The 57671-nt window shown below is 68.0% G+C and carries 48 protein-coding genes, 1 tRNA gene and 2 pseudogenes (1 of these 51 running past the window's edge); 31 read left to right on the top strand and 20 right to left on the bottom strand.

Annotated elements, in window-relative coordinates; all coding sequences use genetic code 11:
• Together ACWDTP_RS08575 and ACWDTP_RS08570 are read left to right on the top strand one after the other, a co-directional pair.
• The coding region annotated (locus tag ACWDTP_RS08575) for a pyridoxamine 5'-phosphate oxidase (RefSeq protein ID WP_450018527.1) crosses the window boundary (this coding region is incomplete at its 5' end): on the top strand, positions 1-239 show 239 of its 472 nt. Its footprint begins 233 nt before the window's first position.
• Positions 240-408: 169 nt separating this feature from the next.
• Positions 409-2277: an acyl-CoA synthetase gene (locus ACWDTP_RS08570; protein WP_450018525.1), complete on the top strand. Its 1869-nt coding sequence runs from the start codon at positions 409-411 to the stop codon at positions 2275-2277.
• Positions 2278-2290: 13 nt separating this feature from the next.
• Here ACWDTP_RS08570 and ACWDTP_RS08565 read toward each other — a convergent pair whose 3' ends face one another.
• On the bottom strand, positions 2291-3829 hold the full coding sequence (locus ACWDTP_RS08565; protein WP_450018523.1) for a serine/threonine-protein kinase: 1539 nt from the start codon (positions 3827-3829) through the stop codon (positions 2291-2293).
• Positions 3830-3987: 158 nt separating this feature from the next.
• Complete coding sequence (locus tag ACWDTP_RS08560) at positions 3988-7485, bottom strand: indolepyruvate ferredoxin oxidoreductase family protein (RefSeq protein ID WP_450018521.1); 3498 nt, start codon at positions 7483-7485, stop codon at positions 3988-3990.
• A gap of 97 nt (positions 7486-7582) precedes the next feature.
• Here ACWDTP_RS08560 and ACWDTP_RS08555 point away from each other — a divergent pair.
• Positions 7583-7702, top strand: a pseudogene (locus tag ACWDTP_RS08555) (acyl-CoA dehydrogenase family protein); the annotation flags it as partial.
• A 13-nt stretch (positions 7703-7715) separates the two neighbouring features.
• On the opposite strand, the gene fmdA reads toward ACWDTP_RS08555, so the two are convergent.
• Positions 7716-8972, bottom strand: coding sequence for a formamidase (gene fmdA, locus ACWDTP_RS08550; protein WP_450018519.1), 1257 nt, complete (start codon positions 8970-8972; stop codon positions 7716-7718).
• A gap of 18 nt (positions 8973-8990) precedes the next feature.
• On the bottom strand, positions 8991-9212 hold the full coding sequence (locus ACWDTP_RS08545; RefSeq protein ID WP_450018517.1) for a zinc ribbon domain-containing protein: 222 nt from the start codon (positions 9210-9212) through the stop codon (positions 8991-8993).
• Positions 9213-9462: 250 nt separating this feature from the next.
• On the opposite strand from ACWDTP_RS08545, the gene ACWDTP_RS08540 reads away from it, so the two are divergent.
• The 5 genes from ACWDTP_RS08540 to ACWDTP_RS08520 all read left to right on the top strand — a co-directional run bounded on the left by ACWDTP_RS08540 (position 9463) and on the right by ACWDTP_RS08520 (position 16419).
• The gene (locus ACWDTP_RS08540; protein WP_450018515.1) at positions 9463-9627 is read left to right on the top strand and encodes a hypothetical protein; all 165 of its coding nucleotides are present in this window, start codon (positions 9463-9465) and stop codon (positions 9625-9627) included.
• Between the two features lie 40 nt (positions 9628-9667).
• Complete coding sequence (locus tag ACWDTP_RS08535) at positions 9668-11596, top strand: ABC transporter ATP-binding protein/permease (protein ID WP_450018513.1); 1929 nt, start codon at positions 9668-9670, stop codon at positions 11594-11596.
• 30 nt (positions 11597-11626) lie between these two features.
• A complete protein-coding gene (locus ACWDTP_RS08530) occupies positions 11627-12640 on the top strand; it encodes an acetamidase/formamidase family protein (protein WP_450018511.1) in 1014 nt (337 codons plus the stop codon).
• 16 nt (positions 12641-12656) lie between these two features.
• Positions 12657-13418, top strand: coding sequence for an SDR family NAD(P)-dependent oxidoreductase (locus ACWDTP_RS08525; RefSeq protein WP_450018509.1), 762 nt, complete (start codon positions 12657-12659; stop codon positions 13416-13418).
• 121 nt (positions 13419-13539) lie between these two features.
• Positions 13540-16419 carry an MMPL/RND family transporter gene (locus ACWDTP_RS08520; RefSeq protein WP_450018507.1) on the top strand — a complete coding sequence of 960 codons (2880 nt, stop codon included), beginning with the start codon at positions 13540-13542 and terminating at the stop codon, positions 16417-16419.
• Positions 16420-16421: 2 nt separating this feature from the next.
• Here the strand turns inward: ACWDTP_RS08520 and ACWDTP_RS08515 are convergent, their stop codons facing one another.
• The 4 genes from ACWDTP_RS08515 to solA all read right to left on the bottom strand — a co-directional run bounded on the left by ACWDTP_RS08515 (position 16422) and on the right by solA (position 20628).
• Positions 16422-17192: an ABC transporter ATP-binding protein gene (locus ACWDTP_RS08515; protein WP_450018505.1), complete on the bottom strand. Its 771-nt coding sequence runs from the start codon at positions 17190-17192 to the stop codon at positions 16422-16424.
• Positions 17183-18244, bottom strand: coding sequence for a FecCD family ABC transporter permease (locus tag ACWDTP_RS08510; protein WP_450018503.1), 1062 nt, complete (start codon positions 18242-18244; stop codon positions 17183-17185). The genes ACWDTP_RS08515 and ACWDTP_RS08510 overlap by 10 nt, the downstream gene beginning before the upstream one ends.
• On the bottom strand, positions 18241-19416 hold the full coding sequence (locus ACWDTP_RS08505) for an ABC transporter substrate-binding protein (RefSeq protein WP_450018501.1): 1176 nt from the start codon (positions 19414-19416) through the stop codon (positions 18241-18243). The genes ACWDTP_RS08510 and ACWDTP_RS08505 overlap by 4 nt, the downstream gene beginning before the upstream one ends.
• A gap of 81 nt (positions 19417-19497) precedes the next feature.
• Positions 19498-20628, bottom strand: coding sequence for an N-methyl-L-tryptophan oxidase (gene solA / locus ACWDTP_RS08500; RefSeq protein ID WP_450018499.1), 1131 nt, complete (start codon positions 20626-20628; stop codon positions 19498-19500).
• 160 nt (positions 20629-20788) lie between these two features.
• Between solA and ACWDTP_RS08495 the strand changes: the two genes are divergently transcribed.
• From ACWDTP_RS08495 to ACWDTP_RS08475, 5 genes and pseudogenes are all read left to right on the top strand, one after another.
• Positions 20789-21241: a hypothetical protein gene (locus tag ACWDTP_RS08495; protein ID WP_450018497.1), complete on the top strand. Its 453-nt coding sequence runs from the start codon at positions 20789-20791 to the stop codon at positions 21239-21241.
• A gap of 208 nt (positions 21242-21449) precedes the next feature.
• On the top strand, positions 21450-23936 hold the full coding sequence (gene ponA2 / locus ACWDTP_RS08490) for a transglycosylase/D,D-transpeptidase PonA2 (protein WP_450018495.1): 2487 nt from the start codon (positions 21450-21452) through the stop codon (positions 23934-23936).
• 7 nt (positions 23937-23943) lie between these two features.
• A pseudogene (locus tag ACWDTP_RS08485) lies at positions 23944-24846 on the top strand (transglycosylase SLT domain-containing protein); the annotation flags it as partial.
• A gap of 6 nt (positions 24847-24852) precedes the next feature.
• Positions 24853-25590: a DUF1460 domain-containing protein gene (locus ACWDTP_RS08480; protein WP_450018529.1), complete on the top strand. Its 738-nt coding sequence runs from the start codon at positions 24853-24855 to the stop codon at positions 25588-25590.
• Between the two features lie 114 nt (positions 25591-25704).
• Positions 25705-25857, top strand: a complete 153-nt coding sequence (locus ACWDTP_RS08475) for a hypothetical protein (RefSeq protein WP_450018493.1) — start codon at positions 25705-25707, stop codon at positions 25855-25857.
• A 217-nt stretch (positions 25858-26074) separates the two neighbouring features.
• On the opposite strand, the gene ACWDTP_RS08470 is transcribed toward ACWDTP_RS08475, so the two are convergent.
• Both ACWDTP_RS08470 and ACWDTP_RS08465 read right to left on the bottom strand, forming a co-directional pair.
• Positions 26075-26782, bottom strand: a complete 708-nt coding sequence (locus ACWDTP_RS08470; RefSeq protein WP_450018492.1) for a sensor domain-containing protein — start codon at positions 26780-26782, stop codon at positions 26075-26077.
• A gap of 154 nt (positions 26783-26936) precedes the next feature.
• A tRNA-Ile gene (locus ACWDTP_RS08465) sits at positions 26937-27010 on the bottom strand.
• A gap of 123 nt (positions 27011-27133) precedes the next feature.
• On the opposite strand from ACWDTP_RS08465, the gene ACWDTP_RS08460 reads away from it, so the two are divergent.
• Positions 27134-28180, top strand: coding sequence for a threonine aldolase family protein (locus ACWDTP_RS08460; protein WP_450018490.1), 1047 nt, complete (start codon positions 27134-27136; stop codon positions 28178-28180).
• 166 nt (positions 28181-28346) lie between these two features.
• Here the strand turns inward: ACWDTP_RS08460 and ACWDTP_RS08455 are convergent, their stop codons facing one another.
• Both ACWDTP_RS08455 and ACWDTP_RS08450 read right to left on the bottom strand, forming a co-directional pair.
• Positions 28347-29147, bottom strand: a complete 801-nt coding sequence (locus tag ACWDTP_RS08455) for a carboxymuconolactone decarboxylase family protein (RefSeq protein ID WP_450018488.1) — start codon at positions 29145-29147, stop codon at positions 28347-28349.
• A 39-nt stretch (positions 29148-29186) separates the two neighbouring features.
• A complete protein-coding gene (locus tag ACWDTP_RS08450; RefSeq protein ID WP_450018486.1) occupies positions 29187-30113 on the bottom strand; it encodes an Lrp/AsnC family transcriptional regulator in 927 nt (308 codons plus the stop codon).
• 211 nt (positions 30114-30324) lie between these two features.
• Between ACWDTP_RS08450 and ACWDTP_RS08445 the strand changes: the two genes are divergently transcribed.
• Genes ACWDTP_RS08445 through ACWDTP_RS08430 form a run of 4 tightly spaced genes read left to right on the top strand, consistent with a single transcriptional unit; the run spans position 30325 to position 35906 of the window.
• A complete protein-coding gene (locus ACWDTP_RS08445; RefSeq protein ID WP_450018484.1) occupies positions 30325-31875 on the top strand; it encodes a purine-cytosine permease family protein in 1551 nt (516 codons plus the stop codon).
• On the top strand, positions 31872-32819 hold the full coding sequence (gene speB / locus ACWDTP_RS08440) for an agmatinase (protein ID WP_450018482.1): 948 nt from the start codon (positions 31872-31874) through the stop codon (positions 32817-32819). The genes ACWDTP_RS08445 and speB overlap by 4 nt, the downstream gene beginning before the upstream one ends.
• The gene (locus ACWDTP_RS08435; protein ID WP_450018480.1) at positions 32816-34435 is read left to right on the top strand and encodes a thiamine pyrophosphate-binding protein; all 1620 of its coding nucleotides are present in this window, start codon (positions 32816-32818) and stop codon (positions 34433-34435) included. Before speB ends, ACWDTP_RS08435 begins: the two co-directional genes overlap by 4 nt.
• A gap of 4 nt (positions 34436-34439) precedes the next feature.
• Positions 34440-35906 (top strand): sodium:solute symporter, encoded by a 1467-nt coding sequence (locus ACWDTP_RS08430; protein ID WP_450018479.1) that lies wholly within the window; start codon positions 34440-34442, stop codon positions 35904-35906.
• A gap of 45 nt (positions 35907-35951) precedes the next feature.
• Here ACWDTP_RS08430 and ACWDTP_RS08425 read toward each other — a convergent pair whose 3' ends face one another.
• Positions 35952-36749 carry an IclR family transcriptional regulator gene (locus ACWDTP_RS08425; RefSeq protein WP_450018477.1) on the bottom strand — a complete coding sequence of 266 codons (798 nt, stop codon included), beginning with the start codon at positions 36747-36749 and terminating at the stop codon, positions 35952-35954.
• Between the two features lie 169 nt (positions 36750-36918).
• Here ACWDTP_RS08425 and ACWDTP_RS08420 point away from each other — a divergent pair, with 169 nt between their 5' ends.
• Both ACWDTP_RS08420 and ACWDTP_RS08415 read left to right on the top strand, forming a co-directional pair.
• Positions 36919-38208: a lyase family protein gene (locus ACWDTP_RS08420; RefSeq protein WP_450018475.1), complete on the top strand. Its 1290-nt coding sequence runs from the start codon at positions 36919-36921 to the stop codon at positions 38206-38208.
• Positions 38201-39538 (top strand): MFS transporter, encoded by a 1338-nt coding sequence (locus ACWDTP_RS08415; protein WP_450018473.1) that lies wholly within the window; start codon positions 38201-38203, stop codon positions 39536-39538. The genes ACWDTP_RS08420 and ACWDTP_RS08415 overlap by 8 nt, the downstream gene beginning before the upstream one ends.
• 5 nt (positions 39539-39543) lie before the next feature.
• Here ACWDTP_RS08415 and ACWDTP_RS08410 read toward each other — a convergent pair whose 3' ends face one another.
• The 3 genes from ACWDTP_RS08410 to ACWDTP_RS08400 are packed head-to-tail and all read right to left on the bottom strand — an operon-like array spanning position 39544 to position 43132.
• Positions 39544-40233 carry a YwaF family protein gene (locus ACWDTP_RS08410; RefSeq protein ID WP_450018471.1) on the bottom strand — a complete coding sequence of 230 codons (690 nt, stop codon included), beginning with the start codon at positions 40231-40233 and terminating at the stop codon, positions 39544-39546.
• Positions 40234-40247: 14 nt separating this feature from the next.
• A complete protein-coding gene (locus ACWDTP_RS08405; protein ID WP_450018469.1) occupies positions 40248-41618 on the bottom strand; it encodes a metallopeptidase TldD-related protein in 1371 nt (456 codons plus the stop codon).
• A complete protein-coding gene (locus ACWDTP_RS08400) occupies positions 41615-43132 on the bottom strand; it encodes a TldD/PmbA family protein (protein WP_450018467.1) in 1518 nt (505 codons plus the stop codon). The genes ACWDTP_RS08405 and ACWDTP_RS08400 overlap by 4 nt, the downstream gene beginning before the upstream one ends.
• A gap of 49 nt (positions 43133-43181) precedes the next feature.
• Between ACWDTP_RS08400 and ACWDTP_RS08395 the strand changes: the two genes are divergently transcribed.
• The 4 genes from ACWDTP_RS08395 (at position 43182) to ACWDTP_RS08380 (ending at position 46989) form a co-directional block, all read left to right on the top strand.
• Positions 43182-44843, top strand: a complete 1662-nt coding sequence (locus ACWDTP_RS08395) for a sulfatase-like hydrolase/transferase (RefSeq protein WP_450018465.1) — start codon at positions 43182-43184, stop codon at positions 44841-44843.
• 63 nt (positions 44844-44906) lie between these two features.
• Positions 44907-45494 carry a TetR/AcrR family transcriptional regulator gene (locus ACWDTP_RS08390; protein WP_450018463.1) on the top strand — a complete coding sequence of 196 codons (588 nt, stop codon included), beginning with the start codon at positions 44907-44909 and terminating at the stop codon, positions 45492-45494.
• 123 nt (positions 45495-45617) lie between these two features.
• Positions 45618-46445: an LLM class F420-dependent oxidoreductase gene (locus tag ACWDTP_RS08385; RefSeq protein WP_450018461.1), complete on the top strand. Its 828-nt coding sequence runs from the start codon at positions 45618-45620 to the stop codon at positions 46443-46445.
• The gene (locus tag ACWDTP_RS08380; RefSeq protein WP_450018459.1) at positions 46420-46989 is read left to right on the top strand and encodes an NADPH-dependent F420 reductase; all 570 of its coding nucleotides are present in this window, start codon (positions 46420-46422) and stop codon (positions 46987-46989) included. The genes ACWDTP_RS08385 and ACWDTP_RS08380 overlap by 26 nt, the downstream gene beginning before the upstream one ends.
• 58 nt (positions 46990-47047) lie before the next feature.
• Here ACWDTP_RS08380 and ACWDTP_RS08375 read toward each other — a convergent pair whose 3' ends face one another.
• Positions 47048-47827, bottom strand: a complete 780-nt coding sequence (locus tag ACWDTP_RS08375) for a cutinase family protein (protein WP_450018457.1) — start codon at positions 47825-47827, stop codon at positions 47048-47050.
• A 222-nt stretch (positions 47828-48049) separates the two neighbouring features.
• On the opposite strand from ACWDTP_RS08375, the gene ACWDTP_RS08370 reads away from it, so the two are divergent.
• From ACWDTP_RS08370 to ACWDTP_RS08355, 4 genes are read left to right on the top strand one after another with little or no spacing between them, the layout of a single operon-like run.
• The gene (locus ACWDTP_RS08370; RefSeq protein WP_450018455.1) at positions 48050-48922 is read left to right on the top strand and encodes a carbohydrate ABC transporter permease; all 873 of its coding nucleotides are present in this window, start codon (positions 48050-48052) and stop codon (positions 48920-48922) included.
• Positions 48909-49721, top strand: a complete 813-nt coding sequence (locus ACWDTP_RS08365; protein ID WP_450018453.1) for a carbohydrate ABC transporter permease — start codon at positions 48909-48911, stop codon at positions 49719-49721. The genes ACWDTP_RS08370 and ACWDTP_RS08365 overlap by 14 nt, the downstream gene beginning before the upstream one ends.
• A gap of 8 nt (positions 49722-49729) precedes the next feature.
• Entirely contained in the window at positions 49730-51061 is a 1332-nt protein-coding gene (locus ACWDTP_RS08360; protein ID WP_450018451.1) for an ABC transporter substrate-binding protein, read from the top strand.
• A 54-nt stretch (positions 51062-51115) separates the two neighbouring features.
• Positions 51116-52012, top strand: a complete 897-nt coding sequence (locus tag ACWDTP_RS08355; RefSeq protein WP_450018450.1) for a DUF4349 domain-containing protein — start codon at positions 51116-51118, stop codon at positions 52010-52012.
• Here the strand turns inward: ACWDTP_RS08355 and ACWDTP_RS08350 are convergent, their stop codons facing one another.
• Positions 52013-52861: a CbiQ family ECF transporter T component gene (locus tag ACWDTP_RS08350; protein ID WP_450018448.1), complete on the bottom strand. Its 849-nt coding sequence runs from the start codon at positions 52859-52861 to the stop codon at positions 52013-52015.
• Positions 52858-54894, bottom strand: coding sequence for an ABC transporter ATP-binding protein (locus tag ACWDTP_RS08345; RefSeq protein WP_450018446.1), 2037 nt, complete (start codon positions 54892-54894; stop codon positions 52858-52860). Before ACWDTP_RS08345 ends, ACWDTP_RS08350 begins: the two co-directional genes overlap by 4 nt.
• Positions 54895-54992: 98 nt before the next feature.
• Between ACWDTP_RS08345 and ACWDTP_RS08340 the strand changes: the two genes are divergently transcribed.
• The 3 genes from ACWDTP_RS08340 to ACWDTP_RS08330 all read left to right on the top strand — a co-directional run bounded on the left by ACWDTP_RS08340 (position 54993) and on the right by ACWDTP_RS08330 (position 57206).
• Positions 54993-55472: a MarR family winged helix-turn-helix transcriptional regulator gene (locus ACWDTP_RS08340; RefSeq protein WP_450018444.1), complete on the top strand. Its 480-nt coding sequence runs from the start codon at positions 54993-54995 to the stop codon at positions 55470-55472.
• Positions 55473-55490: 18 nt separating this feature from the next.
• On the top strand, positions 55491-56702 hold the full coding sequence (locus ACWDTP_RS08335; RefSeq protein ID WP_450018442.1) for an MFS transporter: 1212 nt from the start codon (positions 55491-55493) through the stop codon (positions 56700-56702).
• Positions 56703-56789: 87 nt separating this feature from the next.
• Positions 56790-57206 carry a VOC family protein gene (locus tag ACWDTP_RS08330; protein ID WP_450018440.1) on the top strand — a complete coding sequence of 139 codons (417 nt, stop codon included), beginning with the start codon at positions 56790-56792 and terminating at the stop codon, positions 57204-57206.
• Positions 57207-57257: 51 nt separating this feature from the next.
• On the opposite strand, the gene ACWDTP_RS08325 is transcribed toward ACWDTP_RS08330, so the two are convergent.
• On the bottom strand, positions 57258-57671 hold a 414-nt coding region (locus tag ACWDTP_RS08325), incomplete at its 5' end, for an SRPBCC family protein (protein WP_450018438.1).

The following is a 57671-nucleotide window of genomic DNA, read 5'->3' as shown; positions in this document are numbered from 1 at the left end:
TCGTCGTGGATGTCATGATGGCGGTCGCGGGGCGCATGTCAGGCCAACCCCTCGGCGAGGACGCGCGACCCTTCGTGGAGCAGATGGCAGACGAGGAGGACCGCGTCGTCGTCCGCTGCAGGCCGTATGCCACCTTCGCTTCACCGCCGCGGCACCTCAAGTCCAATGACCAGGAAGAGCGCATCACGCACTGGACGTCATCGGCGGTCCCGTGGGGTGCCCCTGACCCGACGGCGTGATCCTCGGCGGGAATCCGTTGACCGCCAACCCTGCAATTCCGACGAAGGAGACACCCATGGAACGGATCGCCCCACTGCCACGGGAATCACTGCTCCGGTATGAAGAATCATTGGACACCACAACAGAATTCATGGGCGTACCCGGGTGAGCTCGGATCCTGGTCACGCCATGACGTGGCCGCAATACACCACTCCGTCCGACCTCGCCGATATCGAAGCGACTCCGATACACGAACGCGGACTTCCCGATTCGACTTACGCGGTCCTGCGACGCGCAGCCGCGAGCTGGCCCCACCGTACCGCAATATCTGTCCTGCCCGATTCAGCCCACTGGGACACCCCCGCGCAGCGAAGCTTCGCCCAGCTGCTGGCCGACGTCCATCGATCCGCCAATCTGTTGCGCCACCTGGGTGTGGAGCGGCACACCGCCGTTGCCCTGCTCAGTCCCAACTGCGATGAGCTGATCACCGCGACACTGGCCGCGCAGCTCGCCGGTATCGCCGCCCCGATCAACGCCAGCCTGTCGACCGGTCACATCACCGAACTGCTCCGCCGCTCCGGTGCCCGGGTGATGATCGCGGCGTCCGCGGACCTGGACCGAACCGCGTTCGACGTCGCGGTCGGTCTCGCCGCCACCGGTGCGGTGGACACGGTGCTCTTCGTCGGTCCGACCGCCGAGGCCGCGGCTGCGCCGATCGACGGTGTCCGCTCAGGTCACCTGACCGAGTTGGCCGCCGAGTTTCCCGACGACACATTCACCGGCGCGGCCCCGATGTCCGGCGACCTGGCCGCGTTGTTCCACACCGGAGGTACCACCGGCGCACCGAAACTGGCCGCCCACACGCACGCCAATGAGGTCGCCGACGCCTGGATGATCGCAGCGAACGGGATGCTCGGCGAGCGTTCCACACTCTTCGCTGCCTTGCCCTTGTTTCACGTCAACGCACTCCTCGTGACGCTGCTCGCGCCGATGCTGCGCGGACAGCACGTGGTGTGGGCGGGCCCGCTCGGCTACCGGGATCCGGACCTGTACCCCACGTTCTGGAAGACGATCGAGCGCTATGCGATCACCACCATGAGTGCGGTCCCGACCGTCTACGCGGTGCTCGCGCAGTGCCCGGTCGACGCCGACATATCCAGCCTCGCGTTCGCGGTGGTCGGCGCATCGGCGTTGCCGGAGTCGGTGCGCCGGGAGTTCCAGTCGCACACCGGCATACCGCTTATCGAGGGATACGGGCTGACCGAGGCCACCTGCGCCAGCGCCCGCAGCTTTCCCGACCATCCCCGGCCGGGTTCGGTGGGCCAACGGATGCCCTACCAGCGCATCAAAGCAGTCCGCATCGACGACGGGGCGTGGCACGACCTGCCCGCCGGAGCGATCGGCACCCTCGTCGTGAGTGGCCCGACCGTGTTCCCGGGTTACGTGGCCGCGCGCACCCCCGCGGGCTTCACCCTCGACGGTCAGGGCAAGCTCGTCGACGGCTGGCTCGATACAGGCGACCTCGGCGCCGTCGATGAGGACGGATTCATCCATCTCAGCGGCCGCGCCAAGGATCTGATCATCCGCGGCGGGCACAATATCGATCCCGCCGTCGTCGAAGACGCCCTGCTGGCCCATCCAGATGTCACCGCAGCCGCAGCGGTGGGCCGGCCCGACCTTCACTCCGGTGAGGTACCGGTCGTCTATGTGACCGTCCGTCCCGGTGCGACGACCGACGCCGGGATGCTGCGCGAGTGGGCGGCCGACCATGTCGTCGAACGCGCCGCTGCGCCCAAGCTGGTGACGATCATCGATACGCTGCCCCTGACCGCCGTCGGCAAACCGTACAAGCCCGCACTGCGCACCGATGCCATCCGCGTCGCAATCATCGCCGCTCTCGACGGCTTCGACGGAATCAGCACAGTGGAGTCGGTCATTCGGGACGGCACGCCCGTCGTCACCGTCAGCGTGGGTCCCGGTGCCGATGAGCAGGCGCTCCGAAACGAGTTGGACAGGTACGCAGTTCGCTACGACATCACCCGATCCACAACTGACTGACCCGCCGGCGCGCCTATGGCAGGGCCGGCTCCGAGGAGTCGACGTGACCGTTGCTCGTGATGGTCAGGTTGTCTGGGCTGACCTCATAGCGTGCGCCGTCGGCCGGGTTGACCGCGACGAATCCGTTCCCGGAGGGCACCGCGGTGTCGATCTGGAGGTTGGCCCCGTCACGGAGCCGTTCGCCTCGGTAGGAGAAACTGTCCGGCCCGGTCTCACAGATCACCGCGAGCGAGGTTTCGGTGCGGATCATCACGGCCGGTGTACTACCGGCTTCGCACCGCGCCGTATGCCCGACGAAGCCCTGCGCATCGGTGCCGCTGGGCCGGTCCGTCTCCGTCGTGGTGGTCGTGGTCGTGGTGGTGGCGGGGGGTGATGCCGAATCGGACGGCCGGGGCGTCAGCGACGTCTCGGCGGTGGAGCCGTTGTCCCCGCCGCCGATCAGCACGGCCGCCAGCACCGCGGCGACGCCGAACAGCACCACGATGGCCACGGCCAGCATCAGGTGGGTGCGGCTGAACCTGGGTTTGCGTGGTGGCCGTGGTGGGGCCGGCGCGGGCGGCGCCGGTGGCGGGTAAGGGGTGTAGCCGGTGTGCTCGGGGTTGGGGTAGATCGAGGAGAACTCGCGGGTGCTCGGCGGCGGTGTGCTGCGCGGTGCGACGGGCGCGGGCGCCGGTGCGACGGCGGGCGGAGCTGCCGCTGCGGCCTGGGAGGCGGGATCCTCGGCGGCCTCGCGGGCGGCCTTGGCCAGGGCGCCCGCCGTCGGGAATCGAGCCGCCGGGTCCTTGGCCATCCCCCGCGCCACGACCTCGTCGAACGCCCTGGCGATCCCGCGCCGCATGATGCTCGGCCGGGGCGGCGGGGTGAACATGTGCGCGCTCATCAGCTGGCGCAAGTCGCCGGTCTCGAACGGCGGACGCCCGATCAGCGATTCGTGCAGCAGGCAGGTCAGCGCGTAGATGTCGGCCGGCGGCCCGACCGGCCCGCCGGAGAACCGCTCCGGGGCCATATAGGCGCTCGACCCGATCAGCACACCCGTCATCGTCACGCTGGCCTCGCCGCCGACGTGGGCGATGCCGAAGTCCACCAGGTAGGCGAAGTCGTCGGGGGTGAGCAGCACGTTCTCCGGCTTGATATCCCGATGCACCAGGCCGTCGGCGTGCGCGGCGTCCAGCGCGGCCGCGACCTGCGTGATGATCGACACCACCCGGCCGGGTCCGAGCGGTCCGCCGGTCCGCAACAGGTCCTTGATACTGGCGCCCTCGACCAGGCGCATATCGATGAACAGGACACCGTCGATCTCGCCGAAATCGTGGACCGGGATCACGTGCGGTTCCTGCAGGCGGGCCGCCACCCGGGATTCGCGGCGAAACCGCGCCTGGAAGCTCGGGTCGGCCGCGATCTCGGTCCGCAGCAACTTGACCGCGACCATCCGTTCCTTGACCGTGTCGTAGGCGCGGTACACCTCCCCCATACCGCCCACCCCGATCAGCGACCTCAGCTCATAGGGCCCGAACCGGGTGCCGAGGCGCGAGGCGCCGTTGGGCGAGGCCATTCCACGTCCTTTCAGGGTTCCAGCGGTGTATCGGTGACGAGGATAGATCCGTTTCAGTCCGGCCCCGTCAAACCGCCGGTCAGCCGCCGGCGAAGGCCGCGTGGATAGAAGGTACCGATGACCCGACGGTCGCGTCGTGGCACGCCGGGCGGCAGCCGTCAGCCGATTCCCGCGGAGTTCAGCTCATCGAAAGCCGCGGAGACTTTCCGCCGGTATTCTGCGACGCCAGCCAATTTGATCGACTCATATCCACGCACTTCTTGGGCGAGCGCGAGTAATTCTTGAATATCGAGGAAATTGTCCGGCGTGGCGCGCGGCACGGCCCGTTGGGTCAATTCCGCGAAATCGTCGATGAGCGTCCTCTCGACCCGGCGCACCTGGGCGTATCCGAACACATCCAGTGGTGTTCCCCGAAGCCGCCGCCCCGCCCGCAGCGCGTAGAACGCCGGCTTGAACCAGGCTCCCAATGTCAGCTTGTGCTTGAGGCCCATGGCACGAAGCACCGGCGGGTGCAGCTTGTAGGCGAATGTGGCGTCTTCGCCGAAAGCCTCTCGAACCGACCGCTCGAAGTTCGGGTCGAGATATAGTCGCGCAGTCTCGTATTCGTCCTTGTACGCCATCAATTTGAACATGGATTCGGTCGCCGTGGCGGTCAGCGTCCCAACGGCGCCGAGAACTCGTCGTTCCAGTTCGGCGGTATCGGCGACGAACGTCAGAAACTTCAGCGCGTAGGCCTGATTCTGGTATGCGATCAGCTCGGCGGCCAGGAATCCGACCCGGTCTTTGAGACCTTCGTCGATGTCGCCCAGCGCGTGGATCGCGGTTCGCACAGCCTGCGCCGTGCGAGTTCGGAGGCGGTCCGGGCGCGGGGGTTTCACGCCGCCCACCGACAGTGGATCGACGACATGCGCACGCCCCAGATGAAGGGCCCTGAGGTTTGCCGAAACAGCCACCCCGTTGAGTTCGACGGCTCTTTCCAGCCACGTCAGTGGGATCGGCAATGCCCCGGCCTGTACAGCCATCCCCACCAGGATCATGTTTGCCAACTGGTCGGACCCGAACTCTCGGTATGCGAGTGCTCGAGCGTCGGCGTAGACCGAATCGTCGGACCGGCTGGTCGAATCCAGCAGCCGACGAACGTCGGAGATCGACGGGAACGTGGTCGACGGTTTGAGAATCATCGGGCCGGTCGGCACCTTCGATGTCGAGATCACGGCCACGGTGCGCCGCTTCGACGTGACGGCCAGGTTCTTTTCGTCCGCTGCGACCAGCAGATCGCACCCGAGGTAGAGATCGCACTCACCCGCGGCGAGTTTGTTCGCGCCGGGGATCGGATCGGCCGAGAACTTGAGGTCCGACACCACCGCGCCACCCTTCTGGGCCAGACCAAGCTGGTCCAGGCCGCGCACCTGCCATCCAGCCAAAGTTCCTGCGGTGGCGATGATCTGGGAGGTCGTGACGACGCCGGTACCGCCGACTCCGGTGATCCGGACGTTGAACTCGGCCTCGTCGACCACCGATGCCGGATCCGGAAGGGCGGGTGGCGCCGCGGCGTTCCCACCCGGTGTGGACCGCCCTGGTCGTACCGCGACGAACGATGGGCAGTCACCGTCCAGGCACGAGTAATCCCTGTTGCACGAGGCTTGATCGATCCTGGTCTTGCGCCCGAAATCGGTTTCGACGGGCTGCACGGACATGCAGTTCGATTTCTGTCCGCAGTCACCGCATCCCTCGCACAGTCGTTCGTTGATGAACGCGCGGGTGGTGGGGTCGACCGCGAGCCCGCGCTTGCGTTTGCGACGAAGCTCGGTGGCGCACTCCTGATCGTGAATGAGTACTGTGACGCCCGCCGTCGCCGCCAGCTCTTCTTGGATCGGGATCAGCTCCGACCGGTCGAGCACCGCGACGCCGCGCGGTAGTGGAACCTTCCGGTACCGCTTCACGTCGTCGGTGGTGATGACGATCCGGGTGACGCCTTCGGCCAGCAGTTCCTGGACGATGTGAGGTACCGACATCTTCCCTACCACCCGTTGGCCCCCGGTCATGGCGACGGCGTCGTTGTAGAGCAACTTGTAGGTGATGTTGACCCCGGATGCGACGGCGGCTCGGACGGCGAGGCTCCCGGAGTGATGAAAGGTGCCGTCACCGAGATTCTGGAACAGGTGCTGTTCGGTCACAAACGGCGCCATACCGATCCACGGGGCTCCTTCTCCTCCCATCTGGCAAAGACTCGCGATCTGGCCTACCCGCTCTTGCGGCATCATGGTCGCGATGGCGTGACAGCCGATTCCGGCGCCGACGAGAGAGCCGTCGGGAACGACGGTCGACCGGTTGTGCGGACAGCCCGAACAGAAGTACGGCGTCCGGGTCAGCAGCGGCAGCTCGATGCGGCCCGCGGATTTCTGGTCGACGGCGTCGAACGACAGATTCCCGATCTGGCTCGCCGAAAGGACTTTTCGAATCCGCTGCCCGATCTTGTCGGCGAGGATCTCCGGTGGCAGATCGGAATTCGCGCGCAGAAATTGGCGGGCGTGCTCATCACGTTTGCCGAGAACACGTGGGGCATCGCGGCGCCCGTACAACGCGTCTTTGACCGCCAACTCGATGAATGCGCGTTTCTCTTCGACGACGAGCACTTCATCCAGGTCTGCGCAGAACGTCTGGACGGTTTGATGGTCCAGCGGATGGATGGCACCCAGCTTGAGAATACGAATGCCCGAATGCATCAGCTGGGACTCGCCGACGCCGAGGCGCGCGAGCGCTTGCAGAGTGTCGCGGAACGTCGCTCCCGCGGTGATGATGCCCAGTTTCGCGTCGGGGTCGCCGATCGTTCTGTTCAGGTCATTGGCGGCTACATATCTACGCACCAATTCCATCCGGTCGTAACAGGCACTCTGTTCGAGGTTGCCGAGAGTCGGTTGGAGAAACTGTGCGGAGACCGAGTGCCGGAAATCGACTCCGTCGATCTCACGGCTGGGAGTCCGCACCGAGACGCGACCGCCGTCGAATCGGACCGTCGCCGACCCGTCCACGACATTGGTCGCGAGTTTCATTCCCACCCACAGCCCGCTGAAGCGGGACATGGCAATTCCGTGCAGGCCGAAATCGAGCACTTCCTGGGGATCCGAGGGGACGAGTACCGGAAGCCCGAGTTCGGCCATCGCCGACTCGGAACCGCTGGGCACGGTCGACGATTTGGCGATCGAATCGTCACCCACCAGGACCAGCGCTCCACCGTTTTCGGCGGCCCCACCGAGATTGGCGTGTCGCAGGGCGTCGGTCGCCCGATCCAGACCGGGAGCCTTGCCGTACCAGATGCCGACCACACCGTCGTATTCACAGCTTGGCGATGCCGAAGCCAGCTGCGATCCCTGGACGGCGTTCGCGGCCAGCTCTTCGTTGACCGCGGGACGAAACACCACCGAATGCCCGTCGAGCAACTCCTGCTGCCGTGCCAACTCGAGGTCGTAGCCGGCCAGCGGGGAGCCTTCGTAGCCGCTGATCAGAACCCCGACCCGCAGGCCGGCCGCGGCGTCCCGGCGGCTCTGTTCCAGGGGGATCCGAACCAGGGCCTGCAAACCGGTCAGAAACAACTCGCCGTCGGCCAGGGTGTATCGGTCACCGAGGTCGAACTCTCGTGAGCGCAGTTCGGTCACTGGTGCCTCCTAGATGACGGACATCCGACGCCTTCACTCTCACTATGTTGAACGTCAAAGTCGCCCAAATACCTCACGGAACGACGTCGAAGGCGGGGAGTACGAGATCGAACGGCTCTACCGCGAAGCGGCTTTCATGCTGATCGGGGAAGGCACATCCGACATCCAGAAGATGATCATCGGCCGGTCACCGCTCAACGGCCACCGCGCCACATAACCTTCGCGAATTGTCAGCCGAACGACGAGTGCGGTGCGCCGATGCCCGAGTCGATCTGCGCCGGACCGGCGGCCGACGGGGCGACCGGGAAGTCGAAGATGGCGGTGGGGATGTACACCGTGGCACAGGAATTGGGGATGTCCACCACGCCCGACAGCCTGCCTTCGATCGGCGCCGCGCCGAGCAGGAGATACGCCTGCTCCGGGCTGTAGCCGAATTTGGTCAGGTAGTCGATCGCATGCAGGCAGGCCCGCTGGTAGGACAGGTGCGAGTCCAGATAGCGCTGTTCGCCGTCGAGGGTGACCGACGTGCCCGAGAACGCCAGCCACTCCGAATATTGCGGATCGGTGTTGCCGGGCATGAATATCGCGTTCTCGCTCACCCCGTAGGTGTCCATCCCGCCCGGAATCACGTCCACCCGCAGATCGATGAACCCGCCCATCTCGATCGCACCGCAGAACGTGATCTCACCGTCGCCCTGGGAGAAGTGCAGATCGCCGACCGACAGGTTGGCCCCGTCGACGAACACCGGATAGAACACCCGGCTGCCCTTGGTGAAGTTCTTGATGTCCTGGTTGCCGCCGTTCTCCCGCGGCGGTGCGGTGCGGGCCGCCTCGGCGGCCGCCGTGGTGAACGCATCGCCGGTCAGGCCGCCCAGGATCGCATCACGCGGCTCGGGCGGCAGCGCCAGCGGCGGCACCCGGTCGGGGTCGGTCGCGATCAGCGCGGCCTCGCGGGTGTTCCACGTCGCGAGCAGCCCCGCCGACGGTGCCGTGCCCATCAGCCCGGGGTGCACGATCCCGGTGAACTCGACGCCGGGCACGTGCCGCGACGTCGCGTGCTGGCCGGAGAAATCCCAGATCGCCTTGTAGGCGTCGGGGAACTGCTCGGTGAGGAACCCACCGCCGTTGCGGGTCGGGAAGATGCCGGTGTAACCCCAGCCCTGACCGGCCAGCGGGCCGGAGTCCTCCTGCGGGATGGGGCCGACGTCGAGGATGTCCACGATCAGCAGGTCACCGGGTTTGGCGCCCTCGACCGCGATCGGGCCGGACAACACGTGCACCGTGGTCAACGGTGCGTTGAGGATGTCGTCGGCGGAATCGTCGTTGACGATCGCGCCGTCGAACCACTCCCGGCAGTGCACCCGGAACGAGTCGCCCTTCTTGACCGTCACGGCCGCCGGAATGTCCGGATGCCACCGGTTGTGGCCCAGCTTGTCCTGATCGGTGAACTTCTTGGTCGAATCGAGTCCGAACACGACCTCGGGCATGAGTCCTCCTTCAGGGCTTCAGGGGCGGGGCAGCTTCTGGTGCAGCGGGTTGGCGGTGACGCGGCGTCGCCCGGGTGAGGCCGGCGGGCCGGTCACCACGGCCGGGCGATCGGCGCTCGCCCGCGTCGCATCCTGCAGTGTCATGGCCGCGCCGGTGCGGCCGAGGTTCGGGGCGCCGATCCTCCGGCGCGCCACACCCAGGCAGATCGGGCATTCGATCGTGTCGGGACGGGCATCCATCGGATACCGCCGCGCGGTGGTACCACAGCCTGATTCACACCGAAATACGTAGAGAACCAACAGGTCTCCTCACAATCTCCACGCGGTGACGACATATGCAACACTACCCATGAATGCCGGTGTCGGCGCGGTGGTTGCGAAAAACAGATACTCGCAGGGCCCGATGAACGACGTGACATACGCGCCGGCCGGCACCGGTCTCGTGGTGATCGACCCCCTACAACGACTTCATCTCCGAAGGCGGCACGGTGTGGGACCGGCTGAAACCGTCGCGGAGGGCGAGCCCGGTGACATTGTCGCCCAAGAGCATTGGTGTTCGAGTGGGTTCGCCAACACCGATGTCGACCTGCTGCTCAAACGGCGCGGCATCCGTCGGCTCATCGTCATCGGCCTGAGGGTCGCCGCGTTGCGGTAACTTCACGCACACGTGTCGACGAACCCAGGAGTCGGTGCCCGTGAACGATCTGAAGCCGTTCGAATCCTCGATCGACTGGGGCGGTGAGCTTTGGCATTCCCTGGTGTGGCTCGCCGAAGCCTGGGTGATCGCCGCGGTGTGCACCTTCGCCGTGCTGACCGTCCTGGCCAAGTACACCCGGTGGGGCCGTCAGTTCTGGACCGTCACCGGCGCCTACTTCACCGGACGGCACAGCGTCCGGGTCTGGCTGGTGCTGGGCGCGATGCTGCTGTCGGTCATCGTCGGCGTGCGGCTTTCGGTGCTGTTCAGCTACCAGAGCAACGATCTCTACTCGGCGGCCCAGATCGCCGTGCAGGGATTCGCCACCGGCGATCAGGCCGTGAAAGATTCTGGCGTGCGCGGGTTTTGGGTATCCCTGCTGATCTTCTCGCTGTTGGCCGCGATCCTGGTCAGCCGGGTCCTTGTCGATCTGTTCATGACCCAGCGGTTCATGCTGGCCTGGCGGACCTGGTTGACCGACCGGCTCACCGGTGACTGGCTCGACGGCCGCGCCTACTACCGCAGCCGGTTCATCGACGGAACCATCGACAACCCGGATCAGCGCATCCAGTCCGATATCGACGTGTTCACCGCGCTGTCCGGCCCGCAGCCCAACACCCCGCACCAGACCAGCAACGGCACCCTGCCCTTCGGGGCCATCTCGTCGATCGTCTCGGTGATCTCGTTCACCTCGATCCTGTGGAACCTGTCCGGCGATCTGACCGTGTTCGGCGTCCAGATCCCGCGCGCGATGTTCTGGTCGGTGTTCGTCTACGTGGCGTTCGCGACCGTCATCGCCTTCGCGCTCGGCCGCCCGCTGATCCGGCTGTCGTTCAACAACGAGAAGTTCAACGCCGCCTTCCGCTACGCACTGGTGCGGCTGCGCGACGCCGCCGAGGCCGTGGCGTTCTACCGCGGCGAGCAGGCCGAACGCCGCGGACTGCGGGAGTGGTTCGCACCCGTCGTCTCCAACTACAAGCGCTTCGTCAACCGCACCATCGTGTTCACCGGCTGGAACCTGTCGATGAACCACATCATCATCCCGCTGCCGTGGTTACTGCAGGCACCGCGGCTGTTCGCCGGACAGATCCAGCTCGGCGCGGTCACCCAGTCGGTGACCGCTTTCGGCGCCATCCAGGATGCCCTGTCGTTCTTCCGCAACTCCTACGACACGTTCGCCGGCTACCGCGCGGCGATCATGCGGCTACACGGCCTGGTGACCGCGAACGCACAGAGCCGCGAGCTTCCGAAAATCGCCGTCGCAGGCACCGCCGGGGCGGGCGTGATCGAACTCGACGATGTCGAGGTACGCAGCCCGGCGGGCGAACGACTCGTCAGCGGGCTGAACCTGAACCTGCGCGCGGGCAACGCGCTGATCATCACCGGTGAATCGGGCACCGGGAAGACCACGCTGCTGCGCAGCCTGGCGCAGCTGTGGCCCTATGCCTCCGGGACGATGCACTGCCCGCTCGGTGACAACGAGATGCTGTTCCTCTCGCAACTGCCCTACGTTCCGCTCGGCGATCTGCGCACCGTGGCGTCCTATCCACGCGAACCGGGCGACATCGACGACCGGCAGATCAAGGACGCACTGCTGGCCGTGGCGCTGCCGCGCTACGCCGACCGGCTCGATGAGGTCAACGACTGGGCCAAGGTGCTCTCCCCCGGCGAGCAGCAGCGCGTCGCGTTCGCCCGGGTGCTGTTGACCAAGCCGCGGGCGGTCTTCCTGGACGAGGCCACGTCGGCGTTGGACGAACCGCTGGAATTCATGATCTACGCGCTGGTGCGCCGCGAACTGCCCGAAACGGTGCTCGTCAGCGTCACCCACCGCAGCACCGTCGACAAGCATCACGAACAGCGGCTGGAACTGCTCGGCGACGGCGACTGGCGACTGGGACGGATCGACGACGTCGAGCCGGTTGGCGTGTGACCGACGCGTTCATTGGCCAAGATGGCTGTCATGGACCACATCACCTTCATTCCGACCGCCGAGCAGATGCACTACACGTTCGGCGGTGCCCAGCCCGTCATGCGGGTCAAACCGGGCACGGTGCTGACGTTGTGGGCCGAGGACGCCTTCGGCGGCCGCATCACCAGCGTGGACGCGGTGGCGAGCACGGCACTCGACAGCGAGGACCTCAATCCGCAGACCGGTCCGTTCTGGATCGAAGGCGCCGAGCCCGGCGACACCCTGGCCATCCACCTGGTCGACCTCACGCCGGCGCGCAGCTGGGGCGCCTCCAGCCTGATCCCGTTCTTCGGGGGTCTCACCAGCGTCCCGGTCAGCCCGACGCTGCAGGACGCCCTCCCGGAACGGACCTGGATCTACGAATACGATGCGGCCGCGGGCACGGTCGGATTCTCGGCGCGGGGCAGCAACTTCGAGCTGGCGTTGCCGGCCAACCCGATGCTCGGCACCGTCGGGGTGGCCCCCGCGCGCCGCGAGGTGCGCACCTCGCTGGTACCCGACGCGTTCGGCGGCAACATGGACACCCCGGACATGACCGCGGGCGCCACCTGCTATCTGCGGGTCAACGTCGAGGGGGCGTTGTTCTCGCTCGGCGACGGGCACTACCGGCAGGGCGAAGGCGAGTCCTGCGGCACCGCGGTGGAGGGCGCGATGAACGTGACCGCGATCGTCGAACTCATCAAGGGCGGCGGGCCGGCCTGGCCGCGGTTGGAGACCGACACCCATCTGGCCACGATCGGTTCGGGACGCCCACTGGAGGAGGCGTGGCGCGCCGGCCAGGTCGAGATGATCGGATGGCTGGGCGAACTCTACGGACTGGACCGCCTCGACGCCTACCAGCTGCTGACCCAGATCTCGCTGAATCCGATCGCCAACGTCGTCGACGCCAATTACAGCTCGGTCACCAAGATCGACAAACGGCTCCTGCCCGCCGCGGCCGCCTACGGCGGGATTCACGGTGAACTGCGCGCCGCGGCAAAAGCTCTCGGCACCATCTCCTACTGATCGGAAAGAGACATCTATGGATCTCGGATTGACGGGCAAACGCTTCGCGGTCACCGGCGGTACGCGCGGGATCGGCCGGGCGATCGTCGAGGGACTGTTGGCCGAGGGCGCCGCGGTCGCGTTCTGCGCACGCAACGCCGACGCGGTCACCGACGCTCAGACCGAGCTCACCGCGGGCGGCGCCACCGCGATCGGCAGCGCTGTGGACGTGGGCGACTCCGCGGCGGTGGCCCGGTGGGTCGCGACGGCCGCCGACACGCTCGGCGGTCTGGACGGTGTGGTCGCGAATGTGAGCGCACTGGCGATCGCGGAAAGCGCCGAGAGCTGGCGCGCCAGCTTCGAGGTCGACCTGATGGGCACGGTGGGTCTGGTCGACGCGGCGCTGCCGCACCTGCTGGCGAGCGACGCCGGATCGATCGTCACGATCGCGAGCGTGTCGGGGCGGGAGATCGATTTCGCGGCAGGCCCGTACGGGACGTTCAAGGCCGCGCTCATCCATTACACGCAGGGCCTGGCCTACAACTACGCCGGCAAGGGCGTGCGGGCCAATTCGGTGAGCCCGGGCAATACCTACTTCCCCGGCGGGGTGTGGGCCACGGCCGAGAAGAACAACCCGGACCTGTTCGCGTCGGCCCTCGCGCTCAACCCGACCGGCCGGATGGCCACCCCGCAGGAGGTGGCCACCGCCGCCGTGTTCCTGAGCAGCCCGGCAGCCGGCTTCATCACCGGCACCAACCTGGTGGTCGACGGCGCGTTGACCCGCGGGGTGCAATTCTGATCGACCGCTGACGGGAGGCTGGCGGCCATTTCCCCGGCCCGATCTGGTAAGCAGGAAAGACGCACGCGGAACCGACTCATAGCCCTGTCGCGCCGCTCCAACCGACCACCAAAGGTTCCTGATGGCCGATTCCACCGACAGTCCCGCTGCGCCGACCAGCTCGCACTCCGGGATCGCTCGATGGATCCGCCGGCTGGCGATCCCCATCATCGTCGCCTGGATCGGGCTGATCGTCGTGCTGAGCATGGCCGTCCCCCAGCTTGAGGTGGTCGGTCAGATGCGGTCGGTGTCGATGAGCCCCAGCGACGCGCCTTCGGTGATCGCGATGAAGCGGGTCGGCAAGGTGTTCGACGAGTTCCACTCGGACAGCTCCGCGATGATCGTGCTGGAGAGCGACAGGCCGCTCGGCGCCGACGCGCACCACTTCTACAACGACATGGTCGACAAGCTCGAAGCCGACACCAAGCATGTCGAGCACGTCCAGGACTTCTGGGGTGATCCGCTCACCGAGGCCGGCGCCCAGAGCAATGACGGCCGAGCCACCTATGTGCAGGTCTATCTCGCCGGCAATATGGGTGAGGCACTGGCCAACGAGTCGGTTCAGGCGGTCCAGGAGCTGGTCGAGAGTCTGCAACCACCGCCGGGTCTCAAGGTGTACGTGACCGGCGGCTCGGCCCTGGCCAACGATCAGCAGCTGGCCGGCGACCGCAGCGTGCAGATCATCGAGATGGTCACCTTCGCGGTGATCATCACCATGCTGCTGCTGGTGTACCGGTCGATCATCACGGTGCTCATCACGCTGTTCCTGGTGGTGGTCTGCCTGTCCGCGGCGCGCGGGGTGGTCGCCTTCCTCGGCTTCTACGATCTGATCGGGCTGTCCACGTTCGCCACCCAGCTGCTGGTGACGCTGGCGATCGCGGCCTCGACCGACTACGCCATATTCCTGATCGGGCGATATCAGGAGGCCAGAACGGTCGGCGAAGACCGCGAACAGGCCTACTACACGATGTTCCACGGCACCGCCCATGTGGTGCTCGGGTCGGGTATGACGATCGCCGGTGCGACGCTGTGCCTGCATTTCACCCGGCTGCCCTATTTCCAGACGCTGGGCATTCCGATGGCGGTCGGCATGGTGGTCGCGGTGCTGGCCGCACTCACGCTCGGGCCTGCGGTGATCACGGTGGCCAGCCGATTCGGCAAGATCCTCGAGCCGAAGCGTGCGATGCGGATCCGGGGCTGGCGCCGGCTGGGGGCTTTCGTGGTCCGCTGGCCCGGACCGGTCCTGTTGAGCACCATCCTGCTGTCGTTGATCGGGCTGCTCACGCTGCCCGGCTACCGGACCAACTACAACGACCGCAACTACCTGCCCCCCGACCTGCCGGCCCAGCAGGGCTTCGCGGCCGCCGAGCGGCACTTCTCGCCCGCCAAGATGAATCCCGAGCTGCTGCTCATCGAAACCGACCACGACGTGCGCAACTCGGCGGACTTTCTGGTGATCGACAAGATCGCCAAGGCGGTCTTCGGTGTGCCCGGTATCGGCAGCGTCCAGGCCATCACGCGACCGCAGGGCGAGCCGCTCGACTTCAGCACGATCCCGGCCCAGATGAGCATGGGCGGGGTCAACCAGACGATGAACCGCAAGTACCAGATGGACCGCGCGGACGACATGCTGGTGCAGGGCGACGAGATGCAGAAGACCATCGACCTGATGACCCGGATGATCGGGCAGATGCAGGAGATGGCCGGGATCACCCACAGCATGGTGGGCAAGATGGACACGATGGTCGCCGACGTGGCCGAGCTACGGGATCAGATCGCGGATTTCGACGACTTCCTGCGACCGATCCGCAACTACCTGTACTGGGAACCGCACTGTTACGACATTCCGATGTGCCAGTCGTTCCGGGCGGTGTTCGACGCCCTGGACGGGGTCGACACGATGACCCAGAGCATCCAGGAAATGATGCCCGACATGCACAGACTCGATCAGCTGATGCCGCAGATGGCGACCATGATGCTGCCGCAGATCGAGACCATGAAAAAGATGAAGACCATGATGCTGACGATGTATCAGACCCAGAAGGGTCAGCAGGAGCAGCAGGCCGCGATGTCGGACAACCAGACCGCCATGGGTAAGGCGTTCAACGACGCCAAGAACGACGACACGTTCTACCTGCCGCCGGAGACGTTCAACAACAAGGACTTCAAACGCGGGATGAAGAGCTTCGTCTCACCGGACGGAAAAGCGGTGCGGTTCATGATCTCCCACGAGGGTGACCCGCTGACCCCGGACGGCATCAAGCTCATCGACGGGATCAAACTGGCCGCCAAGGAGGCCATGAAGAACACCCCGTGGGAGGGGTCGAAGATCTACCTCGCCGGCACCGCGGCAACCTACAAGGACATGCAGGACGGCAACAACTACGACCTGATCATCGCCGGGATCTCGGCACTGTGCCTGATCTTCATCATCATGCTGCTGATCACCCGCAGCGTGGTGGCCGCGGCCGTGATCGTCGGCACCGTGCTGGTGTCGCTCGGGGCGTCGTTCGGATTGTCGATCCTGGTGTGGCAGCACCTCATCGGGATCGAGCTGCACTTCATGGTGATGGCGATGGCGGTAATCGTGCTGCTCGCCGTCGGCGCCGACTACAACCTGCTGCTGATCGCCCGGCTCAAGGAAGAGCTGCCCGCAGGCATCAACACCGGCATCATCCGGGCCATGGGCGGCAGCGGGTCCGTGGTGACCGCGGCCGGTCTGGTGTTCGCGTTCACCATGATGTCGATGGTGGTCAGCGAGATGACGGTGGTCGCCCAGGTCGGTTCGACGATCGGGCTGGGTCTGCTGTTCGACACCCTGGTGATCCGGTCGTTCATGACGCCGTCGATCGCGGCGCTGATGGGCCGCTGGTTCTGGTGGCCGCAGATGGTGCGCCAACGCCCGGCCCGCGGCGTGGTGGCCCGGGCCATGGAGCGTGACCGCCTGGCCGGACGCCGGTAGCGCTACAGGCTGCGCGCCGCGGCCACGCTCACCACACCGTCGGTGCTGGTGTGTACCTGGCCGTCGATGCGGTACACCTCGCGCAGCATCGCCTCGGTGATCGTGGCGCCCGGATCCCCGGCCGAATGCACCGCGCCGTCACTCAATACGACGATCCGGTCGGCGAACCGCGCGGCGAGGCCGAGATCGTGCACGGTGATCATCACGACCGCGGGCTGCTCCCGGGCGATCCGCCGGACCAGCGCGAGCAGCTGAAGTTGGTTACGCAGATCCAGGCTGCTGGTGGGTTCGTCGAGCAGCATCACCGCGGGCCTGCGGATCATCGCCTGGGCCAGGCTGACCAGCTGCCGCTGGCCCCCGGACAGGTCGGAGATCGCCCGGGTGGACATCTCGTCGAGATCCAGCTCGGCGAGTACCCGGCCGATCTCGTCGAGCGCGGCCGGGCTCGGGCGCCCCTTCAACCGGCCCTGGCGGGCCAGCAGCACCGCCTCGAACACGGTGATCGAGCTGGGCGGCGGCGGATCCTGCGGGGTGTAGAGGATGCGTTCGGTGGGCTTGGCGGCCCGGTCGCCGCCGATCTCGACGCGGCCGCTGCCGCGGTGGATGCCGGCGATGCGTTTGAGCAGCGTGGACTTGCCCGCCGCGTTAGGCCCGACCACCGCGGTCACCTCGCCGGGCCGCATCGTCGGCAGGCTGACATCACGCAGCACCCGCGCGTCGCCGTAGCCGAAGGCCAGGTCACTGACTTTGAGACCGTCGAGATCTAACCCCATAGCCGTCGCGTCCTCGTCAGGATCAGCACCAGGAACAAGGGCACGCCGACGATCGAGGTGATGATTCCGACCGGGATGATCACCCCGGGGACGATCAGCTTGCTGGCCAGCGACGCCCCACACAGCAGCGCCGCACCGCACAGCGCGGCGGCGGGCAGGAAGTGACGCTGGTTCTCCCCCACCAGCATTCGGGCGGCGTGCGGGCCCACCAGCCCGACGAACCCGATCGTGCCCGCAACCGCGACGGCGGTGGCCGCCAGCAGCGAGACCCCGACGAGCACCAGCACGCGGGTCCGCTCGACGTTGACCCCCAGCGCCTGCGCCCGCTCGTCGCCCAGCCGAAACGTGGTCAGGGTCCACGCCGCCCGCAGAAACACCGGGGTGATGATCGCCAGGCCCACGGCCAGGACCGCCACCTGTTGCCAGTTGGCGCGGCCCAGGCTGCCCAGGGTCCAGAACACCACCTGTTGCAGCTGGGCATCGGAAGCGATGTACTGCAGCAGCGACAGCAGCGCGGTGAACAGGAACACCATGGCGATTCCCAGCAGGATCATGCTCTCGGCGCTGGCCCCGCGCAGGCTGCTGAAGCCGAGGATGACCGCGCACGCGATCATGGCGAAAACCCATGCGCTGCCTGCTGTCCCGAACATCGAAGCGGCCGAGCCACCGACGACGACACTGAGCGCGGCGCCGAATCCGGCGGCGGCCGAGATGCCGAGGGTGTACGGCTCGGCCAGTGGGTTGTTGAGGATGGTCTGCATCTGCACACCCGCGATCGCCAGGGCCGCACCCACAAGCACGCCGACCACCGACATCGGCATCCGGATGTTCCAGACGATCTGCTGCAGGGTATCGGGGGCCGCCCACGGAGTGAAGACGCCCCGCAGCAGCTGGCCGGGGCTCAGGCCGCTGCCGCCGACCCCGACATCCGCCACGAACAGCACCGCGGTCAGCACGAACAGGCACAGCACGACCACGCGCCTGCGGGCGACCATCGACTGGTAGGCGCGGGTGGCGCCGGCGGCGCGGTCGGCCCGCGTGGCGGTAGTCACGTCAGCCCGGTCCAGAACACCCCGGTGGGCTGGATCGGAAGGAACTTCTCGTGCAGTTCACGCAGGCCGGCGTCGGGATCGATGTCGGCGAACAGGTCCGGGTGCATCCACTTGGCGAACCACTGGACCGCCAGGAAGTTGTATGGCGAATCGTAGAAGTGATGCCAGACCGCGTAGGTGCGGCGATCCTTGACCGCCCCGAGGTTGGCGAACCCGGCCTGGCGGTCGACGACGGCGCGCAGCTGAGATCGGGCCTGTTCGGCGGTCTCGTCATATCCCAGCGGCACGAAGCTGCCCGGCTCGGCGGGGGTGTCCGGCGACCAGTTGGCGCCGGTGGCGATGACGACGGCGGGGTTGCTGGTCAGCACCGCCTCCGGCGAGAGGCTGCCCTGCTGCCCGGGCAGCATGTCGTCGGCGAGATTCGTTCCGCCCGAATAGGTCACGAGCGACGCCAGATTCGATTTGGCGAACGACGAGCAGCAGTCGAAATAGCCGGGGGCACGCCACAGGAAGGTGGGGGTCCGCGGCGCCTTCGCGGTGTCGAGCCTGCCGCGCACGTCCGCCATCGCGGCCCGGTAGTAGGAGACGAAATCGGCGGCCTCGCGGTCCCGTCCCATCAGCTTGCCCATGAGCTCGATGCTCGGCGCGGTGTTCTTGAGCGGGTCGACGAAGTAGTCGACGACCACGGTCGGGATGCCTGCGCGGTCGAGCTGCTCGATTGTGCCCGCATCCTGCGCCGCGTCGAACGACGACGCGCTGACGACGAACACGTCGGGTTGCAGCGAGATCGCCTGCTCCACCGAGAATGAGCCGTCCCAGAGATCGCCGGTCTTGGGGATGTCGGCGATCTGCGGGAACTTCTTCTCATACGCCGCCAGCGTGCCGGGATCGTTCTGCTCGAGATCGCTGGGCCAGCCGACGATCCGGTCCGTCGGGTTGTCCTTGTTGAGCATCGCGGTGGTGTAGAGCATGCGGGCCCCGTCGACCAGGATGCGCGCCGAGGGCGCCTTGATCGTGACCTGCCTGCCCAGCACATCGGTGACGGTCGTCTCGGGCCCGCTGCTCCGGGTGGATTGCGGATCCGGCGTGCTGTCTGCCCCGCATCCGGCGGCCGCCACGACGAGCGCGAACAGCGTCAGAACCGCCGCGGTCCGGCGGGCACGAAGCTTCACGGGCAGCACCACCTCGGGACGTCGTCGGCGACAAGCCGGATAGGAAACGCTTGCCTAACTCACCATCGCCGCACAGGTTACCTATAGGCCGAACCGGTCCGGGGAGAACCTGTCCAACCGGATATCGCAGGCGCCGTCGAGGGCGAGGTCGGCGGCGATGTCGCCGATCCCGGACGCGTGTTTGAACCCGTGGCCGGAGAACCCGCCGGTGAGCACGAGGTGCGGTGCCCGCTCGGTGGTGCCGACGACGAAATCGAGGTCGGGCGTCTTGGCGTTCATGCAGGGCCAGCCCGCGACCACCTTCGGTGTCAGCGCCGGGAACGCCCGCCGGCAGAACTCCTCGGCCGGAGCCGTGTCGCGGTGGTCGAGGGGGTGGCCGTTGTCCTCGGGGCGGTCCAGCCACGGTTTGTTGGCGGTCGGCCCGGCGCCGAGTTTGACACCCGTCCCGTCGACATCGGGCACCCCCCAGCCGTCGACGTCGCCGCTCTTGCGGATGAAGGCCGGGAACCGCCGGTAGCCGTACCCATCGGGATCGGCCGGGGCGAAGAACAACGCCGACGACCGTTGCACCCGCACCGGCAGCCCGAGACCGGGAATCAGGTCGTCGAACCAGGCGCCGGTCGCGACGACCGCCCGTTTCGCCCGCAGGGTCCCGGTCGAGGTGTCGATGCGGACGCCGTCGTCATCGGAGCCCAATCCGGTGACGGTGGTCTCGAAGTGCAATCGGGCTCCCGCGTTCTCGGCGAGTCCGATCGCGGCCAGGATCGACGCCTCCGGATCGAGCAGCCCGGCGCCGGCCTCGAACACCGCGACATCGCCGTCGATCGTCGCGTGCTGCGGATACCGCTCGGCGAGTTCCTCGGGTTCGAGGAGTTCCTGCTCGAACCCGCCCGCGGCGCCTGCGGCGAGCGCGTCACCGATCAGCTCGCCGTCGCGTGGACCGATGTAGAGCGCCCCGGCCGGACGGAAAACCGTTGCACCGGAGTCCTTCTCCAGCCGCCGCCACAGGCCTTTGGCGCGCGCCACGATGGGCAGATAATCCACGCCTTCGAAGATGGTCTCGCGGAAGATGCGTGACCCGCCGTGCGAGGACCCGAGCCGGTGCGCGGGCGTGAACTGCTCGATACCCACCACACTCGCCCCGCGCGATGCGCAGCGCCATGCCGTCATCGCGCCCATCGCACCGAGACCGAGCACGGCCACGTCGTACATCAGATCACCCCCCTCGACGTCAACCGACGGTAGCGCGCGGCGGGTTCGCCGAGACCGTCACCTGGTTGCGATGGGAACCAGCGGCACGACGTTCGCGTCAATTCGGCCCGGACGCCGCGACCCCGATTGATACCGTGCGGCGAGACGAACGGGGACGCCGATGATGCAGCACAGCAAATCCTGGATGGTCGCGGCGGTCGCGTTCGCCATGGCCGCGTCGGCGTGCAGTTCCACCACCCAGACCGCCGAGGCCACGCCGACCACGCCGGCCGCCGCGCCGCCGGCATCGCTGGTACCCGCGCCGGCGGACACCCAACAGACCAACGGCCCCGACGACATCGCCGACGGCGGCACCCACCTGCACTACCAGGTCAATGGTTCGCCGGGCGAGGTGATGAGCGCCTACCGGTCCGCGCTGGAAGGTGCGGGCTGGTCGATGACCACCATCGTCACCTCGGGTGGCGGCGGCGGGGGTGGGGCCACCTACACCGGGACCCACGGCGACGCCTACGGGGTCTTCGACGGTGGCGGCTATCAGAACACCACCTACATCGACGTGTGCACCTGGGCGGCAAAGCCGGCGAATCCGAACTGCACGCGCGGGGACCGGTAACAACCCGCAGCGGACGGGCGCCCGGGATCGGTGGCCAGGGACGGCTCAGAACGATTGCCGAGGCCCGGCAGTCAACCGTGCCCGGCAGCCCACGGACCGGTGACCGGGCAGCAGGTTTCCTCGCCGCGACCCGCCGAGATACCAACGCGCCTAACGTCTTGCGTGTGATCCGCGCGCCACGGCATCCGGAGGTTCTAGTCTTGAGGGCATGTCGGACCAGCGTCCACGGTCCAGGGACACCGTTGCCAAGCTGGCCATGCATTGTGTGCTGGCCGGGTTGCTCGCAGCGGCGTTGATGTTCCCGGTCGCCGGCGGCGTCGGGTCGTTGACGATGCGACTGTCCGACGGGGTCGCGCAGGACTCGTCGCAGGTGCTGCAGGGCGAGGCGCCCATCGTCACCACCATGGTCGACGCCGAGGGCACGCCCATCGCCTGGCTCTACGAGCAGCGTCGATGGGTGGTACCCAGCGACCGGATCGCCGACACCATGAAACTCGCGATCGTCTCGATCGAGGACAAACGCTTCACCGAGCACAATGGTGTGGACATGCAGGGGACGCTGAACGGGTTCATCGGCTATCTGCGGGGAATCAAACAGGTCCGCGGCGGTTCGACGCTCGAGCAGCAGTACGTCAAGAACTACAACCTTCTGGTCAAGGCGCAGACCGACGCCGAACGGCGGGCCGCGGTCGAGGTCAGCCCCGCCCGCAAGCTGCGCGAGATCCGGATCGCCCTGGCACTGGACAAGGCGCTGTCCAAAAGCGAGATCCTGGCCCGCTACCTGAACCTGGTGTCATTCGGCAACGGCTCGTTCGGCGTACAGGACGCGGCGCGCACCTATTTCGGGATCGACGCCGCGCAGCTCAACTGGCAGCAGGCCGCCCTGCTGGCCGGTGTGGTGCGGTCCACCAGCGCGCTCGACCCGTACACCAACCCCGACGGCGCGCTGGAGCGGCGCAACACCGTGCTCGACACCATGATCGACTATCTGCCCGACCGGGCCGATGAACTGCGCGCCGCGAAGGCGACCCCGCTGGGTGTGCTCCCGCACGCCGACCCGCTGCCGCAGGGCTGCATCAGCGCCGGCGATCGGGCCTTCTTCTGCGAGTACGTCCTGCAGTACCTGCAGCGCGCGGGCCTGAGCCCCGAGGAGGTCGCGCGCAACGGCTATTTGATCCGCACCTCCCTCGACCCGAAGGTGCAGGACAACGTCAAATCGGCGGTCGACCGGTTTGCGAACCCCGGCACCAACGGTGTCGCCAGCGTGATGAGCGTGATCCGGCCCGGCAAGGATGCGCACCGGCTGCTGGCGATGGCCGACAACCGCACCTACGGGCTCGATCTGGACGCCGACCAGACCATGCAACCGCAGCCCTTCTCACTGGTCGGCGACGGTGCCGGGTCGATATTCAAGATCTTCACCACGGCCGCCGCGCTCGAGATGGGGATGGGCATCAACACCCGGCTCGATGTCCCGCAGATGTTTCTGGGCAAGGGTCTCGGCAGCAGCGAAACCCCCGGATGCCCGAAAGAGACCTGGTGCGTGCGCAACGTCAGTTCCTACCCCAGCCCGATGAGCGTCACCGACGCGCTGGCCAAGTCGCCCAATACCGCATTCGCCAAACTCATCTCACAGATCGGAGTGCCGCACGCGGTGGATATGGCGGTTCGGCTGGGGCTGCGGTCCTACGCCGAGCCGGGTAGTGCCCGCGCGTACACGTCCGACCCCGAGGAGAGCATCGCCGATTACGTCAAACGGCAGAACATCGGATCCTTCACCCTGGGGCCACTCGAGCTCAATGCGTTGGAGCTGGCCAATGTCGGCGCGACGCTGGCCTCTGGCGGCATGTGGTGCCCACCCTCACCGATCGACAAGGTTTTCGACCGCACCGGCAAGGAGGTGGCGGTGAAGGCCGCCCCATGCGAACAGGCGGTGCCCGAGGGGCTGGCCAACACCCTGGCCAATGCCCTGAGCAAGGACGACGTCAGCGGGACCGCGGCGGGCGCGGCGAGCTCGGTCGGCTGGAACCTGCCGATGTCGGGCAAGACCGGCACCACCGAATCCCACCGTTCCTCGGGGTTTCTGGGCTTCACCAACCAATACGCCGCGGCCAACTACATTTTCGACGACTCCCCCACACCGTCGGGTCTGTGTTCGTACCCGCTGCACAAATGCGGGGACGGCAACCTGTATGGAGGCACCGAGCCCGCCCTGACCTGGTTTCGGGCGATGAAACCGATCGCCGATTCGTTCGGTCCGGTGGCCCTTCCACCCACCGATCCGGTCTATGTCGACGGCGGGCCGGGAGGCCAGGTACCCACGGTATCCGGCATGAAACTCGATGAGGCACGAAAACGCCTGCAGGATGCGGGGTTCCGGGTCTCGGACAAACCCTCGCAGGTCAACAGCAACGCGACGAAGGGATCGGTGGTCGGCACCTCACCGAGCGGCCGGACCATTCCCGGCTCGATCATCACCATCAACACCAGCACCGGATATGTGCCACCACCGCCGCCGGTCTACGTCCCGCGCCCCGAGCTCCCGCCACTCCCGCCGACCCGCGACGAGCTGGCACCACCCCCGCCGCCCAACGTCATCGAGATTCCGGGACTGCCACCGATAACCCTGCCCGCCGCGCCGCCGCCGGAACCACCGCCACCGCCACCACCGCCCCCGCCCGGCACGCCGTTCTAGGAAGCCGATGTCGATTCGTTCTGCCGCGTTCGCTGTCGTCGTCGCGATGACGGTCACGCTCGCGGGCTGCTCGAAGCCCGACCTGTTGCCGGACCCGCCCGTGCAGGCCGCCCAGCCGAGCACCGCCTCGCCGTCGGACTCGCAACGGCGCAGGCTCGCGTCCGATCCCGCACGCCTGGCCGCCGATCTGGTCGCCGACGAACACACGCTCAGGGACCGGTCGTCACCGGAGGCTGTGCTGGCGGCGGCGGCATACCGCCAGCAGGCGGCTTACCGTGCCCTGGGACGCCACCCCGAGTGGGATCCGATCGCCCGGCCACAGATCCCGCCGTCGCTGCTGGAGAGCTACGACCGCAACGTCGACGCCCGGCGCCAGCTCGGCGCGATGAGCAGGCACGCCAAGGACACCGTGCCTGCATGGCGGATCGTGCCGCCCAGGCCGCCCGACGAACTGCTCGGCTACTACCGCGACGCGGAGGCGGCCTCCGGCGTCGGCTGGAATTATCTGGCGGCGATCAACCTGATCGAAACCGGGTTCGGCCGGGTCGCCGGTGTGAGCACGGCCGGCGCCCAGGGGCCGATGCAGTTCATGCCCGCGACGTTCGCCGCCTACGGCGGGGGCGGCGACATCCACTCGCCTCGTGACAGCATCATGGCCGCGGGCCGCTACCTGGCCGCCAACGGCTTCGCCCAGAACCCGGACAACGCCCTGTTCCGGTACAACAACTCCAACCAGTATGTGCGGGCGGTCGACGACTACGCGTCGGTGCTCGCGGCCGATCCCGCCGCGTTCGCCGGCTACTACCGGTGGGACGTCGTCTATTACACGACCGCGGGAGACGTGGTCCTGCCGATCGGATACTCGGCGCCCGCCCCGACGCCGGTCGCGGACTACCTGGCGGCCCACCCGCCGGCGGTGCCGCCCGAGCCGCCGGTGCAGATCTCCGGCCCGAGCGAGCAGCGGCTGCACACGTTGCTGGCCGTGGCGGCCGGCGCGGCGCGCGCCGACCCGGCCGGACGATCGGAGCTGCTGTCCCGGCAGTTCCTCGACGTCCCGTATGCCGCACATACTCTCGTCGGATCGCCATCCGAACCCGAGCAGCTCGTGGTCGATTTGCAGGGGGTCGACTGTTTCACCTACGCCGACTATGTCGAAGCGCTGAAACGGTCGACCAACCGCGACCAGTTCGTCCGCGGCCTGGCCGGCGTGCGGTACCGGGACGGCATCGTCGGGTTCCAGAACCGCAGGCACTTCTTCACCGACTGGGCGGTGGCATCGCCCGCGATCGCCACCGATATCGCCACGGACGTCGACCCCGACGCGATCGAGGTGACCAAACACCTCAATCAGAAGGATTCCGGCGGGGTGTACGTGCCCGGGGCGCCCGTGGTGCCACGGACCGTGTCCTACATTCCGAGCGGGCAGGTCGACGCCGGTGTCGTGGCCCGGTTGCGCACCGGCGATTACCTCGGGGCCTACGCCGAGGACGGCGGCCTCGACGTGACTCACGTCGGCATCTTCGTCGACTCGCCGACCGGCCCCGTCCTGCGGAACGCATCGTCGCTGCGGGCGGACGACAAGGTCGTCGACACTCCCCTCTTCGACTATCTGCAAACCGTGCCAGGAGTCGTGGTGTTGCGCCCGGTCCAGTGAGGGCCCGCGCTTTCCTCAGCAAAACCACGGTAAAACCGACAGCCAGGCTCAGCTGCCACGAGGAGGGTGGAAACCAGTAGTCAGAAATCGACATGAGCGTGGGAGGCCGCAGCGATGGCGACGACAGCAACCACCGACGACACCGTCATCGACCTCGAGTCGCACCCCGTGTGGCGATCCGCGCAGCGGTACTCCCGGGAGGTCAGCGAAGCGATGCGGCGGCATCCGTCCTATCTGGCCAAGATGCCGGCGACCCCGTCGGCCTGACCACGTCGAGGGCGGACCGCCCGCGCGTTTGAATATCGACGGAAGTGGCAATTACTGAGGTGCAGCAAACCCGAATTGTCCCTACGTCGAACGGAATGGCCATGATCGTGCTCGGCATCATCCTGTGGATTCTCGGAGCCGTCGGCCGTCCGGTCGGCGGGCGAAAAGTCTGGTTCTAGCCGCACCCGGGCACCCACCCGCGCGGCTGGTCGGCTGGCTACCTTCGCGGTGACGGCTCATCCACCCTCGAGGCGATCTGATTGGCGATCGCGACCGCCGAGTCCCCCGGCTTGGCGCTGCAGGTGTTGACATCGACGATCACGTTGATGCGGGCAGTCAACGCCCGCCCGCAGGCCCAGCCACCCGCCTGGGCCTCCAGTTGGGTGGTGATCACACTCAGCATGCCGGACTTGTTCGAGATGGGCCCGGCCTCCCACTGGGTGCCGGACTGCAGGTGGCTGTAGCTGTGGCACTGCGTCCACTGTTGCGCCGATGCGTCGTAAAAGGCCTTGGCCTGCGCGGCATCGGGAAACAACACCACCGCCTGATGGGCGTAATGGGTGAAGTTGTCCCCATTTCCCAGGGTCACATCGCGCACGTCGGTGTATCCACTGTCGGCATAGACGAGTGCCTGCGCGGCACCGTCGACGGCGAGGCATTCGCGCGGTTCCATCGTCGCACTGTCGTCCGGCAATTCGGATTGGGTACCGGTGACGGTCATATCGCCCACCCCCGTGGCCGCGCCGATCTGCTCGGGGGTGAGCAGTAGACCCGGCAGGGCCCGGTTCAACACCGGTGCCGGGGCGAAAGACGTGATCATCGGTTTGGTCGGTGTGTTCTGCGCTGTCGGCTCGTCGGATTCGCCGCAACCGGCGGCGAGGACACAAACAGCAGCGATGGCGATCGCGGTGGTCAGATGACGCATGCGTTTCCCCGTCCAGCAGTGACGACATGTCGCGTTGATGGCAATTCTAGGGAACCAGCGAACTCGCATTCTTCGGGGAACATTTCCCGGAAGGTTCCAAGGCTTTGCGGGATCGTTACGTCAAGCACCACCGGACGTCATCCATGATGCGGAGTGGGGCGGGCGGGGCTCGAACCCGCGACCAATGGATTATGAGTCCACGGCTCTAACCGACTGAGCTACCGCCCCGGGCGCGGCTGCGCGGCACCTATATTCCCACACAATCGCGGCACACCGACCAGGGGCTTCGGGGAACCGGCCCGATCTTCCTGGGCGGCATCGGACAGGCCCCGCCCAGGTCGCGGTGGAATCATGGCGGACGTGTCGTCACCGTCATACGCGTTCGCCTCCGACAACGCCGCACCCGCCCACCCGAAGGTCCTCGATGCGATCGTGGCCGCCAACGACGCCGCCGCCCCGTCCTACGGGGATGACGACGCCACGCGGCGCGCCGCCGACGCGATCAGGGCCACCTTCGACTCCCCCGAGGCCGATGTGCTGTTCGCCCTGACCGGCACCGGCGCCAACGTCATCGCGCTCGCCTCGGCGGTGCGCCCTTGGCAGGAGATCCTGTGCAGCGATATCGCGCACTCGCTGGTCGACGAGGCGGGTGGGCCGGTCCGGGTGTCGGGCGCTCAGCTGACCCGGCTGCCCAGCGACGACGGCCTGATCGATCCGGCGGCACTCGACCGGGCCGCCGCCCGCCGCGGGCCGGTGCACCATTCGCAACCGAGGATCGTCACCATCACCCAGTCCACCGAGAACGGGCGGCTGTGGACCCCGCAGGCCGTCAAGGATTTCGTCGACCACGCCCACGATCTGCGGTTGCTGGTACACATCGACGGCTCGAGGATCGCCAATGCGGTAGCCGCGCTGGATATTCCGCCGCACCAAGCGATCGGCGACGCCGACATCGTGACCGTCGGCGGAACCAAGAACGGCATCCTGTTGGGCGAGGCGATCCTGGTCCGCCGGCCCGAACTGTTCGACGGAATTCATTTCGTACAGAAGCAGATCGGCCATCTCGCCAGCAAGCAGCGGTTCATCGCCGCCCAGTTCGAGGCGCTGCTGCGGGACGACCTGTGGCTGGACAACGGCGCCCACGCCAATCGGATGGCGGCTCGGCTGAGCACGGGCCTGCGGTCGCTCGGCCTGCCGATCGCCTCCCCGACCGAGGCCAACGAGGTGTTCGTCGACCTCGACCCCGCGGTGTACCGGGAGTTCGGCCGAAGCTACGCCGTGCACCGGCCCGATCCGCTGATGCCGGCCGTGCGGTTCGTCTGCTCGTGGGCCACCACCGAGGCGGAGGTCGACGATGCCCTACGGGTGCTGGCGTCGATTTCGACCTCAGGGTCGTAATGCCGGCGAATCCACTGCCCCAGGCACCGCGAGCGTGCGCGTCTGCCGCGCGACACGCCGCAATTCTCCGGCACTTTGCGCACACTCACGCCCTGCCGAGTGTGCGTGGAATGCTGGCTCGCCACGGAGTGGCGGGCAGCAGACACGCACGCTCGCCGAAACGTGGTCAGCCGTAGACCGGTTGCCCGTCGGTGCCGATCTCGTAGCGCTCGGTCCCCTCACTCACCCGCGCGGCGTCCACCCCGAGCGCGACGGCCACCTTGTTGCAGGCGTTGCGCATCACATCGAGCGTCAACTCGATCGCCTCATCCCGCGAAAAGTGCCGGAGCAACTGCTCGCCCGGCACCTGCGACGGTGTCCAGATCAGCGCGTCGACGTAGCGCAGCGCCGCCTTGTGCCGCTCGGACAGGTCGGAATCCTGGTAGTGGTCGATCGCGGAGTACATCGACTCGTCGGCGCCGGCGTCGAGCGCCGAACCCTCGCGCAGCGATTTGCACAGCCGGCAGTTGTGTTGACGCGCCCCACGCAGGCGGGCGAGCTCCGAGGTCACCGGATCGAGTGTGCGCAAGCGTCCCACCGCGGGCAGGAACACGTCCAGCACGAACTCCGACGGATCGGTGTCATGGTCCCAACTGCCGGGTTCCAACGGCACCCGGACCCCGATCGAGCACAGCCCGGCGTTCACCCTTGGCACGAAATCGGCGATGAAGATGAGGGTGGTGACACCAAACACGTCCGCCGCCAACAGATCCGAGAAGGCCGCCCGTTGCGCGGCGTTGATCGCGGTCACGTCGGCGCTGAACTGTTCGGCGAACTCGGTCACCATGGGGTCGACGGCGCCGCCGGAGGACTCGGCGGGCAGCGCGGGCAGCCCGACGGTCGTCGCGCATACCTCACGCACCGCGGCATTGATGTCGGCCAGCCCGGGCGGTGACAACTCCACCAGGCGCACCAGCTCACTCAACACACCCGCAGTATCCACCAGTCCCGGCGCCGTCGCGAGGGTTTAGCCCGGGTGTTCGGCGGATGGTTTGGCCATCGCCTCCAATCCCGACGCATAGCTCTCCTTGACCACCTCCAGATGCACCCAGCTGTCGACGACACCGACCCCGGCCATGGCGCGGATCGCGTCGAGGATCTCGACGAGCTGCGCCGCCGAGAACGCCCGCACCGTGGCCAGCAGGTCGTAGTGGCCCAGCGTGCGGGCCACGAAGATCACCGGCCGCATCGCCACCAGCGCGGGCACCACCCCGTGGGCATCCCCGGTCAGCCGGATCCCCAGACCGAGCGCGCTCTGCCGGTCCTGCCCGGAATGGCGCACCACCGCGCCGATCCGCACCACCTGCGCCTCGACCAGGCGGACCACCCGTCGTCGCGCACCCGCCGGTGACAGCCCGACGGTCGCGGCGAGATCCACATACGATGCCCGGCCGTCGTCCTGCAGCGCACGTAGCAGTGCCAGGTCCACCTCGTCGACGTCGATGCCGACCTCGCCGACCGGGCCGACGACATCGCGCAACACCTCGACGTAGGTGAGCGTGTCCACGCCCAGAACCCCTGGCAGTGCGCGCAATTCGGTGACGACGCGGTCGACCTCGCGCAGCGAGCCGACCCGGACCTCGGCGATCAGCCCATACGGACCGCTGGTCAGCGACAGGAACGCGACATCGGCGCGGCGGGCCAGGTTCGCCGCGATCGGCCCGGCGGGCCCGCCGACCATGACGCTGACATGGGCCAGCGCACCCCGCCCCAGCACCGCCGGATGCACGACGCCGCGCACCACGACCTGGCCGCTGGCGATCAGGCGCTGAATCCGGGTCGCGGCCGCCGACCGCGACAGTCCGACCCGACCGGCGATATCGCGGTGGGTCAGGCGCCCGTCGCCCTCCAGCAGGCTGACGATCGCCTCGTCGACCTCGTCCATCCCAGCCATCCATCCAAAATTCTTCGAAAATTTTTCCTCACGGTCAGACCGGCACAACGATACTCGTTTCGATGCCATGCGGTTGGTTACGACGTAAACGCCGCCGATGCCGCTCACATCGATATCAGAAACCTCGCTGTAACGATCGAAGCGATTGCGCCGACCCAAACGCGGGCTTACTGTAACCCGCATCACACATCCCCCTCGCGCAAGGATCGTCATGGCCGCCACTCCCGCGCTCACGCCCAAAGCCACGCAGGTGGAGACGCACGGCGTCGAGCCGATCCCGGACGCCGAGCGCACCGCGGGCCCGCTGGATCTGTTCCGGCTCATCTTCGGCGGCGCCAACACGATCGCCACGGTCGTGCTGGGCACCTTCCCGATCATCTTCGGACTGTCCTTCCGCGACGGGCTACTGGCCACGTTGACCGGACTGATCCTCGGCGCGCTGATCCTGGCGCCGATGTCACTGTTCGGTCCGCGTAACGGCACCAACAACGCGGTGTCCTCCTCGGCGCACCTCGGTGTGCACGGTCGCGTGGTCGGCTCGTTCCTGTCCCTGCTTACCGCGGTGGCGTTCTTCTCGATCTCGGTGTGGACCTCCGGCGACGTCCTGGTGGGCGGGGCCAACCGGGCTACGGGCCTGCCCCAGAGCGATGTCGCGGTGGCGGTGGCCTACGGCGTGTTCGCGCTGCTGGTGCTGGTGGTGTGCATCTACGGGTTCCGATTCATGTTGCTGGTCAACAAGATCGCGGTCATCGCGGCCACCCTGCTGTTCCTGGCCGGCATCGCCGCGTTCGGCGGCATGTTGGACGCGGGCTATGCCGGCACCCTGGTGATGGGCGACCCGGCCTACTGGCCGTCGTTCGTGGGTGCGGCGCTGATCGTGATGTCCAACCCGGTGTCGTTCGGCGCCTTCCTCGGCGACTGGGCCCGCTACATCCCGCGTGACACCCCGGGTTGGAAGACCATGGTGGCCACCGTCGCCGCACAGCTCTCCACCCTGGTGCCATTTCTGTTCGGACTGGTCACCGCGACCGTGATCGCCACCCACGCGCCGGACAACTTCGCCGACGGCGACTATGTGGGCGGGCTGCTGACCGTCTCACCGGACTGGTACTTCATCCCGGTGTGCCTGATCGCCCTGATCGGCGGCATGTCGACCGGCACCACCGCGCTCTACGGAACGGGCCTAGACTTCTCCAGCGTGTTCCCCCGGTTCAGCCGGGTGCGGGCCACCATCTTCATCGGCTCCATCGCGATCGTGTTCATCTTCATCGGCCGGTTCGCCTTCAATGTGGTGCAAAGCATCTCGACGTTCGCCGTGTTGATCGTCACCTGCACCGCGCCGTGGATGGTGGTCATGATGATCGGCTGGTTCACCCGGCGCGGCTGGTATGACTCCGATGCCCTGCAGGTGTTCAACCGCCGCCAGCGCGGCGGCCGGTACTGGTTCACCCACGGCTGGAACTGGCGCGGCCTGGCCGCCTGGCTGATCGCGGCGGCGCTGTCGATCTGCTTCGTCAATCTGCCCGACCAGTTCGTCGGACCGCTGGGCAATCTCGCCGGCGGCATCGACCTGTCCATCCCGGTCGGCCTGGGCCTGGCCGCCGTGCTCTATCCCGTACTGCTGTGGGCATTCCCCGAACCGCGCGACGCCTTCGGCCCCGACGGCCCGCGCGCGGTTCCGGCCGGCGCACCCGCCGGCGTTCCGATCGTCAGCGACGATGAGCCCGAAATCACCCCGACCACAGAGGAAGTGACCGCATGACCGCCCCGATCGGACCCGTCGACGCATCGAAGGTTCCCCGCTTCGCCGGACCCGCCACGTTCGCCCGGTTGCCCCGCCTCGACGAGGTGACCAGAGCCGACGTCGTGGTGGCCGGCATCCCGTTCGATTCCGGGGTGTCCTACCGGCCCGGTGCCCGGTTCGGCCCCAGCCACGTCCGGGAGTCCTCGCGCCTGCTGCGGCCGTACAACCCGGGACTGGACGTTTCGCCGTTCGAGCTCATTCAGGTCGCCGATGCCGGCGATATCCCGGTCAACCCGTTCAACATTCACGAGGCGATCGAGACCATCGAGGGCGCCGCGGGCGAACTCACCTCCGACGGAACCAAACTCGTGACCATCGGCGGTGACCACACCATCGCGCTGCCGCTGCTGCGGGCCGCGGCCGCCAAACACGGGCCGGTCGCCCTGGTGCACTTCGACGCCCACCTGGACACCTGGGACACCTACTTCGGCGCCGAGTACACCCACGGCACCCCGTTCCGCCGGGCCGTCGAGGAGGGCATCGTCGACACCGAGGCCCTCTCGCACGTCGGCACCCGCGGCCCGCTCTACGGCAAGAAGGACCTCGAGGACGACCGCCGCTTCGGATTCGGCATCGTCACCTCCTCCGACGTCTACTACCAGGGCGTGCGCGAGGTCGTCGACAAACTGCGGCAACGGGTGGGCGCCCGTCCCGTCTACCTGTCGATCGACATCGACGTGCTCGACCCGGCCCACGCGCCCGGCACCGGCACCCCCGAGGCCGGCGGGATGACCAGCCGCGAACTGCTGGAGATCCTGCGTGGATTCCGCGGGCTGAACCTGGTCGGAGCCGACGTCGTCGAGGTGGCCCCGGCCTACGATCACGCCCAGATGACCGGCGTGGCGGCATCGCACGTCGCCTACGATCTGGTGTCGCTACTGGCACTGGGCCCCGCACAGTGACCGAGCGCAACGGCGGCGACCTGGTCGTCGAAACCCTGACGGCCCTGGGTGTCTCACATGTATTCGGCATTCCCGGGCAGAACGCGCTCGGCCTGTTCGACGCCATCCGGCGCAGCGACCTGAGGTTCATCAGCTCCCGGGTGGAGAACAACTCGGCGTTCGGCGCCGACGGCTACGCCCGGGTCACCGGCGAGGTCGGCGTGCTGTTCCTGTCCACCGGGCCCGGGGCGTTGACCGCGCTCGGTGCGCTCCAGGAGGCCTACGCCACCGGCGTCCCGCTGCTCGTGATCGCCAGCCAGGTACCGCGCTCCGGGCTGGGTCTGCGCCGGGGCATGCTGCATCAGCTCGACGATCAGAAGGCCAGCGCCGTCAACGTCACCAAGAGTGTTGCCACCGTGCGGCAGGCCGCCGAGATCCCCAGCCTGCTCGCCGACGCCCATGCCGTCGCGCGGTCCGCGCCGGCCGGGCCGGTGTGGGTGGAGATCCCGCAGGACGTGCTGCTCGAGGCGACCGCGGTGCCGCCGGTCGTGACGGTGCCCACCGCGGTGACGCACCGCGGCCCCAGACCCGAGCTGATCGACGCCGCCGCCGGCCTGCTGAATTCGGCTGAGCGGCCGGTGATCCTGGCCGGCGGTGGAGCTCGCCGGTCGGCCGGCGGGGCCGAGACGTTGCTGGTTCTGGCCGAAAGGCTGGATGCACCGGTGGTTTCCACGGTCGGCGGCAAGGGGGCCATCGCCTTCGACCATCCGCTGTCGGCGGCATCGTGGATCGAGGACCGCCACACCACCGAACTGCTCGAAGACGCCGATGTGCTGGTGGCGGTCGGGACCGCGATGGGCGAGGTCACCAGCAACTACTTCACGTTCGCGCCGCGCGGGCGGCTGATCCACATCGATGCGCAGGCGCGGGTGCTGGAGGCCAACCATCCCGCGCTGGCCATCCACGCCGACGCCGCCGCGGCCATGACCGCGCTGGCCGACCGGATCCACCCCCGCGACAACGGTCCGGGTGCCGCCCGGGCCGCCGCGCTGCGAAAGGCCGTGCAGGACCGGTTGTCCGGGCAGGACCTGGGCACCGAACTGGCGCTGATGGCCGATCTGCGCGCCGCGGTGCCGTCGCGCACCCACACCTTCTGGGATATGACCATCGCCGGCTACTGGGCCTGGTCGGCGTGGGATCCGCAGGACGGCACCTTCCACTCCGCGCAGGGCGCGGGCGGTTTGGGCTTCGCCTTTCCCGCGGCGCTGGCCGCGGCCATCGCGACCGGGGAGCGCACCGTCGCGGTCTCCGGAGACGGCGGCGCGATGTACTCGATCGCCGAGCTGGCCACCGCCCGCCAGCACGACGCCAACATCACCTGGCTGATCGTCGACGACGGCGGCTACGGGATCCTGCGGGAGTACATGAGCGCCGAGTTCGGCGTCGCCACCGCCACCGAGCTGGCCCGGCCCGACTTCGCGCGACTGGCGGCCAGTTTCGGCATCGCGGCGCACACCGCGGGCACCGACACGGTCGGTGAACTCGTGGCGGCCACCTTCGCGACCGACGGCCCCGCCGTCATCGTCCTGCCCGCGCTGCTGAAGATGTTCGCCCCCACCCACCTAACGAAGGAATGAATCCGTGGGTAAACCACTCGATATCGCGATCGTCGTCACCTATCTGCTCGCCATGCTCGCGTTCGGATTCTGGGGCAAGACCCGCACCAAGGACTCCGCCGACTTCCTGGTCGCCGGCCGCCGCCTGGGTCCCGCGCTGTACACCGGCACCATGGCCGCGGTCGTGCTGGGTGGCGCATCCACGGTCGGCGGGGTGGGCCTCGGCTACAAGTGGGGCATCTCCGGGATGTGGCTGGTGGTCGCGATCGCCGTTGGACTGCTCGCGCTGAGCCTGTTCTTCGCCGGCCCCATCCAGCGTCTTCGGGTCTACACCGTCGCGCAGATGCTGAGCCTGCGCTACGGCGTCGACGCGACCTCGGCCTCCGGGGTGGTGATGGCCGCCTACACCCTGATGCTGTCGGTCACCTCGACCATCGCCTATGCGACGGTGTTCAACGTGCTGTTCGGCACCGGCAGAACGGTTTCGGTGGTCATCGGCGGCGCCGTGGTGATGCTGTACTCGACGATCGGCGGGATGTGGTCGATCACACTCACCGATATGGTGCAGTTCGTCCTCAAGACCATCGGTGTGTTCTTCCTGCTGCTGCCGTTCACCTGGAACCGGGCCGGCGGCCTGGACGGCATCCGCGAGCGGGCCGGTGACGCGGTGTTCAGTCTCGGCACGATCGGCACCGACACCATCATCACCTTCTTCGTGGTCTACAGCTTCGGAATGCTGATCGGACAGGACATCTGGCAGCGGGTGTTCACCGCACGCTCGCCGCAGGTGGCGAAATGGGGTGGCACCACGGCCGCGCTGTACTGCGTGGCCTATGGCATCGCCGGAGCGCTGATCGGCATGGCGGCCTCGACCTTCCTGCCCGATGTCGAAGCCAAGGACGACGTCTACGCCCAGATCGCCGAAGCCATTCTGCCCGTGGGGATCAGCGGTCTCGTGCTGGCCGCCGCCGTCGCGGCGATGATGTCGACGGCATCGGGCGCACTGATCGCCACCGCCACGGTGGCCCGCACCGACGTCAAACCGCTGCTGCTGCGCCTGATCGGCAAGCGCCCCGAGCAGGCCGGGGACGCTGCGGTGGAGGTGCATTCGGACCGGCGGTACGTCGCGGTGCTCGGCGTCATCGTGATCATCATCGCCGCCCTGCTCAACGATGTGGTCGGCGCGCTGACCATCGCCTACGACATCCTGGTCGGCGGTCTGCTGGTGCCGATCCTCGGCGGGTTCCTGTGGAAGCGGGCGACCGGCACCGGCGCGTTGGTGTCGATGGCGGTCGGCACCGTGGTGACGCTGGGCACCATGGCGATGGTCGGCGATGTGCTGGCCAACGAACCGATCTACTACGGCCTGGCCGCCAGCCTGATCGCCTACATCGCGGTCAGCCTCGCCACGCCGCGGACTCCCGCGCCGGTGCTGGCCGAGTGGGACGAGCGGCTCGCGGGTCGCGACACCGCGACGGTGGCCCGCACCTGACGGGTTGCGCCGGACCCGGCACACCGGGCGCGGCCACCGTCACCGTTAGCCGCGTGATGACGGTCGCCCGCTGATCCGGCTCTGCGTCGGAGCGGAGAGGTTTCGCTGGACGGCCGCGGCCGCCGCCAGCAGGAGTTTGGCGATGTCATCGACGTGCGCGATGAGCCGCGATGTCGGCCCCGAAACGTTGATCACCGCGACGATTGCGTTGTGCCGGTCGCGGACCGGGGCGCTGACCGAGGTGAGCCCGATCTCGATTTCCTCGGATGCCACCGAATAGCCCTGGGCGCGTTCGGCATTGAGACGTGTGAGGAGCTCGTCGAGACTGGCGGGCGCGGCAAGGGTGGATATCGGTGCCTGCAGGGCCTCCGAGGTCAACGCCTCGACGAGCTCGTCGTCGCTGTCGAACAACAATGCCCGGCCCGACGCCGAGCAATGCATCGGCGAGCTGCGCCCCACCCATCCACCGGCGCGCAACGACTGATGGGACTCCTCACGCAGCACGGTCAGCGATCGGTTTCCCTGCTGCACGGACAACAATGCCACCTCACCCGATCGCGACACCAGACTCTGCAGCGCGGGCCGGGCCGCCCGCAGCAGTGGTGTGTTGCCCGCCCCCGAGGCGAGGACCAGCAGGGGCCAGCCGAGCCGGTAGAGCTTGGTATCGCGGTTCTGTTCGACCAGCCCGCCGCGCTCCAGCGCCTTGAGCATCCGGGACACCTGGCTGCGCTCGCGGGCGACCGCGCGAGCGAGGTCGCTGACCGAATGCTCGCCCGCGGAGTTGCCCCCGCGGTCGAAAGCCAGGATCAGCGCGGCGACCCGTTCGGCGGACGTATCGGCCACGGTGCACCTCTCTGTTGCTGTGACAACAACAGTTCGGACGCTACTTGAACAGAAGACCGCAGTACAGTCGAAATTTTGTTGCCGTCCGAGCAACATCAGTTCAGCTCGGGTGGCGGTCCGCCTACAGTTCTCGAACCAAGTGCTCCGCGTCACCTGAAAGGCACCATCCATGACCACCACTGCGACACGGGCCGAGAATCCGGCCGCACTGTACGGACGACAGACGACGCTGGCTCTGGGCAACTTCCCCGGTCCCGGGCGGACGTTCGGCGATGTGCCGACGTTCGTGCGCAACTACGCGTTGGTCAAATTGGCCGCTGCGCGGGCCAACGCCCAACTGGGAGTGCTCGACGAGCGCCGTGCCAATGCCATCGTCGCCGCGTGCGAGGAGATCGTCGCAGGCGAGCATTCCGCGCAGTTCCCGTCGGCGCTGCTGCTGGGGGGCGGCGGGACGACGACCAACATGAACATCAATGAGGTGGTGGCCGCTCGCGCCACGCAGCTGCTGGGAATCGCGGTGCACCCCAACGACCACGTCAACGCGTCCCAGTCAACCAACGACACCTACCCGACCGCGATGGCCGTGACGGTGCTGGACCTCGCCGAGAGGCCACTGGCCGCACTCGGCGAGCTCGCCAGCACGTTGGCCGCGAAGGCCGACGAGTTCGACGGCACCGAGCACCTCGGTCGCACCTGCCTGCGCGATGCCGTCGCACTGACCGCGGGCCAGACGCACCGGTCGCAGGCGGCGGCGATCCGCCGCACGGCGGCGGGGCTGACGTCCGCGGTGGCCGCCATGACCGACGTCGCGCTCGGTGCCACCGTGCTGGGTACCGGGCTCGGCACACCGGAGGGCTACCGCGAGCTCGCGGTCGCCGAGCTCGCCGCACTGACCGGCCGCGACATCCGTCCCGCCGCAGACTTGTTCGACGCGCTGGCCAACCTCGACCCGTACGCCGACGTCGCGCACGCCGGCGCACGGGTGGCACTGACACTGGCGAAGGTGGCCGCGGACATCCGACTGTTGTCGTCCGGCCCCACCGGCGGGATCGGAGATCTCACCATCCCCGCGGTGCAGGCCGGGTCGTCGATCATGCCCGCCAAGGTCAACCCTGCCATCCCCGAATACGTGATGCAGCTCAGCTACCGGATCCGCGGGTGTGCGCACACCGTCGAATGCGCCGTCGCCGCAGGCGAGCTCGAACTCAACGTGATGGAACCGGTGATCGTCGACTCGATCGTCACGATCATGGCCGATATCGAATCCGCGGCAACCACTTTCGGCCAACTGTGCATTGCCGGCATCACCTGGGACGGCCCCCGCCGGGAGGAGAACCTGCGCGGCGCCCTGGATTCCTGGGTCACCCTGTCGGCCACGAGCGGCTATGAAGCCACCACCATCCGATATCACGCCCAGAACGAGAGCACCGCCACCTCGAATGGGTCCGCCGATGTCTAATGCCATCCAGCACGGCACACCCGTGGCCTACGAGGACGCCCCGCTGACCGGATTCCAGATCCGGGTGACCATCGCCGGAACCGGTGGGCAGTTCAGTGACGGGTTCATTCTCGGCATCATCGGCATTGTCATCACGGCGTCGACGAGCGCCCTGGGATTGACCCCGCTGTGGATCGGCCTGCTCGGCGCAGCAACGCTCGCCGGTCTTTTCCTGGGTGCCGTCGGCACCGGCCCGATCGCCGACCGCATCGGCCGGCGTGGCATCTTCGCGTGGGACATGCTGGTTTTCGCCGTCCTGTCCGCACTCCAGTTCTTCGTGCAATCACCATGGCAGCTGCTGGTCCTTCGGCTGCTCATCGGCATAGTCCTCGGTGCCGACTATGTGGTCAGCAAATCCCTGGTCACCGAACACGCACCGCGCAGTTTCCGGGGCCGTCTGATGAGCCTGTTGGCCGTCGCCTGGGCCGCCGGCTACGTCGCGGCCTATCTGGTCGGTTACCTGCTGACCCATGTCGGCGGAGAGTCCTGGCGCTACATGCTGGTGGCGAGCGCGGTCCCCGCACTCATGATCTTCGCGTTCCGGCTCGGAGTGCCCGAATCACCGCTTTGGCTGACCCAGCACGGCCGATATGACGAGGCAGCAGCGGTGGTACGTACCCACCTCGGACCCAATGTGCTGCCCCCGCCGGCAGAACCGGCGATCGCCCGCCGCGGTGTGCGGGTGCTGTTCACCCCGAAGTTCCGCAAGCGCACCGCGGTCGGCGCTCTCTTCTACGTCTGCCAGGTCATCCCGTTCTTCGCGCTCGGGACGTTCTCGCCGCAGATCATGGAATCGCTCGGCGTCACCAGCAAGCTCGGCGCCGGCGCGACCTACAACGCATTCCTGCTCGTCGGTGCCGTGGTCGGTCTGCTGCTGATCGACCGCATCTCGCGCAGAAGCTTTCTCATCGGGTCGTTCCTGCTCAGCGCGGGTCTGCTGGCGGCGCTGGTGGTATTCGCCGGCGCAGGACCCATCGTCGCGATCGCGCTGTTCGCCCTCTTCGCGTTGGTCCTGGCGGCGGCGGTGAATCTCGAATTCGCCTATCCGCCGGAACTTTTCCCGACCGACCTGCGCGCGTCCGGGGTTGGGATCGCCACCGCGGCAAGCCGCCTGGGTTCGGCGGTCAGCACCTTCCTGCTGCCACTGGTGGTGGCAGGCATCGGCGTCAACACCGCGCTCATCGCCTGTGTCGCCGTGCTGACCACGGGCGGGTTGATCTGCTGGGCATGGGCACCTGAGACCGGTAACGAGTCCCTGGGCAACATCGCCGAAGACGCCCAGCGCGGTTGATGCCACTACGCAGGCCGCCGACGTTCCCACGGCCACGTCATGAGCGCCCACACCCCCGCCACCAGGGCGCCGGCGATCAGCACGTAGACCGGCCACGGACCCATCGCATCGAGAAGCGATGCGGTGGCAGGTTTCCCGTTGAGGAAGCCATAGTCGGTTCCGGCAATGCCGTTGAACGTCATGGTGACCGCCACCCACACCGCGGTCACCAACACCACGAATCGATATCCGCGCCAGTCGGGACGCATCCCGCGACCCCAGGTCAGATAGATTGCGGCCCAGACCACGAGCAGATGGATCGCCCAGAAGGCCAAGAACTGGTAGTGCGGGAAGTCCGGGCTCCGCAATACCGGTGAGATCAGCGCCTGGGTGCTGAGCACCAGACCCCAGTAGTAGGTGAGCACGAACGCCCACTGTCGCTGCGACCAGAGGGCACAGGCGCCCGCGACGGTCGCCAGGTCGGTCAACTGCAGCGGTACCGACCGCCCGATCGACGGCGGCACCAGTGCGTAGACCAGAATCGCGACGTATATCAGGGCTGTCAGGGCTCCGAGGACGCGACCGAACACCCGCGATTGCCGGTCGGTCTGGCGGCGGCCGAGGTAGACCAGCGCCACTGCCCCCACGACGAATACGACGATCACGGCCCAGTGTGACGGACCGTAGGCCGTGAATTGCCGTTGGGACAGGATCATCGGCCCCCCTCAGCTCATTGCGCCCGGCTCACCGAGGACATGTGGAAATCGGGGATCCGCAGCGTCGGCATCGACGCCCTGGTGGCCCAGTCGCCCCATTCCCTCGGCAGGGTGATCTCGCTGATACCGGCCTCGGTGGCCCGCCGCAACAGATCCAGCGGGCTCTCGTTGAACCGGAAGTTGTTCACCGCGGCGGTCACCTCGCCGTCCTCGATCAGGTACACACCGTCGCGGGTCAGCCCGGTCAGCAGCAGCACCGTCGGATCGACCTCACGGATGTACCACAGTGTGCTCAACAACAGCCCGCGCTCGGTCCCGGCGATCATATCGGCCAATTCGTTTGTGCCGCCGGTCATCAGCAGATTGTCGGCAGGTGCGGCCACCGGCGTCCCGTACTCGGCGGCCACCGCACGCGGATACGCCAGGGCGTTGACCACACCGTCGCGGATCCAGTCCACCCTCCCGATGTCCATCCCGTTGTCGAATATCGAGGTCCGCTCCGAGGAGGTCGGAACCGCCACGAACGGTTGGCAGGCCAGGGGTTCGGCGAACGGATCGGAGTACAGCGTCAGGCCCAGATCGGTGAGCCTCTCCCCCACCCGGGTGCCGTCCGGGCCCGACAGTGCGGTGCGGCCCTCCTGTGCGCCGCGGCCGTCCATGGCCCAGGTCAGGTCGATCATCAGATCGGCGACGGTCGACGGCGGCATGAGTGTCTCGTACCGTCCTGCCGGCAGTTCGACGGTCCGCCGCGACCAGCCGAGCCGCAGCGACAGCTCGTCGAGCAGTGAATCCACCCGCACATCACCGAAGTCGGCGGTGCTGACCCCGGCCCAGGCGCTGGCACCGTTGCGCTTGGCGTTGATCTCCAGCGATCCGGTCGGTTGGGTGTAGCGGCGCCGCAGCCCGCCCGAGGTCGCCAGGAAGGTCGTCTCCAGCACATGGCGGGCATACCCGTAGAGCCGGTCGGCCCCGCGGAAACCTCTGGCCAGATCGCCTGCGATCCCGGAGAACACCCGCGCACCGGTCGACGGGACGGGCGCATCCCAGTCCGGCGGCGACCCGTCGGGCGGCAGCGGCGGGGCCGCGTCACGGGCCTCCGGCGCGGCCAGCGCGGCCCGCTGCGCCGCCGAAACCAGATCGGGGATCACCGCCGGATCGACCTCACTGGAGCGCACCGATCCGACGTGCGCCTTACCGCCCCGGCGCAGCACCGAGATGACCGTCGTCGTACGGCTCACGGTCTCACCGTTGGTGGTCATCGAATTGCCCGCCCAGCGCAGTGACGCGTCGGTGCGGTCGGTGACCAGCACTATGGTTTCGCCGGTCTCGGCTCCGTGCCCGGCCGCCGCCAAGGCGATGTCGACGACCTGCTGTGCGCCGATCATCGGCCGCCCTCCGTTCGGGTGTTGAGCACGTTGACGCCGCGGAACAGCGCGCTCGGGCAGCCGTGGCTGACCGGGGCCACCTGGCCGGGTTGCGCCTTGCCGCAGTTGAACGCCCCGCCCAGCCGCCAGGTGGACGGCCCGCCGACGGCCTCCATCGAACCCCAGAAGTCGGTGGTGGTGGCCTGGTAGGCGACGTCGCGCACCTGACCGTCCAGCCGCCCGTCCCGGATCCGGTAGAACCGCTGGCCGGTGAACTGGAAGTTGTAGCGCTGCATATCGATCGACCAGGATTTGTCGCCGACGATGTACAGCCCGTCGGACACCCGGGAGATCAGGTCCTCGGTGCTCAGGCCGTCGCCGCCGGGCTGCAGCGATACGTTGGCCATCCGCTGGATCGGCACGTGGTGCGCCGAATCGGCGTAGGAACACCCATTGGAGCGGGCCTCACCCAGCTTGGGTGCGAACACCCGGTCCAACTGGTAGCCGACGAAGATGCCGTCGCGCACCAGGTCCCAGCTCTGCGCGCGCACCCCTTCGTCGTCGAATCCGACGCTGGCCAAACCGAATTCCACGGTACGGTCGGCGGTCACGTTCATCACCGGTGACCCGTACCGCATGGTGCCGAGCTTGTCGGGCGTCGCGAACGACGTCCCCGCGTAAGCCGCCTCGTAGCCGATGGCCCGGTCGTATTCGGTGGCGTGCCCGATGGATTCGTGGATGGTCAGCCACAGGTTGGACGGGTCGATCACCAGATCGGTCGGTCCGGCGACCACCGACGGCGCCTTGATCTTCTCGGCCAGCAAGGTGGGCAGCTCGGCCAACTCCGAGGTCCAGTTCCACACCGCGTCGCCGGCCACGGCCTCCCAGCCGCGCGCCGTCGGCGGTGCGAGGGTGCGCATGGTCTCGAACGTCCCGGCCGCGGAATCGACCGCGATGGCCTCCAACGTCGGCAGCACCCGCACGCGCTGCTGGGTGATCGAGGAGCCGAACGTGTCGGCGTAGAACGTCTGTTCCTTGACCGCGTGCACACCTGCCGAGACGTGGTCCACACCGTCGGCCGCCAGCAGCCGGCCGGAGTAGTCGTCGAGTACCGCGATCTTGTCGGCCGCGGTCACCGTGAACGGGTCGACGGAGTAATCCGACACCCAGGTCACCTCGGAGTAGACCGGTTCGGGAGCGAGTTCGATGCGTTCGGCGTTGAGCGGGGCCAGCGTCGTGGCCACCGAGACCGCGCGGCGCGCGGTCTCGGCCGCGACCTCGGGGGCGAGTTCGGCGTTGGAGGCGAACCCCCAGGCACCGTCCACGATGACCCGCACCGCCAGCCCCACCTCGACATCGACCACGGCGGTCTCCAGCTCACCGTCCCGTAACTGGATGATCTCGGTCGTGATGCGGTGGATCCGCAGGTCGGCATAGCCTGCCCCGGCCGCGGCCGCCGCGGCCAGCGCCGCATCGGCCAGCTCGGTCCGGGGCAGCCGCAGGAAGTCGGCGTCGACATGTCGCTGAGCTGTCACGCTTGTCCACCCTAACGGTGCTCTCAGGGTGGACTCATACTCTGACGGGATGGCCAAGTTCAGTCGACGGGCAGTTCTCGGTGGCACAGCGGTCACGGCGGCGGCCGCCGCGGCGGGATTCGGCGGTTACGAATTGCTTCGCAAGCCGGCCGCCCCGGCCCGTGGCGGCCCGCCCAACATCCTGGTCATCGTGGTCGACCAGATGCGGGCGCCGCAGTGGTTCCCGGACGCGCAACGGCTCGCTGCGCTGCTGCCGCGGCTGCACGGGCTCGAACAGCGCAGCGTGTCGTTCGCCTCGCATTACACCGCGTCGAACATGTGCACGCCGTCTCGCGGCGTGCTGACCACCGGCCTGTACTCCCATCAGACCGGCTGCCTGTTCACCGGCGAGGGGCCCACCGAGTCGACGCTGGCGCCGAGGTTCCCCACCTGGGGCACGATGCTGCGCGACGCCGGCTACCGCACCTGGTGGTGGGGCAAATGGCACCTCGGTCACGACGCCGACAACACGCCCGACGGGCTCGACGTGCACGGATTCTCCGGCGGCACCTACCCGTCACCGAACGGCGCGCCCAACCAGGGCCTGCAGCAGGATCCGTCGATCGTCGACCAGTTCGACGGGTGGTTCGACGCCAACGCCGGTGCCGGCCCGTGGTGCACCACGGTCTCGCTGGTGAATCCGCATGACATCTGCTGGTGGCCGAAAAACCCGCTGCCCGAGTATGTTCCGCACGTATTCGATGCCAAGCCGGCCAATTTCGAGACCGCCGACGAGCTGCGCAGGCGCCGCAAACCGCAGCTGCAGATCGACTTCATGGACTTCATGTCGCCGTTCATGACGGGTCCGATGCCCCCCGATGAACCCGAGCTGTGGGCCCGGTGCCTCGACATGTACCTGTGGTTGCAGCAGCAGGTGGACACCCAGATCGGCCGGGTGCTCGACACCCTGGCCACCCGGCCCGACGTCGACGCCAACACGGTCGTCGTGTTCACCTCCGACCACGGCGAGTACGCGGGCTCGCACGGCCTGCGGGGCAAGGGCGCCGCGATCTACGAGGAAGGCATCCGGGTGCCGCTCTACATCCGCGATCCGTCCGGCCGCCTGACGCCCAGCCCCGGCGGCAGCCGTCAACAGCTCACCTCCAGCGCCGATCTGGCCCCGCTGTTGTTGACGATCGCGCACGGCGGACCCGGCTGGCGTTCGGATACCCGATACTCCTATCTGGCCGACCGTGCCGATATCGCGGCCATCGCCGCCGATGCGGGGACGCCCGGCCGGCCGTGGGTCGCGCACGCCACCGACGACATGTCGGTGGAGGACATCGCGACACTGCTGAAATCACCGATCGCGCAGAAGATTTTCGGGGCGACCGCTCCCCCGACCGACATCCCGACCTCCGCGCCCGGCCATATCGTCGCCGTGCGTACCCCCGACGCCAAGTTCGGCAGGTACGCCTACTGGAAGGACGGCGGCATGGAGGTCGACCCGGCGCGACCCGTCGAATACGAGTTATACGACTATGCAACGAGTTCCGGCGTCGCCGAGCTGGACAATCAGGCGGGGGCGAATCCTCGGCAGGCCGAACTCACCGCACTGCTGGATCACCAGGTGCTGCCCGAACTGCGTGCCCCGTTGCCCGCGTTTCTCAACGAGGCTCAGGAGCAGGGGCTGGCCGATATGGCCGAGCTCGCCGCGCTGCGCGGAGGCTGAGCCGACCATGGATACGGAGGCTGATTCTGTACCATACGGTCGAAAACCGGCTAAGCTGAGGCCATGGCGCGCCCACGGAAATTCGATGAAGACGAGGCCGTACGAAACAGTCGCGACGTCTTCTGGTCGCAGGGCTATGCCGGCACCTCGCTCGACGATCTGGGCACCGCGACCGGACTGGGCCGCGGCAGCCTCTACAACACCTTCGGTGACAAGCACACCATCTTCCTGCGAAGCCTCGACGACTACTGCTCGGAAACCTCCGATAACCTGCGCTCACAGCTACGTGACCCGGAGAAGTCGGCCTGGGACCGGCTGGCCGACCACATCGAATCCTCCACGGCCGCCACCATTTCCGACGTCGACCGCCGCGGCTGTCTGATCGCCAAGACGGCCGCCGAACTGTCGGCCACCGACCCCGAGGCAACCAAGCGCGTCAAACACACCCTGAACCTCTGGTTGCGCGAACTGACCGCGACGATCTCCGAAGCCCAACGCGACGGCGACATCGACGCCGACGCCGATCCCCGCGAGCTCGCCAGTCTGCTACTGGCGGTCCTTCGCGGAATCGAAGCCCTACGGAAGGGCGGCGCCTCAGCCGCCACCATCACCGCCGCAGGCCGGCAGGCGATCACGCTGCTGCGGGCCTGACGAAATCCAGTTATTGACCTTACGATACAAAACCGGGTAGCGTCAAAACATCGGCAGCGCCCACGCGCTAACCGATCCTGCGTTTTGTATTACTCAGTACATAACTGACCCGAAAGGCCTTCCATGACCCGACCCATCCGCGTCGGAGTACTGCTGCAACCCGGCAATACCCCGGATTACGCGTCCTGGCGCAGCGCTGTGCTGCGCGCCGAGGAGTTGGGAGCCGACCTGATCTTCGGCTGGGACCATTTCCACCGGCCCGAGGTCGCCGACCTCAACCAGGGCATCCCCGTGCTCGCCGAGATCCAGCCCGACGTCAGCAATTTCGAGGGCTGGACCGCATTGGCCTCGTGGGGAGAGATCACCCACCGCGCCGAGATCGGGCTGCTGGTGACCGGCATGGGGTATCGCAATCCCGACCTGCTCGCCGATATGGCGCGCACCGTCGACCACATCAGTGGAGGCCGCCTGGTGCTCGGTCTCGGCGCAGGCTGGTACGAGAAGGATTACACCACCTACGGATACGAGTTCGGGACCTGGACGTCGCGGTTCGAGGTGTTCGACGCGGGCCTGAAACGCATCGAGGAGCGCTTCAGCCAGCTGACACCTCCCCCGGTCCGCAAGGTGCCCGTTCTCATCGGCGGCACCGGACCGAAGCGGACCCTGCCCGCGGTGGTCCGCTACGCCGACATCTGGCATACCTTCCTGTCCGTCGAGGGCTTCGCCGAGACCAGCACCCGCCTCGATGAACTCGCCGCGGCCTCCGGACGCGACGGAAACGACATCGAACGCTCGGTGCACTGGTTCGGCGCCGGAAGCGCCGACGCCTACCACGCCGCAGGCGCCACCACCTTCATCGCCGAGATCGCACCCCACCCCACCACCGGTTACGACTTCAGCACCCTCGAGGACATGCTGACCTGGCGTGACCGACGTCGTTCAGGAGATTGAGTTGAAGATCGTCACGATCGGACGAGGAACCATCGGCGGCGGGCTGGCCCGCCTCTGGCGAGCGGCCGGGCATCAGGTCGATGAATTGGGCCGCGACGGCGGCGATGCTGCAGACGCCGACGTCGTCCTGGTTGCCGTGCCCGGCAATCAGATCTCACGCGCGCTGCAGAACGTGACCGGACTCAAGGGGAAGGTCGCCATCGACGCGACCAATGCCCTGCCCGCACGCCATGGCGACTACCCCTCGTACGCCGAGGAGGTGAAGGCCTTCACCGGAGCTCCGGTGGCCAAGAGTTTCAACCTGAACTTCGGGGCACTCTTCGGCGCCCTGCCCGAGCAGCGGGTACGGCCGGGCAATCTCTACGTCTCCGACGAGGAGGCGCGCCAGGTCACCGAACGGCTCATTCGCGACGCCGGCTACGACCCGGTCCGGGTCGGCGATCTCTCCAGGGCCCGCGATCTGGAGGACGCCGCCTGGCTGCTGCTGGGCGTCGCACCGCAGGGCGGCGTCTTCTACCGCTTCGCCGAGCCCGGTGACCTGTGACCGACGGCCGGAAGCGGTCCGGTCAGGACTCGCTTCCGGCCGCCGATCGGCATCCGGGTCAGTTCGCGGGTGCCACCGCGCCCGCCGCCTGCACCACGGTCGCCGCGGGGGCGCCGCCACCCAACTGGCGGGCCACGAAGTCGGCGGCCTGCACGGCCATTCCGTTGTCCTTGTACGAGCTGTGTGCGGCCCGGCTCAGGCCACCGGGGAAGCAGACCGGGTCACCCGTGGCGCACAGCTGGATGGTCTTGGGCGCATAGGACTGGCCGATGGCGATCGGGGGTGCGTCGTGGTCGACCAGATTCAGGAACCAGTCGTCCGGCGTCCCGAACAGCGCGACCGCCGAGACATGCGAGGCAACCTCGGCGGGCATCGGACCCGAGATGCCGGCGGGCAGGGTGTACCCGGCGGGCACCGCGCTTGACGTGGTGTAGCCGGCGACGGCGGCGCCCTGCGAGTATCCGCCGAGCACGATCTTGGTTGCCGGGCAGTTCGCCGCGATCGACTGAATCCGGTTGCTGGTGTCGGCGATCCCGTCGACGGCCTGGCCGAAGTTCAGCGAGGCGGGGTAGTTGACGCCGTAGACGTCGACGGTTTCGCCGGGCAGCTGGGCGGTCAGCGCGTCGACGAACGCCTGTCCGGTCGCACCGACCCCGGGTGCCTCGTTGGTGCCCCGCGCGAACACCACCTCGACATCGGCACACGCATCGGCGGCGGCATTGGCCGTCGCGATCGGGCCGATCAACGAACCGACGCCGACCCCGGCCACCGCGAGCGCGGCGAAGACTGCGGACTGCGCTGCCCTGGCGATCCTTCGAGCTGGCTGCGATGTGCTCATGAGTTCGTTTCCCGTCCCTCGTTCCCGTTTGCCATCGCCTCGATGTGGTAGTGGCAATTACCTGCAACAAGTGGAACGACGGTAGCTACGATTCCGCGCAGTCAAGTGATGTACGCCACCTGCGGAAAACGGTGGGCGCCGGGATTACCGGGACCGCGATCGGCGTTTTCTACGGGCCGCCCGCCGTGACGGCAGGGATTCGTCGACCGCTTTAATTGTCCGATGGCCACCTCGCGGGTGCGGACGACTGTCCTGGGGTACGCGCTTGTCGCCCCCAGCCTCTTCGGTGTCGCCACGTTTCTGCTGCTGCCCATGCTGGTGGTGGTTTGGCTGAGCCTGCAACGGTGGGATCTGCTCGGCCCGATCCAATATGCCGGGCTGGACAACTGGATCTCGGTGCTCACCGATTCGTCGTTCGCGACATCGCTGGTGGTCACCGTGCTGTTCATCGGGCTGGTGGTGCCGACGCAGACGCTGCTGGGCTTGTTCGCCGCGATCCTGCTGGCCCGCGGGTTGCCCGGTACCGGATTCTTCCGCACGGTCTATGTGCTGCCGTGGATCTGCGCGCCGCTGGCCATCGCGGTGCTGTGGCGCTGGATCCTCGCCCCCACCGACGGTGCGCTGGGCACCGCGCTCGACACCCGCATCGAATGGCTGACCGATCCCGGCCTGGCGCTGCCGGTGGTCTCGGCCGTGGTGGTGTGGACCAACGTCGGCTACGTCACGCTGTTCTTCCTGGCCGGCATCCTCAATATCCCGTCCGACGTGCACAACGCCGCCCGCACCGACGGCGCGAACGCCTGGCAGCGGTTCCGCCACATCACGCTGCCGATGCTGCGGCCGACCATGTTCTTCGTCCTGGTCACCGGAATCGTCAGCGCGGCACAGGTATTCGACACCGTGTACGCGCTGACCGAGGGTGGGCCGCAGGGCCGCACCGATCTGATCGCGCACCGCATCTACGCCGAGGCGTTCGGCGCGGCGGCGGTCGGGCGGGCCGCGGTGATGGCCATCGTGCTGTTCGTGCTGCTGGTCGGTGTCACGCTGGCCCAACATCGCTACTTCCGCCGCAGGATCAGCTATGACCTCACGTAACCTGCTGATCTACGCCGCGCTGATGCTGGGCGCGGTGATCACGCTGCTGCCGTTCGGGCTGGGTCTGCTGACGTCGTTCACCTCACCGCAGCAGTTCGCCACGGATTCGCCGCTGTCGCTGCCGAAACCGCCCACCCTGGACAACTATCTGGGCCTGGCCGACGCCGGCTTCGGCCGGGCTCTTGTGGTCACCGCGCTGGCCACCGCTGTCATCCTGGTCGGCCAGCTGGTGTTCTCCGTGCTGGCCGCCTACGCCTTCGCCCGGCTGCAGTTCCCCGGCCGCGACGCGCTGTTCTGGGTGTACGTCGCGACGCTGATGGTGCCGGCCACGGTGACCGTGGTGCCGCTGTACCTGATGATGGCCGAAGCGGGGCTGCGCAACACGTTCTGGGCGCTGGTGCTGCCGTTCATGTTCGGCTCGCCCTACGCGATCTTCCTGCTGCGCGAATACTTCCGGTCCATCCCCGGCGAGCTGATCAACGCGGCCCGCCTCGACGGCGCCAACACCCTCGACGTGATCACCCATGTGGTGGTGCCGGCCAGCAGGCCGATCCTGGTGACGCTGGCCCTGATCACCGTGGTCAGCCAGTGGAACAACTTCCAGTGGCCGTTGGTGATCACCAGCGGCGACCGGTGGCGGGTGCTCACGGTGGCCACCGCGGGTCTGCAGACCCAGTACAACGCCCAGTGGACGCTGGTGATGGCGGCGACGACGGTGGCGATCGTGCCGTTGATCGTGTTGTTCGCCGCGCTGTCCCGCAACATCGTCCGCTCGATCGTGGTGACGGGCATCAAATGAGCGCGGAGATGAGGCCGAGACGCTCCACGCTCTGGGCTATGGGCCTGGCCCTCACCATGGCCGTGCTGCTGGTGGCCGCCATGCTGATGGGCCGCTCCGGCGAGCCGTCGGGCCGCACCGTGGTGACGGTGCGGTTGTGGGATCCGCAGGTGGCCGCGGCCTACCGGGAGTCGTTCAAGGCGTTCAGCGCCGCGCATCCCGATATCGAAGTGCGGGTCAACACGGTCGCCTATTCGACGTATTTCGACACCCTGCGCACCGATGTGGCCGGCGGCAGCGCCGACGACATCTTCTGGGTGTCCAACGCCTACCTCGCCGGATACGCTGACAACGGACGGTTGCTCGATATCGGCCGGGTACTGGGCTCCGACGCCGCGCGCGCCTGGGAACCCGCCGTGGTCGACCAGTTCACCCGGGACGGAACACTGTGGGCGGTACCCCAACTCACCGATGCGGGGATCGCGGTGTACTTCAACGCCGACCTGCTCGACGCCGCGGGTGTCGACCTCGCCGAGCTGCCGGGCATGCGTTGGTCCGACGGCCCCGACGACACCCTGCGGCCGCTGCTGGCCCGGCTCACCGTCGACGAGGCGGGCCGCACCGCGGCCACACCTGGGTTCGACGCCGACCGCATCCGGCAATGGGGCTACAACGCCGCCAACGATATGCAGGGCATCTACCTCAACTACGTCGGCTCGGCGGGCGGCATCTTCACCATCGGCGACCGTTTCGCCTTCGACAATCCACAGTCGGTGGTGGCCTTCGACTATCTGGTGCGCCTGATCAACACCGACCATGTCGCACCCCCGGCGTCGGACACCAACACCAACGGGGACTTCTCTCGCAACGCCTTCCTGGCGGGCCGCATGGCGCTGTTCCAATCCGGCACCTACAACCTGGCCGCGATCGCCGACCAGGCCCCGTTCCGGTGGGGTGTGGCGATGCTGCCCGCCGGCCCAAAGGGCCGGGTCAGCGTCACCAACGGTATTGCCGCGGCCGCGAATTCGGCCACCAGGCATCCCGATGCGGTGCGCCAGGTGCTGGCCTGGATGGGCGGCAAGCGCGGCAGCGAATTCATCGGAGCACACGGGGCGGCGATCCCCGCGGTGCTCGCCGCCCAGCCGGTGTACCACGACTACTGGCAGGCCCGCGGTGTCGACGTCGGCCCGTTCTTCCAGGTGCTGCGCGGGCCCCGGATCCCGGCACCGGGCGGTGCCGGCTTCCCGGCCGGATTCGAGGCGCTCTCACCGTATTTCGCCGAGATGTTCCTCGGCCGGCGCGATGTCGCGGCCACGCTGTCGGATGCCCAGTGGGCGGCCAACAGCGCCGCCCGACGCTGACGGCCGCACCCCCGATCGCCCACCAACGCCACCGCGATCCCTTAGATTGTGCTGATGGTCGAGTGCGCGAGCGCGTCCCGTCGGTCTCGGATCATCGTGGCACTGCTGGCCGCGGCCCTGCTCGGGACCGCGCCGGCCTGTTCGGCCGGTCAGTTCGGGGATTCGGCGCGGCCCCAGGCACCGCAAACCCAGACCGCCTACGCACCGCCGCAGGCCGCACCGACGGCGGCGCCCGCGCCCACGGGCGGCGGTCCCGGATTCAAGGAGTCACCGACCGAGGCCGGCCGCGATGTCGTCAAGACCGCGTCGATGACGCTGACCACCGCCGACACCACGGCCGCCGCCGACAAGGCGGTGTCGATCACCACCGGCGCGGGCGGCCGCGTCGACAGCCGCTCCGAGGACGCCGGGTCCCGCTCGGGCCGGGCCCACATCTCGCTCGTGTTGCGGGTGCCGATCGCCGAACTCGACGACACCCTCGACGAGTTCGAGAAGCTGGGCACCGTCGACACCGTGGAGATCAGGGCCGAGGATGTGACCGCCCAGCGGGTCGATCTCGATGCCCGCATCACCGCGCTGCAGACTTCGGTCGACCGGCTGCTGGGCATCATGCGCGACGCCAAGGATCCCGATGCCCTGATCAAGGCCGAAGGCGCGTTGTCGCAACGCCAGGCCGACCTCGACAGCCTGCGGGCTCAGCGCACTCAGCTCGGCGACCAGATCGACTACAGCACGGTCGATCTCGATGTGATCGCCGAGGGCGTGGGTGGCCCGACCAAGCAGTACCACGGGTTCACCGGTCAGATCGAGCGCGGTTGGGACGCCCTGGTGGCGGTCGCGTCCGGCGCGGTGATGCTGTTCGGGCTGTTCCTGCCGTGGCTCGGGGTGCTGGCCGTGGTGATCGTGGTCCTGTTCGCCGCCGTCTGGGTGGTGCGGTCGCGGCGCGGCTGACTATCCGCGGTTGCGCGGCAGGCTGGTGCCCAGAACCGTCAGCTCCAGCCCCAGCGCCGTCCCGCACACCACCACCAGCACCGCGAACGCGATCCAGTCCCGGCGACTCGGCCGCGACGGGGCCGCCGAAATCTGCCCGGCGCCACCGCGGGCGGTGATCGCGTCGCCCATTTCGTCGGCCCGGCGCAGCGCCACCGTAACGGCCGCCGCCAGCAGGTCGACGATGTCCGACACCCGCTGCCTGCGCCGGGCCCGGAAGGTTTCGGCGCGCTCCTTGGGGCGCAGCCGTCGCGCCGCGTACAGCGTGCGGAACTCGTCGATGAGCATCGGGAACGCGCGCAGCGCCAGCGCGACCGTCACCGCCCAGTCGTGCACCGGGATCCGGAGCACCCGCAGCGGCCGGCCCAGGGTCGCCACGGCCGGGGCGATATCGGCCACGTTGGTGGTCCACGACACCAGCGCGCCGAGCCCGAGCAGCACGACGGAGAGCGCGGTGATCCGGAGAAAGTTGAACAGCCCGCCCAGCCCGATCTGCGTCGAACCGACGTCGATGACCGGGGAGCCGCCGGCGAACGTCGCGGTCAGCGCGCCCAGGGCGAGCAGAATCCAGAGCCAGACCGGGATGGTGGGCACCGCACCGCCGGGAATGTGGGCGAGCCGGGCCACCACCAGCACGAGTGCCGCCACGAACAGGATGGGCACCCAGCCCGGGTAGAAGGTCAGCAGCACGCCGATCCCGACGACGGCGAGCAGCTTGGTGCCGGCCCACAACCGGTGGATGACGGTGTCGCCGGGCACCGGGCGCAGCAGCACGACCGGTTTGCGTTGCCCGCGGGTGGGTGCGGTCATCGGGGTCCTCCGGCCACGGTCGGGGTGCGGGCGAGCTCGCCGCCCTCCAGGTGCAGGGTGCGGGGGCACAGTCCGTCCAGACCGGTGAAGTCGTGCGAGATGACGACGACCGTGAGCCCGCGGTCCCGGCGCAGATCCTCCAGCAGCCGCAGCAGACCGCGCTGGCTGGCCGCGTCCAGGCCGGCGAGGGGTTCGTCGAGGATGAGTGCGCGCGGCGAGCGGGCCAGCAGCCCGGCCAGCACGACCCGGCGCATCTGCCCACCGGAGAGTTGGTCGATCCGGCGTTTGCCCAGCGCCGGGTCCAGCCCGACGGTGCCAAGCGCCGCGACGACCCGGTCCCGGTCCTCGACGGAGAACCCCGCGGCCGAGGCGATTTCGCGTTCGACGCTGCTGCGCATCAACTGCAGGCGGGCCGCCTGGAAAGACAGCGCCACCGCACCCACCTGCTCGGACACCGGGGCACCGTCGAGCAGGCAGGCGCCGTAGGTGGGCACCGTGAGCCCGGCCATGATCCAGGCCAACGTCGACTTACCGGATCCGTTGAGACCGTGGACGAGCAGACCGTCCCCCTCGTGCACCGTGAAGGTGATGTCGCGCAGGGCGGTCTTCGACCACGGGGTGCCGCTGGCGTATTCGTGCCCGATACCGGTCAGCTCGAGCACCGGCGCACCGGGCTGGTGCCCGCCCGTCGAACCGGCGGGCACGGCCGAGGTCTGCACCATGTCGGTGTTGTCCGGGCTGCCGCCGGCGCCGAGGTTCACCGTGCGGTCGGCGGTCCTGGCCTCGGCGTCGTAGTGGGTGATGTGCACCAGCGACATCCGGTGATGGTCGGTCAGCCCGGACAGCACATTCATCAACGTGTCCCGGCCGTGCTGATCGACCATGCTGGTGACCTCGTCGGCGATGAGCAGCGACGGCTCCCTGGCCAATGCGCCGGCCACCGCCAGGCGCTGCAGTTCGCCACCGGAGAGCCCACCGGTGTCCCGTTCGGCCAGCCCGTGCAGGCCGACCTCGTCCAGCAGCTTGTCCACATCCGTCGTCGCCCCCGGCGGCAGTCCCCACACCACGTCATCGGCCACCCGGGTGCCCAGCACCTGGCTTTCGGGGTGCTGCATGATCACCGCGGTGCCGCCGATCCGGCCGAGTCCGACGGCACCCGCCCGATCGACGGTGCCCGAGGAGGGTTCACGGCCCGCCAGGATCAGCATCAGCGTGGTCTTGCCGGAGCCGTTGGGCCCGGTCACCGCGACGTGCTCGCCCGGATTCAGGTCCATCGAGACCGGGGCCAGCGCGTCGTGCTCGACGCCCGGGTAGCGGAACCGCACATCGGTCAGCCGGGCCGGCACCGGACCCACGGGCGGTTCCTCGACGCCGGCGTCGAGTTTGTGCACATCGGGGATGCCGAGCAGCCGGGCCAGGATCCGCGACAGCGCCCACCATCCGATGAGGCTGACGAACGTGATGCTCTGGATACCCATGAGCACGATCAACAGCGGCCACCAGTCGAGCAGGGTCGCGAAGCCGTGCTTGAGCGGTTCGGCGGTGGCCGCGATCGAGGGGATGCGGGCGATGATGGCGGCCAGGCCGTCGATGTTGGCGGTCATCGAGTCGAAGATCAGGGTGCGCAGCCGCGTCAGCACCATCAGGGCGCCCACCATGGCACCGCCGAACAGCGCGCCGGCCACCAGGGCCGCGGCCAGCACGGTGAGGGTGCCGCGGCCGCGACGTTTGACGATGCCGGTGAGTCCGCCGATGTAGGCGCAGTTGACCACCGTCATCATCCCGCCCATGCCTGCGATGAGAAAGGCGATGGTGGCGCCCGCGACCGTCGCCGCCAGCAGGACCCGCAGCCGGTAGCGGTAGGCCAGCAGCCCCATCGGCACCGTGCCCAGCAGCGACAGGCCCGCCGCGAACGGAACCACGACCGCGATGATCGCCGTGGCGGCGGCCAGGGCCGCCATCACCGCGGCCTGGGCGAGTTCACCGGGGGTCAGTCCGCGCCGGGACGTGCTGGCCGGTGGGTTCGCGGTCATTTCTCGATTCTGCCAGCCGATATGAACCGGGCTGTCCGGCCGTGGTGTGACAGCCGACACGCAGCGGCGTTTGGACTGCATAGATCATCTATGCAATTATGGACACCATGCCGACCCCCACCGCCGACAATGGCGTGGTGACCCACGAATCCGAACTCGGGGCCGACCTGCTGTCGGTCGTCGCCCGCCTCAACCGGCTGGCCACCCAGCGCACCAAGCTTCCGCTGCCCTGGGCGCAGGCCCGGTTGCTGTCCACCATCGAAGATCAGGGCGAGGCCCGCATCTCCGATCTCGCCCTGCTCGACCATTGCTCGCAGCCGACCATGACGACCCAGGTGCGTCGTCTGGAGGATGCCGGCCTGGTATCGCGGACCGCCGATCCCGGCGATGCCCGCGCGGTGCTGATCCGGATCACCGACAAGGGCAGGCAGACCCTGAACCAGGCCAGGGCCGACCGCGCCGCGGCCATCAACCCCCGCCTGGACCGACTCGACGCCGAGGACCGCGAGACCCTCGCCGCCGCCGTCGACGTCATCCGCCGCCTACTGGTGGACGTCGCCGAGTATCCCGACAACTAGACAGGAGTTTTCGCGCATATGTGGCGCCAACCCAAAGCCGTTTGGGCCGTTGCCTTCGCGTCCGTCGTCGCCTTCATGGGCATCGGACTCGTCGACCCGATCCTCAAACCGATCGCCGACAACCTCAATGCCTCGCCGTCGCAGGTGTCGCTGCTGTTCACCAGCTATATGGCAGTGATGGGTGTCGCGATGCTGGTCACGGGTGTGGTGTCGAGCCGGATCGGGCCGAAACGGACCCTGCTGATCGGGTTGGTGATCATCATCGCCGGCGCGGGACTGGCCGGGATGAGCGACTCCGTGATGGAGATCGTCGGCTGGCGCGCGGTGTGGGGGCTGGGTAACGCCCTGTTCATCGCGACCGCACTGGCCACCATCGTCAACTCGGCCAAAGGCTCTGTGGCGCAGTCGATCATCCTCTACGAGGCGGCGCTCGGCCTCGGCATCGCGGTCGGCCCGCTGGTCGGCGGCGTGCTCGGCTCGATCTCCTGGCGGGGCCCGTTCTTCGGGGTTTCGGCCTTGATGGCGTTCGCCCTCGTGATCACCGCGTTCCTGCTGCCCGCCACACCGCGCGCCAAACGGGCCACCACACTGGCCGATCCGTTCCGGGCCCTGCGGCACCGTGGCCTGCTCGGGGTGGCGATCACCGCGCTGCTGTACAACTTCGGCTTCTTCACCCTGCTGGCCTTCACCCCGTTCCCGCTGGACATGACCGCCCACCAGATCGGCCTGATCTTCTTCGGCTGGGGCCTGGCGCTGGCGTTCACCTCGGTGGTGGTCGCGCCACGCCTGCAGCACCGGTTCGGCACCGTGCGGGTGCTGATCGTGAACCTGCTGGCGTTCACCACCGTGCTGGTGGTGATGGCCGTGTGGACCGACTCCAAGGCCGTGCTGGCGGCGGGCGTGGTGATCGCGGGCCTGTTCATCGGCATCAACAACACCCTGATCACCGAGACCGTGATGAAAGCCGCACCGGTCGAACGTGGCGTGGCCTCCGCGGCCTACAGCTTCCTGCGGTTCAGCGGTGCCGCCGTCGCACCGTGGCTGGCCGGGGTGCTCGGCGAGGAGATCAGCGTGCACCTGCCCTACTGGGTCGGCGCGGCCGCCGTTCTGGCCGGCGCCGGGGTGCTGTTCGCGAGCCGGTCGCATCTGGCCGGTGTCGACGACGAGGAGCAGGGGCTCGACGAGCTCACCGATGAGGCCACCGCGGTCACCGTCGGCAGCGACACCTAGTTTTCTGTCGCGAAAGTGAAGCCAGGGTTGTCAAACTCGCCGGTTGACAACCCTGGCTTCACTCTCGGCGGGACTAGGCTGGTGCCGATGTCCACAATCTGGCCGATCCTGCACTACCTGGACACGCTGGCGGCACTGCGGTTCCTCGTCGACGTTCTCGGATTCGACGAAGTCGTCACAGCGACCGACGACCAAAACGACATCGTGCACGCCGAATTGCGCTGGCCCGGCGGCGGCTCACTGGTCTTCGGCTCGACCAAGCACACCGACAGCGTGCACGGGTCCATGAAACCGGGAGCCGCGGCTGTGTACATCGTTACCGAGGACGTTGACGCGGTGTACCAACGGGTACGCGGTTCCGGTGCGGGCACGGTCATCACTGCGCCGGCCACAACACAGTTCGGCTCGGGCGACGCGGCCTACGCGTTCACCGCCGCCGACCCCGAGGGAAACTTGTGGACCTTCGGCACCTACCGCGGGCGCGATCTGGGTCCGCGTACTTAGCGCCACAGTGGAAAATCGCCCCAGCGCTACGCACGCGAATCCAGGGCAGGCTTACCGACCGGCCACCAGTTCCTCGATCCGGGCCAGCGTGGCCGCTATGTTCGCCCGTGTCACGGCTGCCTGACCTCGAACCAGCGGGAGCGTCAGCCACGATTCCCGTGATATGTCCCAACTTTCGCGCACCAACGTCGCGTCGCCGACCGGTTCCAGCTCGTAACGCCACACCCGGCCCGCGACGTACCTGCCCAACCGGGTGGGGCCGTGGGTCTGCCAGGCCAGTCGCCGGTTCGGCTCGTACTCGATCACCGTGCTCACCATCCGGTACGGCAAGCCGACATGCATCGACATGCCGAACCGGCTGCCCAGCACCAGCCGGTCCGGTTCGCCGACCGGGTCGCGGACCGCACCCGAACCGTCGAGATCGCGGTGCCTGCGCGGGTCCGTCAGCAGGTCGAAGATCTTCTC

Source organism: Mycobacterium sp. NPDC003449, from assembly GCF_053588415.1.
Note: the sequence above shows the minus strand (reverse complement) of the source record. Positions and strands in the feature narration are given on the sequence as shown.

Excerpts from the sequence above, each read along its gene's own strand:
- ACWDTP_RS08570 (WP_450018525.1), top strand. The coding sequence starts at position 409 with ATGACGTGGCCGCAATACACCACTCCGTCCGACCTCGCCGATATCGAA.
- ACWDTP_RS08565 (WP_450018523.1), bottom strand. The coding sequence starts at position 3,829 with ATGGCCTCGCCCAACGGCGCCTCGCGCCTCGGCACCCGGTTCGGGCCC.
- fmdA (WP_450018519.1), bottom strand. The coding sequence starts at position 8,972 with ATGCCCGAGGTCGTGTTCGGACTCGATTCGACCAAGAAGTTCACCGAT.
- ACWDTP_RS08545 (WP_450018517.1), bottom strand. The coding sequence starts at position 9,212 with ATGGATGCCCGTCCCGACACGATCGAATGCCCGATCTGCCTGGGTGTG.
- ACWDTP_RS08530 (WP_450018511.1), top strand. The coding sequence starts at position 11,627 with ATGGACCACATCACCTTCATTCCGACCGCCGAGCAGATGCACTACACG.
- ACWDTP_RS08525 (WP_450018509.1), top strand. The coding sequence starts at position 12,657 with ATGGATCTCGGATTGACGGGCAAACGCTTCGCGGTCACCGGCGGTACG.
- ACWDTP_RS08520 (WP_450018507.1), top strand. The coding sequence starts at position 13,540 with ATGGCCGATTCCACCGACAGTCCCGCTGCGCCGACCAGCTCGCACTCC.
- ACWDTP_RS08515 (WP_450018505.1), bottom strand. The coding sequence starts at position 17,192 with ATGGGGTTAGATCTCGACGGTCTCAAAGTCAGTGACCTGGCCTTCGGC.
- solA (WP_450018499.1), bottom strand. The coding sequence starts at position 20,628 with ATGTACGACGTGGCCGTGCTCGGTCTCGGTGCGATGGGCGCGATGACG.
- ACWDTP_RS08495 (WP_450018497.1), top strand. The coding sequence starts at position 20,789 with ATGATGCAGCACAGCAAATCCTGGATGGTCGCGGCGGTCGCGTTCGCC.
- ponA2 (WP_450018495.1), top strand. The coding sequence starts at position 21,450 with ATGTCGGACCAGCGTCCACGGTCCAGGGACACCGTTGCCAAGCTGGCC.
- ACWDTP_RS08475 (WP_450018493.1), top strand. The coding sequence starts at position 25,705 with ATGGCGACGACAGCAACCACCGACGACACCGTCATCGACCTCGAGTCG.
- ACWDTP_RS08470 (WP_450018492.1), bottom strand. The coding sequence starts at position 26,782 with ATGCGTCATCTGACCACCGCGATCGCCATCGCTGCTGTTTGTGTCCTC.
- ACWDTP_RS08460 (WP_450018490.1), top strand. The coding sequence starts at position 27,134 with ATGGCGGACGTGTCGTCACCGTCATACGCGTTCGCCTCCGACAACGCC.
- ACWDTP_RS08450 (WP_450018486.1), bottom strand. The coding sequence starts at position 30,113 with ATGGCTGGGATGGACGAGGTCGACGAGGCGATCGTCAGCCTGCTGGAG.
- ACWDTP_RS08445 (WP_450018484.1), top strand. The coding sequence starts at position 30,325 with ATGGCCGCCACTCCCGCGCTCACGCCCAAAGCCACGCAGGTGGAGACG.
- speB (WP_450018482.1), top strand. The coding sequence starts at position 31,872 with ATGACCGCCCCGATCGGACCCGTCGACGCATCGAAGGTTCCCCGCTTC.
- ACWDTP_RS08420 (WP_450018475.1), top strand. The coding sequence starts at position 36,919 with ATGACCACCACTGCGACACGGGCCGAGAATCCGGCCGCACTGTACGGA.
- ACWDTP_RS08415 (WP_450018473.1), top strand. The coding sequence starts at position 38,201 with ATGTCTAATGCCATCCAGCACGGCACACCCGTGGCCTACGAGGACGCC.
- ACWDTP_RS08410 (WP_450018471.1), bottom strand. The coding sequence starts at position 40,233 with ATGATCCTGTCCCAACGGCAATTCACGGCCTACGGTCCGTCACACTGG.
- ACWDTP_RS08405 (WP_450018469.1), bottom strand. The coding sequence starts at position 41,618 with ATGATCGGCGCACAGCAGGTCGTCGACATCGCCTTGGCGGCGGCCGGG.
- ACWDTP_RS08395 (WP_450018465.1), top strand. The coding sequence starts at position 43,182 with ATGGCCAAGTTCAGTCGACGGGCAGTTCTCGGTGGCACAGCGGTCACG.
- ACWDTP_RS08390 (WP_450018463.1), top strand. The coding sequence starts at position 44,907 with ATGGCGCGCCCACGGAAATTCGATGAAGACGAGGCCGTACGAAACAGT.
- ACWDTP_RS08385 (WP_450018461.1), top strand. The coding sequence starts at position 45,618 with ATGACCCGACCCATCCGCGTCGGAGTACTGCTGCAACCCGGCAATACC.
- ACWDTP_RS08375 (WP_450018457.1), bottom strand. The coding sequence starts at position 47,827 with ATGAGCACATCGCAGCCAGCTCGAAGGATCGCCAGGGCAGCGCAGTCC.
- ACWDTP_RS08370 (WP_450018455.1), top strand. The coding sequence starts at position 48,050 with ATGGCCACCTCGCGGGTGCGGACGACTGTCCTGGGGTACGCGCTTGTC.
- ACWDTP_RS08365 (WP_450018453.1), top strand. The coding sequence starts at position 48,909 with ATGACCTCACGTAACCTGCTGATCTACGCCGCGCTGATGCTGGGCGCG.
- ACWDTP_RS08360 (WP_450018451.1), top strand. The coding sequence starts at position 49,730 with ATGAGGCCGAGACGCTCCACGCTCTGGGCTATGGGCCTGGCCCTCACC.
- ACWDTP_RS08355 (WP_450018450.1), top strand. The coding sequence starts at position 51,116 with ATGGTCGAGTGCGCGAGCGCGTCCCGTCGGTCTCGGATCATCGTGGCA.
- ACWDTP_RS08350 (WP_450018448.1), bottom strand. The coding sequence starts at position 52,861 with ATGACCGCACCCACCCGCGGGCAACGCAAACCGGTCGTGCTGCTGCGC.
- ACWDTP_RS08345 (WP_450018446.1), bottom strand. The coding sequence starts at position 54,894 with ATGACCGCGAACCCACCGGCCAGCACGTCCCGGCGCGGACTGACCCCC.
- ACWDTP_RS08340 (WP_450018444.1), top strand. The coding sequence starts at position 54,993 with ATGGACACCATGCCGACCCCCACCGCCGACAATGGCGTGGTGACCCAC.
- ACWDTP_RS08335 (WP_450018442.1), top strand. The coding sequence starts at position 55,491 with ATGTGGCGCCAACCCAAAGCCGTTTGGGCCGTTGCCTTCGCGTCCGTC.
- ACWDTP_RS08330 (WP_450018440.1), top strand. The coding sequence starts at position 56,790 with ATGTCCACAATCTGGCCGATCCTGCACTACCTGGACACGCTGGCGGCA.